This is a genomic window from Streptomyces sp. NPDC056480, from assembly GCF_042795405.1.
Classification (GTDB): Bacteria; Actinomycetota; Actinomycetes; order Streptomycetales; family Streptomycetaceae; genus Streptomyces.
On record NZ_JBHTSA010000053.1, the window covers coordinates 1 to 56085 of the forward strand.

General features: G+C 72.3%; 53 protein-coding genes, 1 tRNA gene, 2 pseudogenes and 1 riboswitch (1 of these 57 only partly in view). Of the genes and pseudogenes, 41 read left to right on the plus strand and 15 right to left on the minus strand.

The features are described 5' to 3' along the window. Positions 1-34 precede the first annotated feature (34 nt). A complete protein-coding gene (locus ACFQ79_RS22795; RefSeq protein ID WP_383586298.1) occupies positions 35-2524 on the minus strand; it encodes a Tex family protein in 2490 nt (829 codons plus the stop codon). A gap of 120 nt (positions 2525-2644) precedes the next feature. Next, a complete protein-coding gene (locus ACFQ79_RS22800; protein ID WP_383586300.1) occupies positions 2645-3514 on the minus strand; it encodes a hypothetical protein in 870 nt (289 codons plus the stop codon). 189 nt (positions 3515-3703) lie between these two features. Here ACFQ79_RS22800 and ACFQ79_RS22805 point away from each other — a divergent pair, with 189 nt between their 5' ends. Then, positions 3704-4675, plus strand: a complete 972-nt coding sequence (locus ACFQ79_RS22805; RefSeq protein WP_383586302.1) for a GlxA family transcriptional regulator — start codon at positions 3704-3706, stop codon at positions 4673-4675. An 11-nt stretch (positions 4676-4686) separates the two neighbouring features. Next, positions 4687-5331 (plus strand): DJ-1/PfpI family protein, encoded by a 645-nt coding sequence (locus ACFQ79_RS22810; protein WP_383586304.1) that lies wholly within the window; start codon positions 4687-4689, stop codon positions 5329-5331. A gap of 18 nt (positions 5332-5349) precedes the next feature. Here the strand turns inward: ACFQ79_RS22810 and ACFQ79_RS22815 are convergent, their stop codons facing one another. Then, positions 5350-6093: an enoyl-CoA hydratase/isomerase family protein gene (locus tag ACFQ79_RS22815; RefSeq protein WP_383586306.1), complete on the minus strand. Its 744-nt coding sequence runs from the start codon at positions 6091-6093 to the stop codon at positions 5350-5352. A 66-nt stretch (positions 6094-6159) separates the two neighbouring features. Between ACFQ79_RS22815 and ACFQ79_RS22820 the strand changes: the two genes are divergently transcribed. After that, entirely contained in the window at positions 6160-6822 is a 663-nt protein-coding gene (locus ACFQ79_RS22820) for an HdeD family acid-resistance protein (RefSeq protein WP_383586308.1), read from the plus strand. A gap of 94 nt (positions 6823-6916) precedes the next feature. Continuing rightward, positions 6917-7474 carry an ATP-binding protein gene (locus tag ACFQ79_RS22825; RefSeq protein ID WP_374115437.1) on the plus strand — a complete coding sequence of 186 codons (558 nt, stop codon included), beginning with the start codon at positions 6917-6919 and terminating at the stop codon, positions 7472-7474. Here the strand turns inward: ACFQ79_RS22825 and idi are convergent. From idi to ACFQ79_RS22840, 3 genes are all read right to left on the minus strand, one after another. Next, on the minus strand, positions 7440-8069 hold the full coding sequence (gene idi / locus ACFQ79_RS22830) for an isopentenyl-diphosphate Delta-isomerase (protein WP_383586310.1): 630 nt from the start codon (positions 8067-8069) through the stop codon (positions 7440-7442). The two genes, ACFQ79_RS22825 and idi, sit on opposite strands and share 35 nt — an antisense overlap. Positions 8070-8221: 152 nt before the next feature. Then, the gene (locus tag ACFQ79_RS22835; RefSeq protein ID WP_383586312.1) at positions 8222-9469 is read right to left on the minus strand and encodes a GNAT family N-acetyltransferase; all 1248 of its coding nucleotides are present in this window, start codon (positions 9467-9469) and stop codon (positions 8222-8224) included. A 197-nt stretch (positions 9470-9666) separates the two neighbouring features. Continuing rightward, positions 9667-10608 carry a cation diffusion facilitator family transporter gene (locus tag ACFQ79_RS22840; RefSeq protein ID WP_383586314.1) on the minus strand — a complete coding sequence of 314 codons (942 nt, stop codon included), beginning with the start codon at positions 10606-10608 and terminating at the stop codon, positions 9667-9669. A gap of 439 nt (positions 10609-11047) precedes the next feature. On the opposite strand from ACFQ79_RS22840, the gene ACFQ79_RS22845 reads away from it, so the two are divergent. The 19 genes from ACFQ79_RS22845 (at position 11048) to ACFQ79_RS22935 (ending at position 29812) form a co-directional block, all read left to right on the plus strand. Beyond that, positions 11048-12844 (plus strand): DUF5941 domain-containing protein, encoded by a 1797-nt coding sequence (locus ACFQ79_RS22845; protein ID WP_383586379.1) that lies wholly within the window; start codon positions 11048-11050, stop codon positions 12842-12844. Further along, the gene (locus tag ACFQ79_RS22850; protein WP_055600458.1) at positions 12841-13578 is read left to right on the plus strand and encodes a sugar phosphate nucleotidyltransferase; all 738 of its coding nucleotides are present in this window, start codon (positions 12841-12843) and stop codon (positions 13576-13578) included. Before ACFQ79_RS22845 ends, ACFQ79_RS22850 begins: the two co-directional genes overlap by 4 nt. Next, positions 13566-14627, plus strand: coding sequence for an iron-containing alcohol dehydrogenase family protein (locus ACFQ79_RS22855; protein WP_383586316.1), 1062 nt, complete (start codon positions 13566-13568; stop codon positions 14625-14627). The genes ACFQ79_RS22850 and ACFQ79_RS22855 overlap by 13 nt, the downstream gene beginning before the upstream one ends. Further along, entirely contained in the window at positions 14605-15384 is a 780-nt protein-coding gene (locus tag ACFQ79_RS22860) for a CDP-alcohol phosphatidyltransferase family protein (protein ID WP_189832636.1), read from the plus strand. The genes ACFQ79_RS22855 and ACFQ79_RS22860 overlap by 23 nt, the downstream gene beginning before the upstream one ends. Positions 15385-15431: 47 nt before the next feature. Continuing rightward, positions 15432-16277, plus strand: coding sequence for a glycosyltransferase family 2 protein (locus tag ACFQ79_RS22865; protein WP_383586381.1), 846 nt, complete (start codon positions 15432-15434; stop codon positions 16275-16277). A 48-nt stretch (positions 16278-16325) separates the two neighbouring features. Next, entirely contained in the window at positions 16326-17255 is a 930-nt protein-coding gene (locus ACFQ79_RS22870; RefSeq protein ID WP_383586318.1) for an ABC transporter permease, read from the plus strand. Positions 17256-17268: 13 nt separating this feature from the next. Further along, positions 17269-18045, plus strand: a complete 777-nt coding sequence (locus ACFQ79_RS22875; RefSeq protein ID WP_383586383.1) for an ABC transporter ATP-binding protein — start codon at positions 17269-17271, stop codon at positions 18043-18045. A gap of 121 nt (positions 18046-18166) precedes the next feature. Further along, complete coding sequence (locus ACFQ79_RS22880; RefSeq protein ID WP_383586320.1) at positions 18167-18814, plus strand: TetR/AcrR family transcriptional regulator; 648 nt, start codon at positions 18167-18169, stop codon at positions 18812-18814. Between the two features lie 313 nt (positions 18815-19127). Then, complete coding sequence (gene hpnC / locus ACFQ79_RS22885) at positions 19128-20039, plus strand: squalene synthase HpnC (RefSeq protein WP_383586322.1); 912 nt, start codon at positions 19128-19130, stop codon at positions 20037-20039. Continuing rightward, positions 20036-20986 carry a presqualene diphosphate synthase HpnD gene (gene hpnD, locus ACFQ79_RS22890; RefSeq protein WP_383586324.1) on the plus strand — a complete coding sequence of 317 codons (951 nt, stop codon included), beginning with the start codon at positions 20036-20038 and terminating at the stop codon, positions 20984-20986. Before hpnC ends, hpnD begins: the two co-directional genes overlap by 4 nt. Then, positions 20986-21123 carry a hypothetical protein gene (locus ACFQ79_RS22895; protein ID WP_383586326.1) on the plus strand — a complete coding sequence of 46 codons (138 nt, stop codon included), beginning with the start codon at positions 20986-20988 and terminating at the stop codon, positions 21121-21123. Before hpnD ends, ACFQ79_RS22895 begins: the two co-directional genes overlap by 1 nt. Continuing rightward, on the plus strand, positions 21120-22520 hold the full coding sequence (gene hpnE / locus ACFQ79_RS22900; RefSeq protein ID WP_383586328.1) for a hydroxysqualene dehydroxylase HpnE: 1401 nt from the start codon (positions 21120-21122) through the stop codon (positions 22518-22520). Before ACFQ79_RS22895 ends, hpnE begins: the two co-directional genes overlap by 4 nt. Continuing rightward, complete coding sequence (locus tag ACFQ79_RS22905; RefSeq protein ID WP_319313591.1) at positions 22517-23617, plus strand: polyprenyl synthetase family protein; 1101 nt, start codon at positions 22517-22519, stop codon at positions 23615-23617. Before hpnE ends, ACFQ79_RS22905 begins: the two co-directional genes overlap by 4 nt. 107 nt (positions 23618-23724) lie before the next feature. Then, positions 23725-25752, plus strand: a complete 2028-nt coding sequence (shc, locus tag ACFQ79_RS22910; protein ID WP_383586330.1) for a squalene--hopene cyclase — start codon at positions 23725-23727, stop codon at positions 25750-25752. Continuing rightward, the gene (locus tag ACFQ79_RS22915) at positions 25752-26411 is read left to right on the plus strand and encodes a 1-hydroxy-2-methyl-2-butenyl 4-diphosphate reductase (RefSeq protein WP_383586332.1); all 660 of its coding nucleotides are present in this window, start codon (positions 25752-25754) and stop codon (positions 26409-26411) included. Before shc ends, ACFQ79_RS22915 begins: the two co-directional genes overlap by 1 nt. Before the next feature lie 7 nt (positions 26412-26418). Beyond that, on the plus strand, positions 26419-27441 hold the full coding sequence (gene hpnH / locus ACFQ79_RS22920; protein WP_383586334.1) for an adenosyl-hopene transferase HpnH: 1023 nt from the start codon (positions 26419-26421) through the stop codon (positions 27439-27441). Between the two features lie 62 nt (positions 27442-27503). Beyond that, positions 27504-28889: an aspartate aminotransferase family protein gene (locus ACFQ79_RS22925; protein ID WP_383586336.1), complete on the plus strand. Its 1386-nt coding sequence runs from the start codon at positions 27504-27506 to the stop codon at positions 28887-28889. 73 nt (positions 28890-28962) lie between these two features. Next, positions 28963-29622 (plus strand): helix-turn-helix domain-containing protein, encoded by a 660-nt coding sequence (locus tag ACFQ79_RS22930; protein WP_383586338.1) that lies wholly within the window; start codon positions 28963-28965, stop codon positions 29620-29622. A 34-nt stretch (positions 29623-29656) separates the two neighbouring features. Beyond that, the gene (locus tag ACFQ79_RS22935) at positions 29657-29812 is read left to right on the plus strand and encodes a DUF6126 family protein (RefSeq protein ID WP_198955821.1); all 156 of its coding nucleotides are present in this window, start codon (positions 29657-29659) and stop codon (positions 29810-29812) included. A 10-nt stretch (positions 29813-29822) separates the two neighbouring features. Here the strand turns inward: ACFQ79_RS22935 and ACFQ79_RS22940 are convergent, their stop codons facing one another. Continuing rightward, on the minus strand, positions 29823-30644 hold the full coding sequence (locus tag ACFQ79_RS22940; protein ID WP_383586340.1) for a tyrosine-protein phosphatase: 822 nt from the start codon (positions 30642-30644) through the stop codon (positions 29823-29825). Positions 30645-31004: 360 nt separating this feature from the next. Continuing rightward, positions 31005-31192: riboswitch (cyclic di-AMP (ydaO/yuaA leader) on the plus strand. 4 nt (positions 31193-31196) lie between these two features. On the opposite strand from ACFQ79_RS22940, the gene ACFQ79_RS22945 reads away from it, so the two are divergent. After that, positions 31197-32180 carry a peptidoglycan DD-metalloendopeptidase family protein gene (locus ACFQ79_RS22945; RefSeq protein ID WP_383586342.1) on the plus strand — a complete coding sequence of 328 codons (984 nt, stop codon included), beginning with the start codon at positions 31197-31199 and terminating at the stop codon, positions 32178-32180. Positions 32181-32342: 162 nt separating this feature from the next. Further along, positions 32343-33137 (plus strand): SGNH/GDSL hydrolase family protein, encoded by a 795-nt coding sequence (locus ACFQ79_RS22950; protein WP_383586343.1) that lies wholly within the window; start codon positions 32343-32345, stop codon positions 33135-33137. Here ACFQ79_RS22950 and ACFQ79_RS22955 read toward each other — a convergent pair. From ACFQ79_RS22955 to ACFQ79_RS22975, 5 genes are all read right to left on the minus strand, one after another. Then, complete coding sequence (locus ACFQ79_RS22955) at positions 33124-34002, minus strand: STM4011 family radical SAM protein (protein WP_383586385.1); 879 nt, start codon at positions 34000-34002, stop codon at positions 33124-33126. The two genes, ACFQ79_RS22950 and ACFQ79_RS22955, sit on opposite strands and share 14 nt — an antisense overlap. A gap of 135 nt (positions 34003-34137) precedes the next feature. Then, positions 34138-35493: an STM4012 family radical SAM protein gene (locus ACFQ79_RS22960; protein ID WP_383586345.1), complete on the minus strand. Its 1356-nt coding sequence runs from the start codon at positions 35491-35493 to the stop codon at positions 34138-34140. Beyond that, positions 35490-36311 (minus strand): STM4013/SEN3800 family hydrolase, encoded by an 822-nt coding sequence (locus ACFQ79_RS22965; protein WP_383586387.1) that lies wholly within the window; start codon positions 36309-36311, stop codon positions 35490-35492. The genes ACFQ79_RS22960 and ACFQ79_RS22965 overlap by 4 nt, the downstream gene beginning before the upstream one ends. Before the next feature lie 11 nt (positions 36312-36322). Continuing rightward, the gene (locus ACFQ79_RS22970) at positions 36323-37516 is read right to left on the minus strand and encodes an STM4014 family protein (RefSeq protein WP_383586347.1); all 1194 of its coding nucleotides are present in this window, start codon (positions 37514-37516) and stop codon (positions 36323-36325) included. Continuing rightward, entirely contained in the window at positions 37513-38478 is a 966-nt protein-coding gene (locus ACFQ79_RS22975) for an STM4015 family protein (protein WP_383586349.1), read from the minus strand. The genes ACFQ79_RS22970 and ACFQ79_RS22975 overlap by 4 nt, the downstream gene beginning before the upstream one ends. A 179-nt stretch (positions 38479-38657) precedes the next feature. Between ACFQ79_RS22975 and ACFQ79_RS22980 the strand changes: the two genes are divergently transcribed. The 3 genes from ACFQ79_RS22980 (at position 38658) to ACFQ79_RS22990 (ending at position 41090) form a co-directional block, all read left to right on the plus strand. Continuing rightward, complete coding sequence (locus tag ACFQ79_RS22980) at positions 38658-38984, plus strand: hypothetical protein (RefSeq protein ID WP_355961428.1); 327 nt, start codon at positions 38658-38660, stop codon at positions 38982-38984. 70 nt (positions 38985-39054) lie between these two features. Then, positions 39055-40149, plus strand: a complete 1095-nt coding sequence (locus ACFQ79_RS22985; RefSeq protein WP_383586389.1) for a DUF6745 domain-containing protein — start codon at positions 39055-39057, stop codon at positions 40147-40149. 173 nt (positions 40150-40322) lie between these two features. Further along, a complete protein-coding gene (locus tag ACFQ79_RS22990) occupies positions 40323-41090 on the plus strand; it encodes an SIMPL domain-containing protein (protein ID WP_383586351.1) in 768 nt (255 codons plus the stop codon). 284 nt (positions 41091-41374) lie between these two features. Here the strand turns inward: ACFQ79_RS22990 and ACFQ79_RS22995 are convergent. Both ACFQ79_RS22995 and ACFQ79_RS23000 read right to left on the minus strand, forming a co-directional pair. Beyond that, positions 41375-41962 (minus strand): annotated as a pseudogene (locus ACFQ79_RS22995) (TetR/AcrR family transcriptional regulator); the annotation flags it as partial. A 64-nt stretch (positions 41963-42026) separates the two neighbouring features. Further along, on the minus strand, positions 42027-43205 hold the full coding sequence (locus tag ACFQ79_RS23000; protein ID WP_383586353.1) for a Glu/Leu/Phe/Val dehydrogenase dimerization domain-containing protein: 1179 nt from the start codon (positions 43203-43205) through the stop codon (positions 42027-42029). 198 nt (positions 43206-43403) lie between these two features. On the opposite strand from ACFQ79_RS23000, the gene ACFQ79_RS23005 reads away from it, so the two are divergent. The 7 genes from ACFQ79_RS23005 (at position 43404) to ACFQ79_RS23035 (ending at position 49134) form a co-directional block, all read left to right on the plus strand. After that, the gene (locus ACFQ79_RS23005; RefSeq protein WP_383586355.1) at positions 43404-44711 is read left to right on the plus strand and encodes an MBL fold metallo-hydrolase; all 1308 of its coding nucleotides are present in this window, start codon (positions 43404-43406) and stop codon (positions 44709-44711) included. A 382-nt stretch (positions 44712-45093) separates the two neighbouring features. Continuing rightward, positions 45094-46905 (plus strand): sensor histidine kinase, encoded by a 1812-nt coding sequence (locus ACFQ79_RS23010; RefSeq protein ID WP_383586357.1) that lies wholly within the window; start codon positions 45094-45096, stop codon positions 46903-46905. A gap of 5 nt (positions 46906-46910) precedes the next feature. Then, complete coding sequence (locus tag ACFQ79_RS23015; RefSeq protein WP_383586359.1) at positions 46911-47345, plus strand: roadblock/LC7 domain-containing protein; 435 nt, start codon at positions 46911-46913, stop codon at positions 47343-47345. A 2-nt stretch (positions 47346-47347) separates the two neighbouring features. Continuing rightward, positions 47348-47719, plus strand: coding sequence for a DUF742 domain-containing protein (locus tag ACFQ79_RS23020; RefSeq protein ID WP_383586361.1), 372 nt, complete (start codon positions 47348-47350; stop codon positions 47717-47719). Continuing rightward, positions 47697-48320, plus strand: coding sequence for an ATP/GTP-binding protein (locus ACFQ79_RS23025; protein ID WP_383586363.1), 624 nt, complete (start codon positions 47697-47699; stop codon positions 48318-48320). Before ACFQ79_RS23020 ends, ACFQ79_RS23025 begins: the two co-directional genes overlap by 23 nt. Continuing rightward, the gene (locus ACFQ79_RS23030) at positions 48317-48898 is read left to right on the plus strand and encodes a GAF domain-containing protein (protein ID WP_383586365.1); all 582 of its coding nucleotides are present in this window, start codon (positions 48317-48319) and stop codon (positions 48896-48898) included. Before ACFQ79_RS23025 ends, ACFQ79_RS23030 begins: the two co-directional genes overlap by 4 nt. A 162-nt stretch (positions 48899-49060) precedes the next feature. Then, a tRNA-Pro gene (locus tag ACFQ79_RS23035) sits at positions 49061-49134 on the plus strand. A 99-nt stretch (positions 49135-49233) separates the two neighbouring features. Here ACFQ79_RS23035 and ACFQ79_RS23040 read toward each other — a convergent pair. Then, positions 49234-50451, minus strand: coding sequence for a tyrosine-type recombinase/integrase (locus ACFQ79_RS23040; RefSeq protein WP_383586367.1), 1218 nt, complete (start codon positions 50449-50451; stop codon positions 49234-49236). 214 nt (positions 50452-50665) lie between these two features. Between ACFQ79_RS23040 and ACFQ79_RS23045 the strand changes: the two are divergent. The 6 genes and pseudogenes from ACFQ79_RS23045 to ACFQ79_RS23070 all read left to right on the plus strand — a co-directional run. Next, positions 50666-51855: pseudogene (locus ACFQ79_RS23045) on the plus strand (dihydrofolate reductase family protein). 495 nt (positions 51856-52350) lie between these two features. Then, the gene (locus tag ACFQ79_RS23050) at positions 52351-52935 is read left to right on the plus strand and encodes a sigma-70 family RNA polymerase sigma factor (protein ID WP_383586369.1); all 585 of its coding nucleotides are present in this window, start codon (positions 52351-52353) and stop codon (positions 52933-52935) included. Further along, positions 52932-53591 (plus strand): hypothetical protein, encoded by a 660-nt coding sequence (locus ACFQ79_RS23055; RefSeq protein ID WP_383586371.1) that lies wholly within the window; start codon positions 52932-52934, stop codon positions 53589-53591. Before ACFQ79_RS23050 ends, ACFQ79_RS23055 begins: the two co-directional genes overlap by 4 nt. Before the next feature lie 98 nt (positions 53592-53689). Continuing rightward, on the plus strand, positions 53690-53869 hold the full coding sequence (locus ACFQ79_RS23060; protein ID WP_383586373.1) for a hypothetical protein: 180 nt from the start codon (positions 53690-53692) through the stop codon (positions 53867-53869). A gap of 1024 nt (positions 53870-54893) precedes the next feature. Further along, positions 54894-55349 carry an SRPBCC family protein gene (locus ACFQ79_RS23065; protein ID WP_383586375.1) on the plus strand — a complete coding sequence of 152 codons (456 nt, stop codon included), beginning with the start codon at positions 54894-54896 and terminating at the stop codon, positions 55347-55349. Next, on the plus strand, positions 55342-56085 hold the 5' end (the start) of the coding sequence (locus tag ACFQ79_RS23070; RefSeq protein ID WP_383586377.1) for a phytoene desaturase family protein. The gene runs 846 nt beyond the window's last position; the window shows 744 of its 1590 coding nt (coding positions 1-744); its start codon is at positions 55342-55344; its stop codon lies beyond the right edge, outside the window. Before ACFQ79_RS23065 ends, ACFQ79_RS23070 begins: the two co-directional genes overlap by 8 nt.

Sequence of the window (56085 nt, forward strand, 5' to 3'; positions counted from 1 at the left end):
GGGCACACGGGGACGGCTCCGACGGCCTGTCGCGTCAGCGGCGCTTGCCGCCGCCCTCGCCCAGCAGCCCCGCCTTGCGGAGGGCGTCGGCCATCGCGCTGTTCGCGGGCGCGGGAGCGGACGACCGGTCCCGGCCGCCCCGCTCGGACTGCCCGCCGCGACCGCCCTGGCCACCCTGGCCGCCCTGGGCGTTCCGGCCGCCGCGGTCGCCCTGACCGCCGCGGTCCGCGCGCTCGGCCCGGCGGCCGCCGCCACCGCCGCCGCCCTGCCGCTGCTGCGGCGGCCGGCCGGAGCGCTCGCCGCGCTCGCCGCGCTCACGCTTGGGCGCCCCCTCCGGGGCCTCGGCGCCGGACGGGTCGTCGAGCCGCAGCGTCAGCGAGATCCGCTTGCGCGGGATGTCGATGTCGAGGACCTTCACCTTGACCACGTCGCCGGGCTTCACCACGTCGCGCGGGTCCTTGACGAAGGTCTTCGACATCGCGGAGACGTGCACCAGACCGTCCTGGTGCACACCGATGTCCACGAACGCCCCGAAGGCGGCCACATTGGTGACGACGCCCTCGAGGACCATCCCGGACGCCAGGTCGCCGATCTTCTCGACGCCCTCGGCGAAGGTCGCGGTCCGGAACGCCGGTCGCGGGTCGCGGCCCGGCTTCTCCAGCTCGCGCAGGATGTCCGTCACGGTCGGCAGACCGAAGGTCTCGTCCACGAAGTCGTCGGCCCGCAGCGAGCGCAGCGCCCCGGTGTCGCCGATGAGCGCGGCGACCTCGCCGCCCGTCGCCTTCACCATCCGGCGCACCACCGGATACGCCTCCGGGTGCACCGAGGAGGAGTCGAGCGGGTCGTCGCCGCCCCGGATGCGCAGGAAGCCCGCGCACTGCTCGTAGGCCTTCGGACCCAGCCGGGCCACGTCCTTGAGCGCCCGGCGGGAGCGGAACGGGCCGTTGGCGTCCCGGTGCGCGACGATGTTCTCCGCGAGGCCCGAGCTGATCCCAGAGACCCGCGAAAGAAGCGGCGTGGAGGCGGTGTTGACGTCGACACCGACACCGTTCACACAGTCCTCCACGACCGCGTCGAGCGAGCGGGAGAGCTTCACCTCGGCCAGGTCGTGCTGGTACTGGCCGACGCCGATGGACTTCGGGTCGATCTTCACCAGCTCCGCGAGCGGGTCCTGGAGACGGCGGGCGATGGAGACCGCGCCGCGCAACGACACGTCGAGGCCCGGGAGTTCCTGCGAGGCGAAGGCGGAGGCCGAGTAGACCGAGGCGCCGGCCTCGGAGACCATCACCTTGGTCAGCTTCAACTCGGGATGCTTGGCGAGGAGTTCGGCCGCCAGCTTGTCGGTCTCGCGGGAGGCCGTGCCGTTGCCGATCGCGACGAGCTCGACCGCGTGCTCCTTCGCGAGCCGCGCCAGCCTGTCCAGCGCCTGGTCCCACTTGTTGGCGGGCACGTGCGGGTAGATCGTGTCGGTGGCGACGACCTTGCCGGTCGCGTCGACCACGGCGACCTTCACGCCGGTCCGGAAGCCGGGGTCGAGGCCGAGTGTCGCCCGGGTGCCGGCCGGCGCGGCGAGCAGCAGGTCGCGCAGGTTCGCCGCGAAGACCCGGACCGCCTCGTCCTCGGCGGCCGTCCGCAGCCGCAGCCGCAGATCGATCCCGAGGTGCACGAGGATACGGGTCCGCCAGGCCCAACGGACCGTGTCCTGAAGCCACTTGTCCCCGGGGCGACCCCGGTCGGCGACGCCGAAGCGATGCGCGACGATCCCCTCGTACGAGGAGGGGCCGGGGAGCTCGGAGGGCTCCTCCGGCTCCAGGTCGAGGCTGAGCACGTCCTCCTTCTCGCCGCGCAGCATGGCGAGCACCCGGTGCGAGGGCAGGGCCGTGAAGGGCTCGGTGAAGTCGAAGTAGTCGGCGAACTTCGCCCCCGCCTCCTCCTGTCCCTCGCGCACCTTCGCGACCAGCCGGCCGCGGCCCCACATGCGCTCGCGCAGCTCGCCGATGAGGTCGGCGTCCTCGGAGAACGTCTCGGCGAGGACCGCCCGCGCGCCCTCCAGGGCCGCGGCGGCGTCGGCGACGCCCTTGTCGGGGTCCACGAAGGCCGCGGCGGCGGCCGCCGGCTCCACGGACGGGTCGGCGAGCAGCCCCTCCGCCAGCGGCCCCAGACCGGCCTCACGGGCGATCTGGGCCTTGGTGCGGCGCTTCGGCTTGAAGGGCAGGTAGATGTCCTCCAGGCGCGCCTTGGTGTCGGCCGCCCGGATGCGGGCCTCGAGCTCCTCCGTCAGCTTGCCCTGCTCGCGTACCGAGTCGAGGATCGCCGACCGGCGGTCCTCCAGCTCGCGCAGATAGCGCAGCCGCTCCTCCAGGGTGCGGAGCTGCGCGTCGTCGAGCATCTCCGTCGCTTCCTTGCGGTAGCGGGCGATGAACGGCACGGTCGAACCGCCGTCGAGCAGCTCGACGGCTGCCTTCACCTGTCGCTCGCGTACGCCGAGTTCCTCGGCGATCCTTGCTTCGATGGACGTCGTCACGGTGTCCCGACTCGCCTTCTCGTGCCTCAAGCTTGCGAGTGCATTGTGCCGGGTCGGTCACCCGTACGCGGTAACCGACCCTTCCCGCGCGCGTCCCGGGCGCCTCCGGGCGCCCCGCGGTCAGTCCTTGCCGACGAGATCCGCCGGGAAGGCGCCCGCGACGGCGGCCGTGACCAGGAAGCCGCGCCCCAGCTCGGTGAGCCGCTCGACCCCGGCCGCGCCGAGGTGCTCGTACGGCGCGGCGTCGAGCCGGTCGGTGTGCCCCTCCAGCTCGTCGCGGAGGGCCGTACCCGCCTCGGTCAGCTCGCCCTCGGCGTCGAGCAGCCCGCGTCCGCGCAGCCGCTCCGCCGCGGCCTCCCAGTCGGCGCGCCGCCAGCCGCGGGAGCCGAGCACCCAGCGCGGGGCCATGCCCTTGCCGGTGGCGGTGTGGGAGACCAGGGCCTCGACGGGGTCCAGCCCGGCCGAGAGCAGGGCCGCGAGGTGTCCGTCGCCCCGGTGCTCGCGCAGCAGGGTGGCGGCGTGCCAGTAGGCGAGGTGGGGCTCCTCGGGCACCGGCAGGTCCGCGTGGGCCGAGTAGAGCGGCCGGGCGTGCCGGGTGCAGGCCTCGGTGGCGCGCAGCGCGAGCTCCGCCGCCTCGGCCATCTCCGCGGAGGCGACCGTGTCCTCGCCGAGCAGCCGGCGCAGGGTGGCGTCGGCGGTGCGCAGCCGCGCGTCCAGGACCTGGGCGGGCGAGGCGGTCTCCCAGACGGCCGGGAGGTGCCGGGCGAGCAGCTCGTGGTTGTAGTTGTAGAAGGTGGCGGCGACCGTGCCGGGGCCCACCGCGCCGAGGGCGGCGCTGCGCGACGCGAGCCGCATCGCGCTCTGGTCGGTGAAGCCGAGGGCCCCGAACTCACGGTCCATGTCGGGCGAGAAGTAGAGCGTGGAGTGCAGCGGGTTGAGGGCGTTGTGGCAGCGGCGTCCCGCGCGGGGCGGGAGAGCGGTCGTCGTCATGCCCGAAGGTTACCGACTGGTCGGTACGACAGGAACCTTCGGGACGGCCCCCGGGACCGTTCCGGGGCCGGGGGCCGCTCCCGGAGCCGGTCCCCGGACCGTCCCCGGTCTCGTGCCCCGCCCCGCGATGGCAGAAAAGGTGGGATCGGCGTCATTGCGGCCGTCCCGGGCGCCTCCCAGGATGGAGACATGACGCAGCGACCCGTTCTCGTCGTCCTCTTCGACGGCGTGCAGAGCCTCGACGTCACCGGCCCCTACGAGGTCTTCGCCGGTGCCGGCCGGGCCTCCGGCGATCCGGACGCGTACACGATCCGCACCGCCTCCCTGGACGGCGGGCCCGTCCGCACCCACAGCGGACTGCGTCTGCTCCCCGACACCACCCTCGCCGGCGCGGTCGCCGACGGCGCACCGCACACCCTCGTCGTCCCCGGCGGCGAGGGCACCCGGCAGCCCGATCCGGCGCTGATCGACTGGCTCCGCACCCACGCCCCCGACGCCGGGCGGCTGGTCTCCGTCTGCACGGGGGCGCTGCTCCTCGCCGAGGCGGGCCTCCTCGACGGACACCGGGCGACCACCCACTGGGTGGCCTGCGACCACATGGCCCGCCGCTACCCCGAGGTCGAGGTGGACCCCGACCCCATCTTCGTCCGGGACGGACGGCTCTCCACCTCCGCCGGGGTCACCGCCGGCATCGACCTGTCCCTCGCCCTGGTGGAGGAGGACCTCGGCAGGGACGTCGCCCTCACCGTCGCCCGCCACCTGGTCGTCTTTCTGCGCCGCCCCGGCAACCAGGCCCAGTTCAGCGTCCAGCTCGCCGCCCAGACCGCCCGCCGGGAGCCGCTGCGCGACCTCCAGCAGTGGATCGCCGAGCACCCCGACGGCGATCTCTCCGTGGAGTCCCTCGCCGCCCGTGCCCGGCTCTCGCCCCGCCACTTCGCCCGGGCCTTCCAGGCCGAGACGGGCACGACCCCCGGCCGTTACGTCGACCGGGTACGGCTCGAACACGCCCGCCGCCTCCTGGAGGAGACCTCCCGCGGCGTCGAGGAGGTCGCCCGCGCCTCGGGCTACGGCACCCCCGAGGCGATGCGCCGCGCCTTCGCCAGGACCCTCGGCACCGCGCCCGCCGACTACCGCCGCCGCTTCCACTCGCCCGCCAACTGAAAGGCAGCAGCATGCAGATCGCCGTCCTGCTCTACCGGGGCTTCACCACGCTCGACGCCGTCGGCCCGTACGAGCTCCTCGCCCGCATCCCCGGGGCCGAGACCGTCTTCGTCGCCAAGGAGAGCGGTCCCGTCCGCAACGACCAGGGCAGCCTCGCCCTCGTCGCCGACAAGACCCTCGCGGAGGTCCCGCGCCCCGACATCGTTCTCGTGCCCGGCGGCCCCGACTCGCGCGGTGCCATGGACGACCCGGAGATCCAGGCCTGGCTCCGTACCGCCGACGAGACCAGCACCTGGACGACCTCGGTCTGCACCGGCTCCCTGATCCTGGCCGCGGCCGGCGTCCTCGACGGCCGCCGCGCCACCACCCACTGGCTCGCCTTCGACGAACTCAGGGAGCTGGGCGTCGAGCCCACCGGCGAGCGGGTCGTCTTCGACGGCAAGTACGTCACCGCCGCCGGGGTCTCCTCGGGCATCGACATGGCGCTGCACCTGATCGGCCGGATCGCCGGGGACGAGGCCGCCCAGACCATCCAGCTGCTCACCGAGTACGACCCGCAGCCGCCGTACGACGCGGGCTCGCCGGAGAAGGCCCCGGCCGAGATCGTCGCGCGGTGGCGGAACGTGAAGCCGGAGGAGCTTCCCCAGGGGCGCTGAGCGAGGGCCCGCCGGCCCTCAGCTCCCGTACGTGAAGCGGGGCGCCCGGCGCTCGAGGAAGGCGGCGACCCCCTCCGCGGTGTCGCCGCTGCCGCGCGCCTGCTCCGCCCAGTGGGCGTCCCGGTCCAGGCGTCCGTCGGCGAACTCCTTGGCCGCCGCCTGGGTCAGCAGCGAGCGCGAGGCGAGGACCCGGGTGAACTCGGCGACCCGCTTGTCCAGCTCGCCCACCGGGTGCAGCTCGTCCACGAACCCGGTCCGCAGGGCCCGCTCCGCCTCGATCAACTCACCTGAGAACAGCAGGTACTTGGCCGTCGAGGGGCCGACCAGGGCGGTGAGTCGCCGGGTCGAGGAGGACGGGTAGACGATGCCGAGCTTCGACGGGGTGATCCCGAAGCGGGCGCCCTCCTCGGCGAACCGCAGGTCACAGGCGGCGGCGAGCTGGCTGCCGCCGCCGACGCAGAAGCCCCGGACGGCCGCCAGGGTCGGCCGGGGGAACGCGGCGAGCGCCTCCTCGGCCCGTACCGCGAGTGTCTGCTGCTCGTCCCCGGGCTCCCGGAGCGCCGAGATGTCGGCCCCGGCGCAGAAGGTGCCGCCCTCACCGGTCAGGACCAGCACCCGGACGGCGGGATCGGCCGCGAGCCGGTCCAGTACACCGGGCAGCGCCCGCCACATGCCGGCGCTCATCGCGTTGCGCTTGGCGGGGTTGGCGATGACGACGGTGGCGACGCCGTCCGTGACGCTGTCCTTCAGCTGCGGCTCCATGGGCCGGATGCTATCCGCCGTACCCGAACGTACGATCAGGAAGGGGTCGTCCCGAGGAGGCACCGCATGGCCAAGGACGCCCAGGAGCCGGACGTGGTCCCGGCCCCGGTCCATGAGATGGCACGCGAAGGGAAGCGGCTCAACCGGAGCTTCAGCTGGCTGGCCGTGCTCGGCGTCCTGCTCGTGCTCGGCGGTCTCGTCGGTCTGGTCTACACCGGCCTCGCCACCCTGACCTCGATGCTGCTCTTCGGCTGGCTGCTGCTGATCGGTGGGGTCGTCGGGCTCCTCCAGGCGATCCAGTCGCGCGGCACCAGCTACTTCTGGCTCGCCGTGGTGGTGGCAGCCCTCAACATCGCGGCCGGTGTCGTGGTGATCCGTCACCCGGAGGGCTCGGCCGAGGCGCTGACGATGTTCGCCGCCCTGCTCTTCCTCACCGGCGGTCTCTTCCGGCTGGTCGGCAGCGTCGTGGTGCGCGGGCCGCAGTTCGGCTGGACGCTGCTCCAGGGGGCCTTCGGACTGCTGCTCGGTCTGCTCGTCCTGTTCGACTGGCCGGACAGCAGCCGGTACGTTCTCGGGGTCTTCTTCTCGCTCGCGCTGCTCTTCGACGGCCTCGGCCTGATCGCCATCGGAGTGGGCGGTCGGCGGATCGTCAGTATGGTGACGCCGACGCCCGTGTCCAGCGCGCCCCCGGAGCAGTCAGAAACCGTGCCTGATCAGTCGAACAACTGACATCGGCATACTCACCCGATCGGAAAGCGGCCGATAAGTGTCGACTTCTGGTCAGTAGGCCGGTCCGCCTGCGCGCATTGCCAAGACTCGATCCGTGGCGAGAATCGAGCACGAGGGTGGGAACCGTACCGTGGAGAACCACGGCGGTGGCCCCGCCCGGCAACCGTCCTACGAAGGAGTCTGGCGCTTCACCGCTGCCGCGGTCGACGTCTCCGTCCCGCAGGCCCGGCACGCCGTACGCGACCTGCTGGTCCGCCAGGGCGTTCCCGTCCATGAGGAGATCATGGACGGCCTGCTGCTGATCGTCTCCGAGCTGGTGACCAACGCCGTGCGGCACGCGGCGCTGCTGTCCCCGGAGATAGCGGTCGAGGTGGCCATCGGGCCCGAGTGGATCAGGGTGTCCGTCGAGGACAACCACCCGTACCGCCCCAAGGCCCTCGAGGCCGACTACGGGCAGACGGGTGGCCGCGGACTGCTCCTGGTCCGCGAGATCGCCCAGGAGTCCGGCGGTGCGTGCGACGTCGAGCACACCGCGAGCGGCGGCAAGATCATCTGGGCGGCGCTGCCCCTGGCCCCGATGGCACCGGGGCCGGGAGCGGCGATCCACCAGCCGGTCGTCACCAGCCCCCGGACGGACCCGTCAGTTCCCTGACCGCCGGACGCGCCGCGTCGAGCACCGTCATGAACCAGGCGGAGAAGGGCGCGGCGGCATGACGCTCGGCCAGCTCGGCGGCGGTGACGAAGACGGTGTCCTCGATCTCCTCCGGATCCGGCTGCGGCGTGGCCTGGACCAGGCCGACGAAGAGGTGGTTGAACTCCTGCTCCACCAGGCCGGAGGCCGGGTCCGGGTGGTTGTAGCGGACGGTGCCGGCCTCCGCGAGCAGCGTGGGCGAGACGCCGAGCTCCTCGAAGGTCCGCCGGGCGGCGGCGGCGAACGGCGCCTCGCCCGGGTACGGGTGGCCGCAGCAGGTGTTCGACCAGACGCCGGGGGAGTGGTACTTGCCGAGCGCCCGCCGCTGGAGCAGCAGCCGGCCCGACTCGTCGAACAGGAAGACGGAGAAGGCGCGGTGCAGCAGCCCGGGCGCCTGGTGGGCGGCGAGCTTCTCCGCCGTGCCGATGGTCGTCCCGTCCTCGTCGACCAGTTCGAGCATGATCGGCGCCGGGGCCTCGGACGGCTGGACACCGTTCGACATGATCTCCGGCATCTCCGGCGAGATCTGAGCCGCGGTGGCTGGTGTGGTCGGCATACCCATCCTTCGCTTCGGTCCTCGCCCCGGTGGGGCCACCTCAGTCTGCCGTACAAAAGCGGCTTGTCCGTACTTCGGCGGCCGGACGTGGCCGCTCCCACCGCACCGGAGTACAACCGGCGCGGCGGGAGCGGAGCGACGGCGAGGGGCGACTAGACCCCGAAAGCCGCCGGATAGGCGATCGTGCCGGGCGGCACGGGCACGGACTCGTCGAGGACGAGCGCCATCATGGCCTCGTCCGGAACCTCGAAACCTGGCTTGATTCCATACTCGGACGCCCGTACGAACCCGAACTTCGGGTAGTACTCCGGGTGCCCCAGGACGAGTACGAGCCGCTCGCCCCGCAGCCGCGCCGCGTCGAGCACCGCCCGGACGACGGCCTGTCCGGCCCCCGTCCGCTGGTACGCGGGCGCCACGGCGACCGGAGCGAGCGCCGTCGCGGGGGCGCCGTCCACCAGGCAGCGGGTGATCAGGGCGTGCGCCGCGATCGAGCCGTCCGGGGCCTCGGCCACGTACGACAGGCCGGGGAGCCAGGCGTCCGGGTCCCGCCGGAGCGCGTCCACCAGCTCGGCCTCCGCCTCCGAGCCGAAGGCGGCCGCCACGAGCGGGCGGACCACCGAGGCCTCCTCGGCGGTCTCGGGACGGGTGCGCCAGCGCGGATCCGCAGGCCGCAGGACGAATCCCGCGTACCCGTACTCGGAGCCGTGCTCGCGCCGCATCGCGATCTCGGCGCGGGCCCCCGCCACCGCCTCGGCCATACCGGGCAGGGTGGTGTCCGCCGCGTCGGCGTGCGCGGCGAGCGGACCGTAGTACTCGGCCCAGTCGCCCTCGGGCTGGAGGACGGTCCCCAGGACGTGATGGCCGGCCTCGACCGCTGCCGCCGAGAGCTCGGCGACGGTACGGAGCGGGTAGTGCTCCTCCCAGAAGGCGCGGGCCGCCGGGCCGGGCTCCCCGGTGGTCCAGACGCACTCGGTGAGCACCAGGGTGCCTCCGGGCGCGAGCAGCCTGCGCCACTCGGCGAGCGCCCGGTCGAAGCCCAGGACGTAGGCCGAGCTCTCGGCCCAGACCAGGTCGAAGGAGCCGTCAGGGAACGGCAGCGCGCCCATGTCGGCGCGGTGGGTGTGGATCGAGCCGTCGAGCCCGCGGTCGGCGGCGGACCCCCGCAGTTCCGCCAGGAACGGTTCGTGGAGATCGACGGCGGTCACCTCGGCGCCCGCCTCGGCCGCCAGGAGCAGCGCGGAGCGGCCGGGGCCGCAGCCCAGGTCGAGCACACGCGGACGCTCCGGCAGCGGGCCGGTGAGCGCGAGGAGCCGACGCGTGGTGGCGTCGGAGCCGGGACCCTGCCGCGGAAGACCGTGGTGCAGGGCGAAGAAGGAGTCGTGCGAAGCGTTGTCGGACAACGTGGGAAACCCTTTGTGAGAGGGTCCCGGCCGACGACGTGACGGACCGGTGGGAACCGGGATCAGGTCAGCCGGAGACCCGGAAGCTGAGGAAGGACCGGGTGCTGCCGCTCGGGACAGCCTCCATCGCGACGGTCATCAACCTCAGCTCCTCTCTCCACACGTCGGTACGAAAAGACTAACAGCCGGCCCGGTTCTCACAGGCAGAGTCTCGCCTCGTGCTCCGCGTGCCCCACCGGCTCCAGCTGGAAGGTGCAGTGCTCCACGTCGAAGTGCGAGCCCAGGCACCCCTGGAGGGAGTGCAGCATCTTCTCGTGCCCGACGGAGTCGAGCGCGTCCTGGTCGACGACCACGTGCGCCGAGAGCACCGGCATCCCCGAGGTGATCGTCCAGGCGTGCAGGTCGTGGACGTCCTCGACGCCCGGCAGGGCCAGGATGTGGGCCCGTACCTCCATCATGTCGACGCCCTTGGGGGCGGCCTCCAGGAGGACGTCGAGCGTCTCGCGCAGCAGCTTGACCGTACGGGGGACGATCATCAGGCCGATCAGGATCGAGGCGATCGGGTCGGCGTACTGCCAGCCCGTGACGAGGATGATGCCGGCGGCGACGATCACGGTGACCGAGCCCAGCGCGTCCGCGAGCACCTCCAGATACGCCCCGCGCACATTGAGGCTGTCCTTCTGGCCCCGCATGAGCAGCGACAGCGAGATCACGTTGGCGATCAGACCGACCGTCGCGACCGCGATCGCCAGACCGCCCTTGGTCTCGGCCGGCTCGAAGAACCGCTGGATCGCCTCGTACAGCACGTAACCGCCGACGCCGAGGAGCAGCAGACAGTTGGCGAGCGCCGCGAGGATCTCCGCCCGGGCGAACCCGAAGGTGCGGTTCCCCGAGGGGGGCCGGTTGGCGAAGTGGATCGCGAGCAGCGCCATCGCGAGGCCGACCGCGTCGGTCGCCATGTGCGCCGCGTCGGCGATCAGGGCGAGCGAGTCGGAGAGGACGCCGCCGATGATTTCGATCACCATCACGGAGAGCGTGATGCCGAGCGCGATGCGCAACCGGTTCTTGTACGCGGCCCCGGCCGTGCCCGTCGGCGCAGCGCCGCCGTGACTGTGCCCGTGGTCGTGTCCAGCCCCCATGAGATGGCCTCCAGATCGTCGGTTCGCAGGTGCCCCGAGTCGCAAGTCAACTACGGGTGGGGGGTATGTGCAACACGGCACTGAACACCGTTGTCATATGCTCTGACCTGCGGCGATACATTCCGGACCGGACGTGGCGGGAAGGTGTCGCCGGGACCCGCGCCGGGGCGTCGGCCGCGGTCCGCACCGAAGGCCGCGGCCGTCGTTTTGTGGGGCGGGCCGCCGATCACCCATGATGATCTCCACGGGGCCACGCGCACGCGTGCGGACACGGGTGGGACCGGGGGAGTCCGGCCCGCAAAGCCTCGGTGAACTCGGCCTCCGATTCATCCGATAGCCTCAGCCGACGTGTCGCCGCCCCGTGCCGGGCCGCACCGCCGCGCCCGGGGCCGCCATGGGTCCCGCCGGCCCCTCCGTCAGCTCCAAGGAGTGAGTTCGTCTGTCGACCGCCATCCTCACCGGCCCGCCGGCACCCGGATCCTCGCTCGACGGAGATCTGCGGTCGCTCGGATTCGACGTCCGGACCGCAGCCGGCCCCGAGGAGACCGGGGCGCTGCTCGCCGCGGTCCCCGCGGGTGAGCGCGTCGCGCTCGTCGACCCCCGGTTCGTCGGCCATGTGCACGCGCTGCGCCTCGCCCTCACCGACCCCCGGTTCCCGGCCGCCGCCGCACCCGGCGCGCTCACCGTGCAGAACGGGGCCCGCCCCGCGCTCGTCCGCGCCCTGACCGCCGCCGCGGCCCCCGGCACCGGAGGCGACGACCTGACCGGGACGCTCGCCGACGCCCTCGACGCCGACGGCGTCGCCGTGCACCGGCCCCAGCTCGGCACCCTCGTCGCCGCCGTCCCCGCCGACGCCGAGGCCCGCCACGAGGCCCGCGCCGCCGTGGACGCCGTCGACGACGAGGCCGTACGCCTCCGCTCCGCCGTGAAGGCCCACGACGGCTTCTTCACCACCTTCTTCATCAGCCCGTACTCGCGCTACATCGCCCGCTGGTGCGCGCGCCGCGGACTCACCCCCAACCAGGTCACCACCGCCTCGCTGCTCACCGCGCTGATCGCGGCCGGCTGCGCGGCGACCGGCGAGCGCGGCGGCTACATCGCCGCCGGCGTCCTGCTCCTCGTCTCCTTCGTCCTCGACTGCACCGACGGGCAGCTCGCCCGGTACGCGCTGAAGTACTCGACGATGGGCGCCTGGCTCGACGCCACCTTCGACCGCGCCAAGGAGTACGCCTTCTACGCCGGCCTCGCCCTCGGCGCGGCCCGCAACGGCGACGACGTCTGGGCGCTCGCGCTCGGCGCGATGGTCCTCATGACCTGCCGGCACGTCGTGGACTTCTCGTTCAACGAGGCCAACCACGACGCCACCGCCAACACCAGCCCCACCGCGGCCCTCTCCGACCGGCTCGACAGCCTCGGCTGGACCGTCTGGGCCCGCCGGATGATCATCCTGCCGATCGGCGAGCGCTGGGCCATGATCGCGGTCCTCACCGCCGTCACCACCCCCCGGATCGTCTTCTGGGCCCTGATCATCGGCTGCGCCTTCGGGGCCTGCTACACCACGGCGGGGCGCGTCCTGCGCTCCCTGACCCGCAAGGCGAAGCGCACCGACCGCGCCGCGCAGGCCCTGGCGGACCTCGCGGACTCCGGGCCGCTCGCCGCGCTCACGAACCGGATCCTCGGCCGCACCGGCATCCTGATGCTGCCGCCGCTGGTCCTCGCGCTGATCGCCACGGGCGCGATGCTCGCCGCGGCCCTCGGCCGCCCCTTCGGGTCCGACCAGACCGTCGTCGCCGCCGTCTTCTACGTGGTGTTCGCCGGCGCCGCCGTCGCCCGCCCCCTCAAGGGCGCCCTCGACTGGCTGCTCCCGCCGCTCTTCCGGGCCGCCGAGTACGGCACGGTCCTCATCCTCGCGGCCCGCTCCGAGGTGAACGGGGCGTTGCCCGCGGCCTACGGGCTGGTGGCCGCCGTCGCCTACCATCACTACGACACGGTGTACCGCATCCGCGGCGGCACCGGCGCGCCGCCCACGTGGCTGGTGCGCACGATCGGCGGTCACGAGGGCCGCACGTTGCTGGTGACCGTCCTCGCCGCCCTGCTGGCGAGCCGTGGCAACGACTTCACCCTGGCGCTCACCGCCCTGGCGGTCACCATCGCGCTTGTGGTGCTCGTGGAGTCCATCCGTTTCTGGGTGTCCTCCGGAGCACCCGCCGTACATGACGAAGGAGAAACAGCATGATCGGTCTCGTACTGGCAGCCGGTGCCGGACGGCGTCTGCGCCCCTACACCGACACGCTTCCGAAGGCCCTCGTGCCCGTCGACGGTGAGACCACCGTCCTCGACCTCACGCTGAAGAACTTCGCCGAGATCGGCCTCACCGAGGTCGCGATCGTCGTCGGCTACCGCAAGGAGGCCGTCTACGACCGCAAGGAGGCCCTCGAGGCGAAGTACGGCCTCAAGCTCACCCTCGTCGACAACGACAAGGCCGAGGAGTGGAACAACGCCTACTCCCTGTGGTGCGCCCGCGAGGTCCTCAAGCGCGGTGTGATCCTCGCCAACGGCGACACCGTCCACCCGGTCTCCGTCGAGAAGACCCTGCTCGCCGCCCGCGGCGACGGCAAGAAGATCATCCTCGCCCTCGACACGGTGAAGAACCTCGCCGACGAGGAGATGAAGGTCATCACCGCCGAGGGCAAGGGCGTCCAGCGCATCACCAAGCTGATGGACCCGGCGACCGCCACCGGCGAGTACATCGGCGTCACCCTCATCGAGGCCGAGGCCGCCGAGGAGCTCGCCGACGCCCTCAAGGCCACCTTCGAGCGCGACCCCGACCTGTACTACGAGGACGGCTACCAGGAGCTGGTCAACCGCGGCTTCACCGTCGACGTCGAGCCCATCGGTGACGTCAAGTGGGTCGAGATCGACAACCACGACGACCTCGCGAAGGGCCGTGAGATCGCGTGCCAGTACTGACCCGACTGATTCCTTCACCAGTCGTCGTCGACATCCGCAGGGGAGCGCTGGACGACCTGTCCGCGCTCCTCGCGGACCAGCGGATCTCCAGCAACGGCAAGATCGCCGTCGCCATCAGCGGCGGCTCGGGCCTCAAGCTGCGTGACCACTTCGCACCGGAGCTGCCCGGCGCCGACTGGTACCCGGTCGGCGGCGGCACCATCGACGAGGCCGTGAAGCTCGCCGACGCCATGCGCGGCAAGCGGTACGACGCCGTGGTCGCCCTCGGCGGCGGCAAGATCATCGACGTGACGAAGTACGCGGCGGCCCGGGTCGGGCTGCCGCTGGTGGCCATCGCCACCAACCTCTCGCACGACGGGATCTGCTCCCCGATCTCGACCCTGGACAACGACAACGGCCGGGGCTCGTACGGCGTGCCCACCCCGATCGCCCTCGTCATCGACCTGGACGTGATCAGGGACGCCCCGGTCCGCTACGTGCGCTCCGGCATCGGCGACGCGATCTCCAACCTCTCCGCCATCGCGGACTGGGAGCTCTCGCACCAGGTGACCGGTGAGCCCGTCGACGGACTCGCGGCCGCCATGGCCCGCAGCGCCGGTGAGGCCGTGCTCCGCCACCCCGGGGGCGTCGGCGACGACGACTTCCTCGTCACCCTCTCCGAGGGTCTGGTGATGTCCGGCATCGCCATGTCGATCAGCGGGGACAGCCGCCCCTCCTCGGGCGCCTGCCACGAGATCAGCCACGCGTTCGACCTGCTCTTCCCGGCCCGCGCCGCCAGCCACGGCGAGCAGTGCGGTCTCGGCGCGGCCTTCGCCATGCACCTGCGCGGCGCCCACGAGGGCTCTGCCCAGATGGTCGAGACCCTGCGCCGGCACGGGCTGCCCGTGCTGCCGGAGGAGATGGGCTTCACCGTGGACGAGTTCGTCCAGGCGGTGTCCTTCGCCCCGCAGACCCGGCCGGGCCGCTTCACCATCCTCGAACACCTCGACCTGTCCGACGACGAGATCAGGGACGCGTACGCCGACTATGCCAAAGCCATCCGTAGCTGAGCTCCGCCCGGTCGTCCACCCCCCGGGTGTGAAGGACCGGCGCAGCGGGGAGCACTGGGGCGGCCGCCTGTACATGCGGGAGATCTCGCTCAGGATCACCCGGCGGCTCGTCGGCACCAGGATCACGCCCAACCAGCTCACGTACGTGATGACCCTCGCGGGCGTCCTCGCGGCACCGGCCCTGCTGGTGCCCGGGATCCCCGGGGCGCTGCTCGGCGCGCTCATGGTCCAGCTCTACCTGCTGCTCGACTGCGTCGACGGCGAGGTGGCCCGCTGGAAGAAGCAGTTCTCCCTGTCCGGGGTCTACCTGGACCGGGTCGGCGCCTACCTCTGCGACGCGGCGGTGCTCGTCGGCTTCGGCCTGCGGGCCGCCGACCTGTGGGGTTCGGGCCGGATCGACTGGCTGTGGGCCTTCCTCGGCACCCTGGCGGCCCTCGGCGCCATCCTGATCAAGGCCGAGACCGACCTCGTCGGCGTCGCCCGGCACCAGGGCGGTCTGCCGCCGGTCAAGGAGGCCGCCTCCGAGCCGCGCTCCTCCGGCATGGCGCTGGCCCGCAGGGCCGCGGGCGCGCTGAAGTTCCACCGGCTCGTCCTCGGCATCGAGGCCTCGCTGCTGATCGTCGTCCTGGCGATCGCGGACCAGGTCCGGGGCGACCTCTTCTTCACCCGTCTCGGTGTCGCCGTCCTCGCCGGCATCGCGCTGCTCCAGACCGTGCTGCACCTCGTATCGATCATGGTTTCGAGCAGGCTGAAGTGAGGCCGGCCGTGAGCACGCCGCTCAGGGTGGGAGCCGTCGTCATCACGATGGGCGACCGCCCCGGCGACCTGCGCGCGCTGATCGACTCCGTCGCCGGGCAGGAGGGCGACCGCGTCGAGGTCGTCGTCGTCGGGCAGGGCACCCCGGTCTCCGGGGTGCCCGACTGGGTGCGGACCGTCGACCTGCCGGAGAACGTCGGCATCCCCGCCGGCCGGAACATCGGCATCGAGGCGTTCGGGCCCGGCGGCACCGACGTCGACGTCCTGCTCTTCCTGGACGACGACGGGCGGCTCGCGCACACGGACACCGCCGAACTGATCCGGCAGGCCTTCACCGCCGATCCGCGCCTCGGCATCATCACCTTCCGGATCGCCGACCCGGAGACCGGGGTCACCCAGCGCCGGCACGTGCCGAGGCTCCGCGCCTCCGACCCGATGCGCTCCTCACGGGTGACGACCTTCCTCGGCGGCGCCAACGCCGTCCGCACCAAGGTGTTCGCCGAAGTCGGCGATCTGCCGGGCGAGTTCTTCTACGCGCACGAGGAGACCGACCTCGCCTGGCGCGCGCTCGACGCCGACTGGATGATCGACTACCGTGCGGACATGGTGCTGTTGCACCCCACCACAGCACCCTCCCGGCACGCCTCGTACCACTTCAACGTGGCCCGCAACCGAGTCTGGCTGGCACGCCGCAATCTGCCCGCGCCCCTGGTGCCGGCGTATCTCGGCGTCTGGCTCCTGCTCACCCTGGCCCGTCGGCCCTCGCCCTCCGCACTGAAGGCATGGTTCGGCGGATTCCGCGAAGGCTGGAAGACCCCCTGCGGACCGCGCCGCCCCATGAGGTGGCGTACGGTGTGGCGGCTGACCCGGCTGGGTCGCCCCCCGGTCGTCTGACATCGTGGTACCGACGTGCCGCGCATTTGAACACGAAAGTTTCGACTTGTGAGTGACACACAGCAGGGCGGGGCGGTCGCGACGAGCGCGCGCCCGTCCGTCGACGAGGGCCTGGCCCCGGCCGCGCTCGCCGAGAAGTACGGGCTGTCGGTCAGCGGCGCCCGGCCCGGACTGTTCGAGTACGTCCGCGAGCTGTGGAGCCGCCGCCACTTCATCCTGGCCTTCTCCTCGGCCAAGCTGACCGCCCAGTACAGCCAGGCGAAGCTGGGCCAGGTGTGGCAGGTGGCGACCCCGCTGCTGAACGCCCTGGTCTACTACCTGATCTTCGGGCTCATCCTGGGCGCCGGCCAGGGCATGTCCAAGGACGTGTACATCCCGTTCCTGGTCACCGGCATCTTCGTGTTCACCTTCACCCAGAGCTCGGTCATGGCCGGCGTCCGGGCGATCTCCGGGAACCTGGGCCTGGTCCGGGCCCTGCACTTCCCGCGGGCCTCGCTGCCGATCTCCTTCTCGCTCCAGCAGCTCCAGCAGCTGCTGTTCTCGATGATCGTGCTCGTGGCGGTCGCCGTCGCCTTCGGCAGCTACCCGTCGCTCCGCTGGCTGCTGGTGATCCCGGCGCTGTTCCTGCAGTTCGTGTTCAACGTCGGACTCGCCATGATCATGGCCAGGATGGGCTCCAAGACGCCCGACCTCGCCCAGCTGATGCCGTTCGTCATGCGGACCTGGATGTACGCGTCCGGCGTGATGTTCTCGATCCCGGTGATGCTCCGCGACAAGCCCCAGTGGATCGCCGACATCCTCATGTACAACCCGGCGGCCGTCTACATGGACCTGATCCGCTACGCCCTCATCGAGGGATACAGCTCGCACAACCTGCCGGCGCACGTCTGGGCGACCGCCCTCGGCTGGGCCCTCGTCTTCGGCATCGGCGGTTTCGTCTACTTCTGGAAGGCCGAGGAGAGGTACGGCCGTGGCTGACACCGACTCGAACATGAAGCGGTCCGACGTTCCCACCGTCATCTGCGACGACGTCCACATCGTCTACCGGGTCAACACCGGTGGCGGCGGCAAGGGCAGCGCCACGGCGGCGCTCAGCCGGATCGTCGGCCGCGGCAAGGCCGAGGTCACCCGGGGCGTCCGCAAGGTCCACGCGGTCCGCGGGGTCACCTTCACCGCCTACCGCGGCGAGGCCATCGGCCTCATCGGATCCAACGGCTCCGGCAAGTCCACGCTCCTGCGCGCCGTCGCCGGGCTGCTCCCCACCGAGAGCGGCAAGGTCTACACGGACGGTCAGCCCTCGCTCCTGGGCGTCAACGCGGCCCTCATGAACGACCTCACCGGTGAGCGCAACGTGATCCTGGGCGGCCTCGCCATGGGCATGAGCCGTGAGGAGGTGCGCTCGCGGTACGAGGGGATCGTCGACTTCTCCGGCATCAACGAGAAGGGCGACTTCATCAGCCTGCCCATGCGCACGTACTCCTCCGGCATGGGCGCCCGGCTCCGCTTCGCCATCGCGGCCGCCAAGAACCACGACGTCCTCCTCATCGACGAGGCGCTGGCGACCGGTGACCGCAAGTTCCAGATCCGCTCCGAGGAGCGCATCCGCGAGCTCCGCAAGGAGGCCGGCACGGTCTTCCTGGTGAGCCACAGCAACAAGTCCATCCGGGACACCTGCGACCGGGTGCTCTGGCTGGAGAAGGGGCAGCTCCTGATGGACGGCCCCACCGACGAGGTCCTCAAGGCCTACGAGCGGGAGACCGCCCGCTGACCCGCGAGCCCCGCAGCGCGTCGTGCCGCCCCCGCCCTTCCGGTGGGGGCGGTTCCGTTTTTCCGCGCGTCGTGCCGCCACCTGGAATGTTCATGCTGGCAACATCGGGCAGGATGAGCCCATGGCAGCGATCTCGGGGGGAAAGACCTACCACCACGGCGATCTGCGCAACGCGCTGATCTGCGCCGCCGTCGACCTCGCCACCGAGGGCGGCCCCGAACGGGTCGTCCTGCGCGAGGCGGCCCGCCGGGTGGGCGTCTCGCCCACCGCCGCCTACCGGCACTTCGACGGACGCGGTGAACTCCTCCGCACCGTCAGGACCCACGCCCGGAGCGTGCTCGCCGACGCCATGGAACGGGCGGCGGGACGCGAGCCCGGGGCCGACGACCCCGTCCTCGCGGCGGAGCGCAGGCTCGCCGCCCTCTGCCGGGGGTACGTCGGCTTCGCCGTCGACCAGCCCGGCCTCTACCGGGCCGCGTTCTGCGTGGCCCGTCCGGACGGGACCGCGGGACCGCTGCCGGAGCGCCAGGTGCCCGAACCCGAGATCCGCGCCTTCACCCTGCTCCGGGACGCCCTGGAGGGCCTCGCCCGCGCCGGCGCCCCGCGCCCGGCCGCCCGTCAGGCCGCCGGTGCCGCAGCGTGGTCGGCCGTGCACGGACTGTCACTTCTCCTGCTCGAAGGGCCTCTTCGGCGCCTTCCCGCCCAGCGCAGGAACGCCGTCGTCGAGTCCACCCTCGCCATGGTCGTCTCCGGCACGCGCGCCCTCTGACCTCCATCGGAGCTCGAACTCCCTTGCAGTGCCGGGGGGTTGACGGCCCGTACGGGTGAGGTCCGCGGCGCCCGGCACCCCGGAATGGCGATGGCCGTCGTACAACGTAAGCTGGACCGGTCTGTTTCGCGGCAAGTAGGGCGATACCCCACGACCATCGGGCCTCCGGGCGGCGGCTCTACGGGCAGGGGTCGGCGGCGTGTCCGAAATAGGATGGATTGACTCGGCAGTGTAGAACGGGAGACGTGACGGCCATGACGCAGAATCTCCAGCTCCACGAGGGTCTCGCCGTCCCTCCGTCGGGCAGTGACCTGTGACGGAGACCCGGCAGGCGCGCATCGACGCCTCCTCGCGCGCCACCCTCGGCAAGGCCGCGGACGAGAACTTCCCCGTGGCCCCCTTCTTCCTGCCCCGGGCCTGGCGCGACGACCTGATGGCCGTCTACGGATTCGCCCGTCTCGTCGACGACATCGGAGACGGCGACCTCGCCCCCGGTGGAGCCGACGCCCGCCACCTCGGCCTCGACCCGGCGACGGCACAGGACCGGCTCGCCTTCCTCGACGCCTTCGAAGCCGACCTCCGCCGCGTCTTCGACGGCACCCCCGAGCACCCCCTCCTCCAGGGCCTCGTGCCGACCGTGCGCCGGTGCGGGCTCACCCCCGAGCCGTTCCTCGGCCTGATCGCCGCCAACCGCCAGGACCAGCAGGTCGGCCGCTACGAGACGTACGACGACCTCCTCGCGTACTGCGAGCTCTCCGCCAACCCCGTCGGGCGGCTCGTCCTCGCCATCACCGGCACCGACACCCCCGAGCGGATCAGGCGCTCCGACGAGATCTGCACCGCCCTCCAGATCGTCGAGCACCTCCAGGACGTCGCCGAGGACCTCGGCAACGACCGCGTCTACCTGCCCGCCGAGGACCTCAAGCGGTTCCACGTCACCGAGAGCGACCTCGCCCGGCCCACCGCCGGCGCCTCCGTCCGCGCCCTGATCGCCTTCGAGGCCGGGCGGGCCCGCGACCTGCTCCACGCGGGCGCCCCGCTCGTCGGCAGCGTCCACGGCCGGCTCCGACTCCTCCTGGCGGGCTTCACCGCAGGGGGCCTCGCGGCACTCGACGCGATCACCGACGCCGGATACGACGTGCTGACCGGCCCACCGAAGGCCACCAAGCCGAGCCTGATGCGCCAGGTGGGAGCGGTTCTGCTCCGGGCGCGGAGAGAGGGGTGAGCGCGACCGTGGAGGCACAGCCCCAGCCGTCCGCACCGGTACTGGCCGCCTACAGCTACTGCGAGGCGGTCACCGGACAGCAGGCGCGGAACTTCGCCTACGGAATCCGGCTGCTGCCGACCGAGAAGCGCCAGGCGATGTCCGCGCTGTACGCGTTCTCCCGGCGCGTCGACGACATCGGCGACGGCACCCTCGCGCCCGAGGCCAAGCAGGAACGCCTGGAGGCCACCCGCGAGCTGCTCGACCGGGTCCGCGCCGGGAAGATCGACGAGGACGACACCGACCCGGTCGCCGTCGCCCTCGCCGACTCGGCCCGCCGTTTCCCGATCCCGCTCGGCGGCCTCGACGAACTCATCGACGGCGTCCTCATGGACGTGCACGACGCGACCTACGAGACCTGGGACGACCTCAAGGTCTACTGCCGCTGCGTCGCCGGGGCGATCGGCCGGATCTCCCTCGGCGTCTTCGGCACCCAGCCCGGCGCCCCGGGCGCCGACCGCGCCCCCGAGTACGCCGACACCCTGGGCCTCGCGCTCCAACTCACCAACATCCTCAGGGACGTACGCGAGGACGCCGGGAACGGGCGGACCTATCTGCCCGCCGACGACCTCGCCAAGTTCGGCTGCGGTGACGGCTTCGGCAGCGACAGGCCGCCCGCCGGCGCCGACTTCGCCGGGCTCGTCCACTTCGAAGTGCGGCGCGCCCGCGCCCTGTTCGCCGAGGGCTACCGGCTGCTGCCCATGCTCGACCGGCGCAGCGGCGCCTGCGTCGCCGCCATGGCCGGCATCTACCGCCGTCTCCTCGACCGGATCGAACGCGACCCCGAGGCCGTGCTGCGCGGCCGCGTCTCGCTGCCGGGCCGCGAGAAGGCGTACGTCGCGGTGCGCGGCCTCTCCGGCCTCGACACCCGCACCGTCGCCCGGCGCGCCGTCAGGAGGCGTGTCTGATGCCTCCGTACGCCGCCGCCCCCGCCCGCCGGGCAACCCCGGGCACCGCACCGGCGTCCCTGCCGTGGGCGGCCCGGGCCAGGACGGCCCGGCCCGCGACGACCCTGACCGCGATGAACCGAACGGAGGCCGTGTGACCCACGAAGGAACCGGGCAGCACACCCGGCAGCCGCAGGCCGTCGTCGTCGGCGGCGGGCTCGCCGGAATCACCGCCGCCCTCCAGCTCGCCGAAGCCGGCGTCGGCGTCACCCTCCTGGAGGGCAGGCCCCGGCTCGGCGGCCTCGCGTTCTCCTTCCGCCGGGGCGACCTCACCGTCGACAACGGCCAGCACGTCTACCTGCGCTGCTGCACCGCCTACCGCTGGTTCCTCGACCGGGTCGACGGTGCCCGGCTCGCCCCCCTCCAGGACCGTCTCGACGTCCCCGTCCTCGACGTCGCGCACCCGCGCGGGCCGCGGCTCGGCCGGATCCGCCGCGACAACCTCCCCGTACCGCTGCACCTGGCGCGGAGCCTCGCCACCTACCCGCACCTCTCCCTCGCGGAGCGCGCCTCCGTCGGCCGGGCCGCGCTCGCCCTGAAGAAGCTCGACCCCGCCGACCCGGCGCTCGACGGCATCGACTTCGCCACCTGGCTCGGCCGGCACGGCCAGTCCCCGCGGACCGTCGACGCCCTCTGGGACCTGGTCGGCATCCCCACCCTCAACGCCCCCGCCCCGCAGGCCTCCATGGGGCTGGCCGCGATGGTCTTCAAGACCGGACTCCTCTCCGAGCCCGGTGCCGCCGACATCGGCTGGGCCCACGTCCCGCTCGGCGAACTCCACGACACCAGGGCCGCGAAGGAGCTCGACGCCCTCGGGGTGCGCACCGCGCTCCGCACCAAGGCCGAGCGGATCTCCCTTACCGACGACGGGCGTTGGGCCGTCGACGTACCCGGAGAGACGCTCGTCGCGGACGCCGTCGTCCTCGCGGTACCGCAGGAGGAGACCCACGGCCTGCTGCCCGAGGGCGCCCTCGACGACCCCGACCGGCTCCTCGACATCGCCACCGCGCCCATCCTCAACCTGCACGTGGTCTACGACCGCAAGGTGCTGAAGCGGCCGTTCTTCACCGCTCTCGGCTCCCCGGTGCAGTGGGTCTTCGACCGCACGGACTCCTCCGGACTCACCGGCGCCGGCCAGTACCTCGCCGTCTCCCAGTCCGCCGCGCAGGACGAGATCGACGAACCCGTCGCCGCCCTGCGCGCGAAGTACCTCCCCGAGCTGGAGCGGCTGCTGCCCGCCGCGCGCGGCGCCGGGATCCGCGACTTCTTCGTCACCAGGGAGCGGACGGCCACGTTCGCCCCCACCCCGGGCGTCGGCCGGCTCCGCCCCGGCGCCCGCACCCAGGCACCGGGGCTCTTCCTGGCCGGGGCCTGGACCGCCACCGGCTGGCCCGCGACCATGGAGGGTGCCGTCCGCAGTGGTTTCAGCGCCGCGGGTGCCGCGCTCTCCGCCCTCGGCCGCCGCCATGACCATCCGCTGCAGGAGGCGGCATGAGTGTGATTACCGGAACAAGAGGAGAGACCGTGCCGACTGTGCCGCCGGGTAATCCGGCCGTCGACACCGCGGACGTGTCCGCACTGCTGGAGCGGGGGCGGACCCTGTCCACCCCCGTACTGCGGGCGGCCGTCGACCGCCTCGCGCCGCCCATGGACACCGTGGCCGCCTACCACTTCGGCTGGATCGACGCGCAGGGCAACCCCACGGAGGGGGACAGCGGCAAGGCCGTCCGTCCCGCGCTCGCCCTGCTGTCGGCCGAGGCCGCGGGCGTCGCCCCCGAGGTCGGGATCCCCGGTGCCGTCGCCGTGGAGCTCGTCCACAACTTCTCGCTGCTGCACGACGACCTGATGGACGGGGACGAGCAGCGCCGCCACCGCGACACCGTGTGGAAGGTGCACGGCCCCGCGCAGGCCATCCTGGTCGGCGACGCCCTGTTCGCCCTGGCCAACGAGATCCTGCTGGAGCTCGGCACGGTGGAGGCCGGCCGGGCGACCCGCCGGCTCACCACCGCGAGCCGCAAGCTCATCGACGGCCAGGCCCAGGACATCTCCTACGAGCACCGCGAGCGGGTCACCGTCGAGGAGTGCCTGGAGATGGAGGGCAACAAGACCGGCGCCCTGCTCGCCTGCGCGGTCTCCATCGGTGCCGTCCTCGGCGGGGCCGACGACCGCACCGCCGACAAGCTGGAGGAGTACGGGTACCACCTCGGGCTCGCCTTCCAGGCCGTCGACGACCTGCTCGGCATCTGGGGAGACCCGGAGGCCACCGGCAAGCAGACCTGGAGCGATCTGCGCCAGCGCAAGAAGTCCCTGCCGGTCGTCGCCGCGCTCGCCGCCGGCGGCCCCGCGTCCGAGCGCCTCGGCGAACTGCTCGCCGCGGACGCCAAGTCCAATGACTTCGACACCTTCTCCGAGGAGGAGTTCGCCACCCGCGCGGCCCTCATCGAGGAGGCCGGAGGACGCGAGTGGACCTCCCAGGAGGCCCGCCGCCAGCACACGATCGCGATCGAGGCCCTCGACGAGGTGGACATGCCCGCCCGGGTGCGGGCGCAGCTCGTCGCGCTTGCCGACTTCGTGGTCGTGCGGAAGAGATGATCACCATCACCCTGATATGAGTTCGCGGTCGCCGGCCGGTGCCACCCGGCGCCGGCCGACGGCAGACCCGTAGAAGCAGAAGTCACCTACTGCGCAAAGGGGAAGCCATGACAGCGACGACCGACGGAAGCGCCGGGGCCGTGGGCCCCAGGGCAGCCGCGGCCAGCACGACGAACGAGCCCCGGGGCGGTGGTGCCGCCGCGTCGGGCCTCGGCGGGACCGCCCCGCCCGGCGCGTCGGGCCTCGACGAGGCCGCCGCACGGGCCGCGGAACGGGCCGCCGGGCACCTGCTCGCCCGGCAGGACCCCGAGGGCTGGTGGAAGGGCGACCTGGAGACCAACGTCACCATGGACGCCGAGGACCTCCTCCTCCGCCAGTTCCTGGGCATCCTCGACGCCGACACCACGCACGCCGCGGCCCTCCACATCCGCCGCGAACAGCGCGAGGACGGCGCCTGGGCCACCTTCTACGGCGGGCCGGGCGACCTCTCCGCCACGGTCGAGGCCTATGTGGCCCTGCGGCTCGCCGGAGACCCGCCCGAGGCCCCGCACATGGCCCGCGCCTCCGCCTGGGCCCGCGCCGCCGGCGGCATCGCCTCCGCCCGGGTCTTCACCAGGATCTGGCTCGCCCTCTTCGGCTGGTGGCGCTGGGAGGACCTGCCCGAACTGCCCCCGGAACTGGTCTTCCTGCCCAAGTGGTTCCCGCTCAACATCTACGACTTCGGCTGCTGGGCCCGGCAGACCATCGTGCCGCTCACCGTGGTCTCCGCGAAGCGCCCGGTCCGCCCCGCGCCCTTCCCGCTCGACGAGCTGCACACCGACCCGGACCTGCCCGCCCCGCCCCGGCCGCTCGCCCCGGCCACCGGCTGGGACGGGCTCTTCCAGCGCCTCGACAAGGCGCTGCACGTCTACCACCGGGTGGCGCCGCGCGCCCTGCGCAGGACCGCGATGAACCAGGCCGCGCGCTGGATCATCGAGCGGCAGGAGAACGACGGCTGCTGGGGCGGCATCCAGCCGCCCGCCGTCTACTCGGTCATCGCCCTCCACCTCCTCGGCTACGACCTCCAGCACCCCGTCATGCGCGCCGGACTCGCGTCGCTCGACCGGTTCGCCGTGTGGCGCGAGGACGGCTCGCGGATGGTCGAGGCCTGTCAGTCGCCCGTCTGGGACACCTGCCTCGCCACCATCGCGCTCGCCGACGCCGGGCTCGAACCCGACCACCCGGCCCTGGTGAAGGCCGTCGACTGGATGCTCGACGAGGAGATCACCCGCACCGGGGACTGGGCCGTACGGCGGCCCGGACTGCCCCCGGGCGGCTGGGCGTTCGAGTTCCACAACGACAACTACCCCGACATCGACGACACCGCCGAGGTGCTCCTCGCCTTCCGCCGGGTCAGGCACCCCGACCCCGTCCGGCTGGAGGCGGCCGTCGCCCGGGGCGCGCGGTGGACGCTCGGGATGCAGTCGAAGGGCGGCGCCTGGGGCGCCTTCGACGCCGACAACACCAGCGCCCTCCCCAACAAGCTGCCGTTCTGCGACTTCGGCGAGGTGATCGACCCGCCCTCCGCGGACGTCACCGCCCACGTGGTGGAGATGCTCGCCTTCGAGGGGCTGGCCCAGGACCCCCGCACCCGCAGGGGAATCGAGTGGCTGCTCGCCGCACAGGAGCCGAACGGCGCCTGGTTCGGCCGCTGGGGCGTCAACCACGTGTACGGCACGGGCTCGGTGCTCCCCGCGCTCACCGCGGCAGGGCTCCCCGTCTCCCATCCGGCGATCCGCCGGTCCGTCCGCTGGCTCGGGTCCGTCCAGAACGAGGACGGCGGCTGGGGCGAGGACCTCCGCTCGTACCACGACGAGGAGTGGATCGGGCGCGGAGCCTCCACCGCCTCCCAGACCGCCTGGGCCCTGATCGCCCTCCTCGCAGCCGGCGAGCGGGACTCGGAACCCGTTCGGCGGGGCGTCGCCTGGCTGGCCGAGACCCAGCGCGAGGACGGCACCTGGGACGAGCCGTACTTCACGGGCACGGGCTTCCCCTGGGACTTCTCGATCAACTACCACCTCTACCGTCTGGTCTTCCCGCTCACGGCGCTCGGACGCTACGTGTACGGGGAGCCCTCGCCCGGCAAGGCCCGCTGATGGGGCGCGAGCCGGGCCCCGGCGCCCCGCCGCCGCTGCTGATCGCCTGTGCCCTCGGCATCGAGCAGCTCGCCCTGCGCAGCGGGGACCGGACCGGCGCCCCCGGGCCCGTCACGGTGCTCCGTACGGGCATGGGGCCCGACCGGGCCCGCCGGGCCGTCTCCCGGGCCCTCGGCGCACACGGATGGCAGGACGCCGCCGTCATCGCCTCCGGCTTCTGCGCGGGGCTCACGCCGGGGATGCACCCGGGGGACCTGGTCGTCGCCGACGAGACCCGCGGCCCCGACGGCACGATCGCCTGCACCGGGACCGATCTCCTGGTGAAAGCCCTGGTCAGGGCCGTTCCCGGACGGGCCGTCCACACCGGGCCGCTGACCGGCTCCGACCATGTGGTGCGCGGCCCCGAGCGGGTCGCGCTGCGCGCCACCGGAGCCATCGCCGTCGACATGGAGTCCGCCGCGACGCTGGGGACGGCCCGCGGCGGTCCGGGGCCGGAGGCCCGCCCGGTTGCGGCCGTCCGGGTGGTCGTGGACGCTCCAGAACATGAACTGGTCCGGATCGGCACGGTACGCGGGGGAATATCGGCCTTCCGTGTTCTTCGTGCCGTCCTTCCCGCATTCTTCGAATGGCACCGTTCTTTGCTGCTCCCCAGGAGGTGAGCGAGTTATGGCCATGCCGCTCCGTCAGTCCATCCGGGTCGGGACCTATCTCTTCGAACAGAAGCTCCGCAAGCGTGAGAAGTTCCCGCTGATCGTCGAGCTGGAGCCGCTGTTCGCCTGCAACCTCAAGTGCGAGGGCTGCGGGAAGATCCAGCACCCGGCAGGTGTCCTCAAGCAGCGCATGCCGGTCGCCCAGGCGGTCGGCGCCGTCCTCGAGTCCGGCGCCCCCATGGTGTCCATCGCGGGCGGCGAGCCCCTGATGCACCCCCAGATCCACGAGATCGTGCGCCAGTTGGTGGCCAAGAGGAAGTACGTCTTCCTCTGCACCAACGCGATGCTGCTGCGCAAGAAGCTGGAGAACTTCACGCCCTCGCCGTACTTCGCCTTCGCCGTGCACATCGACGGCCTGCGCGAGCGGCACGACGAATCCGTCGCCAAGGAGGGCGTGTTCGACGAGGCGGTGGCCGCCATCAAGGAGGCCAAGCGGCGCGGTTTCCGCGTCACCACCAATTCGACCTTCTTCAACACCGACACCCCGCAGACCATCATCGAGGTGCTCAATTACCTCAACGACGACCTCCAGGTCGACGAGATGATGATCTCGCCCGCCTACGCGTACGAGAAGGCCCCCGACCAGGAGCACTTCCTCGGCGTCGAGCAGACCCGTGAGCTCTTCAAGAAGGCCTTCGCCGGAGGAAACCGGCGCCGCTGGCGGCTCAACCACTCGCCGCTCTTCCTGGACTTCCTGGAAGGAAAGGCGGACTTCCCCTGCACCGCCTGGGCCATTCCGAACTATTCGCTCTTCGGCTGGCAGCGACCCTGCTATCTCATGAGCGACGGATACGTCCCCACGTACCGCGAACTCATCGAGGAAACCGACTGGGACAAGTACGGCCGCGGCAAGGACCCGCGCTGCGCCAACTGCATGGCGCACTGCGGCTACGAGCCCACCGCCGTCCTCGCCACCATGGGTTCCCTCAAGGAATCCCTGCGCGCGATCAGGGAGACCGTCTCCGGGAACAACGGGTGAGCGACGGTGAAGGGGCGACCGCCCAGGAAGCCGGCGACCCCCCATGGAACGGGTGAGCGGCCGTGAAGGGTGAGTTCGACCTGCGGGCGCTGCTCGCCGAGCGCGGCGGCGAGCGGTACGAGCTGCACGCCCGCCACCTCAACCACCAGCTGCCGCGCATGCTCCACACCATCGGCTTCGACAAGGTGTACGAGCGGGCCGAGGGTGCCCACTTCTGGGACGCCGACGGGGTCGACCACCTCGACATGCTCGCCGGCTTCGGCGTGATGGGCCTCGGACGGCACCACCCCGTCGTCCGCAAGGCCCTCCACGACGTCCTGGACGCCCAGCTCGCCGACCTCACCCGCTTCGACTGCCAGCCGTTGCCGGGACTCCTCGCCGAGGCGCTGCTCGCCCACAGCCCGCACCTCGACCGGGTCTTCTTCGGCAACAGCGGCACGGAGGCCGTGGAGACCGCCCTCAAGTTCGCCCGGTACGCCACCGGGCGGCCGAGGGTCCTCTACTGCACCCACGCCTTCCACGGGCTCACCACCGGCTCTCTCTCCGTGAACGGCGAGAACGGCTTCCGGGACGGCTTCGCCCCGCTGCTGCCCGACACGGCGATCGGGCTCGGCGACCTCGACGCCCTGGAGCGGGAGCTGCGCAAGGGCGACGTGGCCGCCTTCGTCGTCGAACCGATCCAGGGCAAGGGCGTCCACGAGGCCCCGCCGGGCTTCCTGCGCGCCGCCCAGGAGCTGCTGCACCGGCACGGGGCGCTGCTCATCGCCGACGAGGTGCAGACCGGCCTCGGCAGGACCGGCGACTTCTACGCGTACCAGCACGAGGACGGCGTCGAACCCGACCTGGTCTGTGTCGCCAAGGCGCTCTCCGGGGGCTACGTGCCGGTCGGCGCCACCCTCGGCAAGGACTGGATCTTCAAGAAGGTCTACTCGTCGATGGACCGGGTCCTGGTCCACTCGGCGAGCTTCGGGTCGAACGCGCAGGCCATGGCGGCCGGGCTCGCCGTCCTCGCGGTCATGGAGGACGAGGGTACGGTCGCGCACGCCCGCCGGATCGGCGACCTGCTCTCCGGGCGGCTGAAGGAGCTCGTGCCCCGGTACGAGCTGCTCCACGAGATCCGCGGGCGCGGACTGATGATCGGGATCGAGTTCGGCCGGCCGTCCTCGCTCGGGCTGCGCGGGCGCTGGACCATGCTCCAGGCGGCCCGGAAGGGTCTCTTCGCCCAGATGGTCGTCGTCCCGCTGCTCCAGCGGCACCAGATCCTCACCCAGGTCTCAGGGGATCATCTGGAGGTGATCAAGCTGATCCCGCCGCTGGTCGTCGACGAGGCGGACGTGGACCGGTTCGTCACCGCCTTCACCGCGGTCATGGACGACGCCCACGGTGGCGGCGGGCTGATGTGGGACTTCGGGAAGACCCTGGTGAAACAGGCTGTCGCGCAGCGCTGACCGTACGACCCCGGGCTTTTGCCTCTGAGGCAATAAACTTGCCTCAGAGGCACGATCCTGGCGGAATGGACGCATGGACCACGTCCCCGGGGAGACCTCCCCGGAACCCGTCACCCCGGCCCCCGGCGCCCCTGGCGCCGCCGGCCCCGACGTCCTGCCCGACGTCGCCCCGCAGCTGCGGGCCCTGCGCCGCCGCCGGGGACTCACCCTGGAGGCCGCAGCGCAGCGGGCCGGCCTCTCGCCGGCCCACCTCTCGCGTCTGGAGACGGGGAACCGGCAGCCCTCGCTCCCGATGCTGCTGGCCCTCGCCCGTATCTACGGTACGACGGTCTCGGAGCTCCTCGGCGAGGCGCCCCCCGAGCGCGACCCCGTCGTCCGCGCCGGGCGCTCCGAACCGGTCGAGGCCGACGGCTGGATCTACCGCCAGGCGGGCGGCGCCGGGCGCGCCCTGCAGTGCCTGCGGGTCCACGTGCCGTACGCCACCCGGGCCGACATCGTGCGCGTCCACCCGGGCGAGGAGTGGATCCACGTCCTGGAGGGCCGGGTGCGGCTCGCGCTCGGCGAGGCCGTCCACGTCCTCGATCCCGGGGACAGCGCGCACTTCGACTCGCTGACCCCGCACCGGATCGGGGCGGCGACCCCCGGCGGGGCCGAGCTGCTCTTCGTCCACACCCTGATGCAGAGCCCCGTCGCCGAGCTGTGTCTCGGCGACGGCACTCCGCACCGACGCTGATCCCGCGTACTTCCTTCGAAAGAAAAGGACCGAGATGTCCGAGAAGTCACGAGCTGTCACCGGCGAAGAGCGAGGCGAGGGCAAGTTCCCCAAGGGTCTCGTCCTGCGCCTCTTCGCCTATCTGATCGCCGGGCACCTCTTCGCCGGCTTCCTCTACCTGCTCTTCATGCTCGGCGGGCAGAACCAGTAGCGGGTCCTGGTCACGCCTCCGTGAGCAGGCGCTCGCGCAGCCGCTCGCGGGTCTCCGGGGACAGCTTCAGGCCCTCCGAGAGGTAGGCGTCCACCGAGCCCCAGGTCGCCTCGATCGTCTCGAAGGCGCCCCGCAGATACTCCACCCGCGCGTCGAACAGCGGGCTCAGCAGCTCCATCACCTCGGGCGACATCGCGTCCGGGGCGGTGGAGCTGCGGCGCACCTTGTAGCGGCGGTGCGGGTCGTTCGACTTCACGTAGTCGGCCTCGATCGCCTCCCGCTCGACCCCGACGGCCAGCAGTGTGATCGCGATGGAGAGCCCGGCGCGGTCCTTGCCGGCCGCGCAGTGCATCAGGGCGGGGAGGCTGTCCTCGGCCAGCGCGTGCAGGATCCGGCTGTGCTCCGGGGTCCGCTCGACCACCATCTTCCGGTACGAGTCGGACATTCGGGTCGCGGCCTTGCCGTCGCCCAGGATGTCCCGCAGCTGCTCGATGTCGCCGTCGCGGACCAGCTTCCAGAACTCCTTTCCGTCGGCCGGGTCGTTGAGGGGTATGTTCACGTTCCGTACACCCGGCAGATCGACGTCCGGGCCCTCGACCTTCCGGTCGGCGAGGTTCCGGAAGTCGAAGACGGTGTGCAGGCCGAGCGAGTCGAGGAAGGCGACGTCCTCCTCGGTGGCGTGGGCGAGGTGGCCGCTGCGGTAGAGGCGGCCGGGGTGCACGGCGCGCCCGTCCGTCGTCGGCAGGCCGCCCACGTCCCGGAAGTTGCGGACCTCGGCCAGCTCGGGCTCGTTCGCTTCGATGGGCGGGACCTGCGGCAGCTGCTGCGTCACGGATGCTCCTGAGGGTCGACGTTCGGGTGCCCGACGCGAGATCGGTTCCAGGGGCAATCATCCAGGTGGGGCCGGGCCGGCGCACCCCCCTGGACGGGAATGGGTGATCTGTCCGAATTGGGGCCTTACGTATAACGCGCCCTGTTTGCAGGCGAGATGAGCCGCAGCGCGTGAGCAGGGTCATAGAAGTGACGGATCGTGGCCGACGGGCCGGAGCAATTGCCGTACGGAAAAAGGAAATCGAGGGTCCGTCATCCACGGAGGGTGACCGGAATTCCGGGCGGAAGGACGTACCCGGAAAGCCGGTGGAAATCACTGGCTTGTTCGCGTCGACCCCGCTCGTCTAGCGTCACCGTCAATCCGGTCGGACCGCCGAATCCTGCCACCGTCCGGAATTCCACTCATCCCATGCGTGGCAGGAGCGGGGGACCCAGGAAGTACGCCGGTCCCGCGACACAGGACGGCTCGGGGTGAAGCCGCGTGAGAGCGCGGCCGGACATCTCCAGTCCGAACCCGACAGCTCACCTCGTAGGCGCCGGAGAGGAATTCGCCATGCCCGCGAAGGGTAAGCACCGCCGCATCAAGTCCAACCGCCTCACCCGCGGAATCGCCGCCGCCGGTACGGGAGGTGCCGTCGTCGCCCTTCCGCTCCTCGGTGCCACCGGCGCCCACGCCGCCGAGCAGGCCGCCCCGGCCGCCGCTCCCGGCCAGGCCGTCACCGCCGCCGCCCAGGTGAAGGCCCCCGCCTCCGCCAAGGCCGCGCCCGCCGCCGCGAAGGCCGCGCCGAAGACGTACTCCGTCGTGCGGGGCGACTACCTGTCGAAGATCGCCGCCGAGCACCACCTCACCGGTGGCTGGCAGAAGCTGTACGCGGACAACCGTCAGGTCGTCGGCGAGAACCCCTCGCTCATCCTGCCCGGCATGAAGCTCACCCTCGGCGCCAAGAGCACCGCCAAGGCCGCCGCGCCGAAGAGCTCCGCGCCCAAGGCCGCCGCGCCGAAGAGCGCCGAGAAGAACGGCGACACCTCGCGCGCCTCCCGGAGCAGCGAGCGCTCCGCCGCCCCGGCCAAGAGCGCCCCGGCCGCGAAGGCGGCGCAGTCCTCGGAGTCCTCCGGCGCCGCGACCTCCGCCTCCGGCTGGTTCGCCCCGGTCAGCGGCGGCATGTCCACCCCGTACCGCGCCGCCGGCTCCATGTGGTCCTCCGGCTACCACACCGGTGTCGACTTCATGGCCTCCACCGGCACCACGATCGTCGCGGTCGGCCCCGGCACCGTCTACTCCGCCGGCGACGGCGGCGCGTACGGCAACCAGGTCGTCATCCAGCACGCCGACGGCACCTTCTCGCAGTACGCCCACCTCTCCTCGATCTCCGTCTCCGCCGGCCAGACCGTGAGCGGCGGAGAGCAGATCGGCCTCTCCGGCGCGACCGGCAACGTCACCGGCCCCCACCTGCACTTCGAGATCCGCACCGGGCCGGACTACGGCTCCGACATCGACCCGATCGCCGCGCTGCGCCAGCACGGCGTGAACATCTGACGCACCGTCGCCACCCGAGGCCCGGCACACACGTGCCGGGCCTCCGGCGTGTTCCCGCTCTATTCCGGCTTGGCAAATTCTTTATCGGTGGCATATGTCACCCGGCGTCAACCCCTCCTTACGGTCGCGTAGGTCACATCCGAAGGGGAAGGATGTGCTCCCGTGGCAGACGATTCGAGATCAAGAGACAAGCACGCATTCGGGTCGTACGCGGCGATCGGTGACAGCTTCACCGAGGGCGTCGGAGACCCCGGGCCCGACGGGACCTACGTCGGCTGGGCGGACCGCTTCGCGGTGCTGCTCGCCGACCAGCTGCCGGAGCACGACGCCTTCCGCTACGCCAACCTGGCCGTACGCGGGCGCCTCCTCGACCAGATCGTGGCGGAACAGGTCCCCCGGGCGAAGGAACTCGCCCCCGACCTGGTGACCTTCTGCGCCGGCGGAAACGACATCATCCGCCCCGGCACCGACCCCGACGAGGTCGCCGAACGCTTCGAGCGCGCCGTCGCCGAACTCACCTCCGCCGTCGGCACCGTCATGGTGACCACCGGCTTCGACACCCGCGGCGTCACGCTCCTCAAGCACCTGCGCGGCAAGATCGCCACGTACAACGGGCACGTCCGGGCCATCGCGGACCGCTACGGCTGCCCGGTCCTCGACCTCTGGTCCCTGAAGTCCGTCCAGGACCGGCGCGCCTGGGACGACGACCGCCTGCACCTCTCGTCCGACGGCCACACCCGGGTCGCCCTGCGCGCCGCCCAGGTCCTCGGCATGCCGGTGCCGGCCGACCCGGACCAGGCGTGGCCGCCGGTACCCCCGCGCGGCACGCTCGAGGTGCGCCGCGACGACATCCACTGGGCCAGGGAGTACCTCGTGCCCTGGATCGGCCGTCGGCTGCGCGGCGAGAGCTCCGGCGACCACGTCGAGGCGAAGCGCCCCGACCTCATGCCCCTGTAGTTCCGGGGACAGCCGGCGGGTGCACGCCGGCGGGGATCCGCTCCAGGACCCCGCCGGCGAACACGTCGTACAGGGGCAGCGTCTCCAGATGGACGTAGCCGATGTGGCAGTCGCAGACGGCGAGGGGACAGGCCCGGGGGCGGAGGGCGGCGCGGTACGAGCCGTCGTACAGGTTCCCCAGCTCGGCCTTGACGAAATGGCAGCGCCGTACCGTCCCCTCGCCGTCCACCGAGATCACCGACTCCCCGGTCCGGCACGGCAGCCCCGCCGAGCGGTGCGGATGACGGCTGTACGGGAAGAGCGGGTCGATCCGCGTCCACTCCGCGGCCTCCGCGTCGGTGTACGCGTGCCCCTCCGCGGCGTTCACCCAGAGGTAGACGTGCGCCGGCAGCGCGGCCCGCAGCCGCCGGGCGTGCTCCGCGTGCTCGGGAAGCCCGACGACGCCGACGCTGAAGCGGACGCCCCGCTCCGCCAGCTCCCCGCACTTGGCGAGGAAGCGCTCGTACGGCGTCTGCCCCGGGTGGTACGTGCACCAGAGCGCCACGCTCTCCGGGTCAGCCTCCGCCAGCCAGTCGGTCCGGCAGCTCAGATTCGTCTGGATCGCCACCCGCTCCACGTGGGGGAGCCGGGACAGCTCGACCAGCGCCCGCCGGTACCAGGAGCGGACCAGACCCTCGCCCCAGGGGGTGAAGAGGACGCGCAGCCGGTCCTCGGTCTGCCCGGCGGCCCACCCGGTGAACCGTTCGAGCGCGGCCCGGTCCGCGCGCAGCTGCTCCCGGCTGTCCCGGCGCTTGGCGAACGGGCAGTACGGACAGTCGAAGTCGCAGGAGGAGAGCGGCCCGCGGTAGAGCAAGGTCAGGTCCATGCCGGTGCCCGGGATCGGCGACGGTGTCAGGCCCGTGCCCATGCCCGTGCCCGTGCTCGTGACCGTGCCCGTGACCGTGCCCGGGATCGGGATCGGGATCGGGATCGGCGGAGGTGTCAGGTCCACGGTCGCCGCCTACTTCGGTTCGTACGCGGCCATCGCGGCCCGCACCGAGGGGGAGAAGAGCTCCGGGCCGAGGCCGTCCGAGTGGGCCAGGCCCTCCGCGGACAGCCGGAGCAGCCCGGCCGGAGCCGTCTCGTCCAGCCAGCCGAGGGCCTCGAAGCGGCCCAGCTCCGCCGGGAAGTCCGCGAACGGCGAGGCGCCGAAGCGCTCCTCGTACCCGGCGACCGGCATGCCCTCGGCCTGGAGCAGCGACTGCAGCAGATGGCGGCGCCTGGCCTCCCCGGCGTCGACCCAGCGGCCGACCTCGGCCCGCGAGAAGTCCGCGGTCTCCGTGTACGCGTCGATGATCGAACGGATCTCCCGCATGTCGACGGCGTAGTCGAAGGAGTAGTGGAGGGCCGAGGTGTACGAGCGGGCCCCGCAGCCCAGGCCGATCATGCCGTCGGTCTGACAGGCGTAGTCGTCGGGGCCCAGCGGGGCCGCGTCCGTGCGGCGGAACATCCGCATCGACACCTGCTCGTAGCCGTGCGCGAGGAGATGGTCCCGGCCGTGCCGGTAGAGGCGAAGCCGCTGCTCGTCCCACTCCCGGTCGGCGGTGGGGGAGATCCGGCCGAGCCCGGTGAGCGGCCGGACGTACAGCGGATAGAGGTACAGCTCCTCCGGGCGCCAGACGAGGGCGGCGTCGAGCGAGGACCGCCAGGACTCCTCCGTCTGGCCGTCGATGCCGTAGATCAGGTCGATGTTGAGCACGGGGACACCCGAGTCCCGGATCCGGCCCAGGGCCGATTCGACGTCGGCACGGCGCTGCGGCCGGACGGCCGCCCGCGCCTCGGCCTCCACGAAGCTCTGCACCCCGATGCTGAGCCGGGTCGCGCCCCGCTCGGCGAGCAGGGCGAGGCGGTCGGCGGTCGCCGTCGCGGGCGAGGTCTCCACGGACAGCGGCACCGCCCGCAGATCCACGCCCATCCGCTTCTCGGCGATGTCGCAGAGCCGCTCCAGCTCGGCGGCGGTGAGGAAGGTGGGCGTGCCGCCGCCGAACGCGGCCGTCGCGAACCGCACCGGGGCCGCGTCGCCGAGGGACTCGCGGACGGCCGTGGCCTGCCGGTCGAGGGCGTCGAGATAGCGGGTGGTCAGCTCGTCGGGGGCGCCGATCCGGGTGAAGAGATTGCAGAAGCCGCAGCGGACCTCGCAGAACGGTATGTGCGCGTAGAGGGAGAGCGCGTCCTTCGGCTCGTCCCGCCAGAGCGCGGCGAGCGAGGGCGCGGGGTCGGGGAGCGGCCGGTACGCCGTCTTGTGCGGGTAGGCGTAGACATAGCTCCGGTACGGCCGCGGGGCGGCAGTGTCGCCCAGGCCACGGACTTCGGTCATGCCACGACCTCCTGCTCCGGGCCGGTGAGCTCGAACTCGGCGTACGGGACCGTCCACACGACCTCGTGGCCGAGCCGGTGGCCGGTGTACCCGTCCTCGCCGTACGCGGTGCCGTGGTCGGAGCAGACGATCGCGAAGCACGGGCGGCGGCTGCTCATCGCGGCGAAGAGCCGTCCGATGTGCCGGTCGACGTACTCCAGGGCGGCGGCGTGGGTGGCCCGGGAGTCGCCGGCCTCGCGGGTGGCGCCCGGCAGATGGAACCAGTTGGGCTGGTGCAGCGCGGACACGTTGACGAAGAGGAACAGCCGCTGCTCCTGCGGGAGACCGGCGACCACCTCCTCGGCGCGGGTGACCTGCGACTCGAAGGAGGTGGGGGAGGCCACGCCGAACGACGGCTCCCAGTGGCTCTCCTCGAACAGGCCGGGGAGCACGGTGCCGAGCGGCGGCTGCCGGTTGAAGAAGCCGACCCCGCCGACGCAGACCGTCCGGTAGCCGGCGCCCGCGAGCGCGGACACGAAGTCCGGGGTGTCGTGGACGTAGGTGCCGTCGGCGGTCGTCTCGCTGCCGGCGAAGCGCGCCGCGAACAGCCGCGGGTGCGGGCCGGGGGAGGCCGGTGTCGGCAGGAATCCGGCGAAGATCGCCTGGTGGGAGGCGTAGGTGAAGCTGCCGGGCGCGTGTCGCCGCTCCCAGACGCCGCCGGGGAGATGACGGGCCAGGTGCGGGATGCGGCCCGCGGCCGCGAGCTCGGCCGCCACGTCGTACCGGAGCGTGTCGAGGGTGACCAGGAGCAGATCGTGGCTCCCGACGATCGTGTTCATGTCGGGCTGATTCACGCGGTGCTCGTTCCTGTGGTGCTGGTGCTGGTGCTGGTGCTGGTGCTGGTGGCGGTGCTGGTGGCGGTGGCGGTGCTGGTGAGTCGGCGGGTGCGGGGGAACTGGGCGGCGACCTGCGCCGCGTACGTGTCGAGGCCCTCGGCGCCGCTGCCGGGCAGCCCCGTGAGGCCCGGCAGCAGATCGCCGAAGGCGTTGACCTCGCCCACGGCGAAGCGGCGCCAGCCGGTCGAGGGCAGCAGGTCGACGCCCACGCAGCGGGTGCCGGGGAAGACCGCTGCGGCCCGCTCGCACACGTCGAGCGCGTCGGTCCACCGCGCGCCGGCCGCGGCGATCGCGGCGCGGGCGGCGAGCAGATCACCCCGGGTTCCGCCCAGGTGCAGATTGGTCATGGGGGAGCGGCTGGTGCGGAGCACGGCATGGGTGGCCCGCCCGTCGATCACCACCACCCGCAGGTCGGCCGCCCGGCCGCCCTGGGCGGCCTTGGGCAGCCACCGCTCGACGTGCAGGCCGTCGGGGGCGAGGGCGTCCACGATCGCGGCGACCTCCCGCTCGCTCGTATAGCGCCGTACCCGCAGGGAGTTGTGGAGACGCCCGTCCGGCCCGCGCTCCACCGACGTGGTGGCCTGGACCCGGCCCGCGCTGTTCGTCTCGATCGCGAGCACCCCCGAGGCGGAGGAGCCGTGCGCGAGCTTCACGAACATCCGGCGCAGTCCGGGCTCGGCGGCCAGGGCCCTGACATCGGCCCAGCCGCGTACGACGGGGGCGGACGGGCCGGATGTCGGCGACGCGGGCACGGGCACCCCGGCCGCGCGCAGCAGACCGTGGCTCAGCCGCTTGTCGAACAGGTCCGCCAGTTCCGCCGGGTCGTCGACGAGCACCGCCCCCGCGTCGGCGACGGACCGGGCGAGCTCCGCGACGGCGGCGACGAACCGCGCGTACCAGCGGCCGGTGCCCTCCACCCGCGCCGGATCGTCGACCTCCCGCAGGAGCAGGTCGGCCTCGGGGTCCTCGCCGGGCGAGTCCAGGCGTACGGTCTCGCCCGCCGCGAACCGGGCCCGGCCGCGCAGCACCTCGGGCCAGGACACCACCCGCGCCCCGGGCAGCCCGGCGGACCGCAGGGCGTCCTGGAAGAACGCGACGCGGCGGCCCGCCGGATCCCCGACGACCACGAGGCGCGGGCGGGCGGTCATTCGGCGACCGCGACGTACCGCCAGACGCGGCCGTCCCCCTCGTCGTCCGCCTCCTGCGCGTCGTCGAGGTCGACGGCCACGCCGTACGGGGCGAGCGCGGCGAGCACCCGCTCCCGCACGACCTCCGACAGGTAGTGGTGGGAGAGGTCGAGGTGGCTGAGGTGGGTCAGCGGCTGTCCGTCGAGCAGCGCCGCCGCGCCCTCGTCCGTGAGGACGCCCATCGAGAGGTCGAGCCGCTCGATCCGGGCGACGACGGGGGCGCCCGCCACGGCGGCGGCCACGGCGTCCTGGATCACGCTGTTGCGCAGGCCGAGCGAGCGAAGGGCGGGGAACCCCGCTCCGGAGAGCAGCGGCGCCAGGTCGTCGGCGGTGCTGTCGCCGCCGTACTCGTCGGTGCCGAGCCAGAGTTCCAGCTTCTCCAGGGCGGGCAGGTCACTGCCCACGATCCCGCGCACGACCTCGGCACCCAGACCGCCGGTCTCCACGACCAGGCGCTCCAGACCGGTGTGCCGGATCGAGGGGAAGGCGAGGTCCGAGCCGCCGCGCACCCCGAACTCCCGCAGGGCCGGGTAGGCGGCGAGCAGCGGGGTCACATCGGACTGGATGATCCACGAGATCTCGCAGTCCTCGCCCGTCATGTCGCCGAGGAAGACCGCCTCCAGGGAGGTCAGCCGGTTGTTGGCGGCGATGAGCGCCGTGACGATGTCCGCCGAGGAGTTCTCGTACGCCTCGTCCCAGCCGCCGACGACCAGGGCGCGCACCCGGCCGACGTCGACCGTCTTCAGGAAGCGCTCGAACTGCGCACCCCACTGCTCGTCGTCGTCCTCGCAGTAGGTCGGCGAGGAGAGCCGCCAGGCGACCGCCCCGGCGTCGGGAAGTTCGACCCGCGTGTCCGAGTCCGTGTCCTGGAAGTGGAACACGGGCAGCCCGTGGAATTCCTCGAGGTAGTGGCCAACGGTCATGACTGCGCTCCCGGACGACGGACGGCGTGGATCGGCTGATGGCAAGAGTTCTACCAAGCGGCACCGACAACACCCTCCGGCGGGTGGGCCTCCGAGGAGCCCGGGCCCGATTGTCAGACCCGGCCTCTAGCGTCGTTCTCGTGTTCGGCCGCACCGCGCCGAACGGGGAGGGGAGAGCCATGTACCGGCAGGGAGACGTGCTGATCGCGCCCGTCACGGAGACGGCCGTTCCGGAGCGGGTGAAGGCGGCGGCGGGGGAGCCAAGGGACGCCCGGGGCCGACTGGTCCTGGCCCTCGGCGAGGTCACCGGGCACGCCCACGCGGTTCCCGGGCCCGGCCGGCTCGTCCGGGAGCCGGGGCCCTTCGGGCCGCTGCTGCTCGAACTGCCCGAGGGCGGACGGGTGGTGCACGAGGAGCACGCCCCGATACCGCTGCCCAAGGGCTGGTACCGGGTGGTGCGCCAGCGGGAGTACGTGCCCGGGGCGTACCGGATCGTCGCGGACTGACCGAGAGAGACCTGGGGGCTTGCACATGAACCACGCCGACATGAACCACGCCGACATGAACCACGCCGACATGAACCACGCCGACATGAACCACACCACCGCGCAGGACAAGTGGCGGTCCGTCGCCGCGGCCACCGGTCCGGCCGACCGGGCCGCCGCGGAGGCGGGAGTCCGGCTCGCCTACCGCACGGCGGGCCTCGCCGAACCGGAGCGCGTGCTCTGGGCGGACTCGCCGCTCGCGGCCGTCGCCCTCGTGAAGGGGCTGGACGACCAGGGCCGTTCGGTACGCGACGAGGTGCGCACCCGGCCGTGGGCCGAGGAGCGGCGCCGGCTCCACGACGCCCTCGGCCCGGCCGGCTGGGCGGGCCACGGGCAGGCGACCGGGGCCCACCTCTGGGACCTCACCCGGAGCCTGGCCGACCGGATACGGGCCGGGGTGACGGAGGCCGCGACCGCCGCCGGGCAGCCCGCGCGGGCCGTCTCCAGCACCGTCGCGGACTCCGGCGGGGAGGCCCTTCCCGTGTCTTCCGCGCGGGAGGCGACCGCCGTGCGGCTCGTGCTGCTCGACGCGGTGCTCGGTCAGCACGACGCCGCCTGGCTGGCCGCCTTCGAGGGGCAGGGCGACCGCCTCGCCGGCCTGGCCGCCGTCGCCGAACACGCGGGCTGGTGGTGGCCGTACGAGAAGGTCGCCGTGGTCTGCGAGCGGCCCGTCGAGCTGCACCGGGACGAGGCCGGGCGGCTCGACCGGGGCGACGGACCCGCGCTGGCCTTCGCCGACGGCTTCGCCCTGTACGCCTGGCGGGGGATGACCGTGCCCGCCGACTTCCTCGCCGGACTCGCCGGTCTCACCCCGGAGCGGATACGGGAGGAGGAGAACGCCGAACTGCGGCGCGTGATGCTGGAGTACTACGGCTACGACCGCTATCTCGCCGCCTCGGGCGCGCGGCACGAGCACCGGGACGAGACCGGCGTCCTGTGGCGGATCGAGCTGGCCGACGACGAGGACGTGGTGATGGTGGAGGTGGTCAACTCCACGCCCGAGCCGGACGGCAGCCACCGTACGTACTGGCTCCGGGTCCCGCCCACGACCCGGACCGCGCGGGAGGGCGTCGCCTGGACCTTCGGGCTGCAGCCCGACGCGTACGAGCCGCTCGTCCAGACCTGAGCGCGCGGCCCGGGGCCTGCGACCCCGGAGGAGCCGTGCGGCCGTGCGGAGGCACGACTGGTACGGAGAGGTGAAGGGCGCCGGCGGTCGGGAGTGGCGCACGGGAGGCGGCGGTGGCGGGTGCTGGGATGTGGCCGCCGGAGCCCCGGCACCCAGTCTCGAAGGGACCGCCCGTGACGATCCGTCGGCCAAGCGCCGCCCGCACCGCCCGTCTGCTCGCCGCCACCGCCGTGCTCGGCGGGCTGCTCGTCGGCACCGCGGCGCCCGCGCTGGCCGCCGCACCCGGGCGGACTGCCCCGCGTGCCGTCCGGGCCGAGGCGCCCGCCACGGTCACCGTCACCGGCCACGGGACCGCGTCCGCGGCGCCCGACCTGGCGATCCTCTCCGTCGGGGTCGAGGCCACCCGTAAGACCGCGAAGGAGGCGATGGCCGCGCAGAACACCGCCGCCGAGGCCCTGCTCGCCGTGCTGGACAAGCAGGGGATCGCCGAGCGGGACATCCGTACCGACAGCCTCTCGCTGTCACCGGTCTACACGCAGAACGCCGCGGGGGAGAGCAAGGTGACCGGCTACCAGGCCGGGCAGTCCTTCTCGGTGAAGGTCCGGGAGATCGACAGGTCCGGTCAGGTCATCGGCGCCGTCAACGACGCCACCGGGGAATCCGGCCGGATCAACGGCGTGGTCTTCGACGTCGCCGACCCGTCGGCCCTGCGGGTGAAGGCACGCGAGGCCGCCTACCGGGACGCCTACGACAAGGCGGCGCAGCACGCCAGGCTCAGCGGCCACCAGCTCGGCCGGCTCGTCTCGCTCAGCGAGGGAGAGTCCGCGCGCCCCGGTCCCGGCGCCGCGCCCGGCGTCGCCCACGACGAGGCGAGCGTCCCGATGGCCCCCGGTGAGATCGAGGAGCAGGTCACCGTCTCGGCGGTCTTCGAGCTCGTGTGACCCGTCGAGGGGGCACGAGGGTCCGTCTACCGAGCCGGTGGCCGGATGCCGGAGGGCGTGTCGTCCCCGTCCGGGACCTGGCCGGTGTTCTCGCCGCTGTCAGCGCCGACGCCGGGGCCGACATCGGCGCCGACTCCGGAGCCCGCGCCGGAGCCGACCCCGGAGCCCGCGCCGACTCCGGAGCCCGCGCCGATGCCGACGCCCCGGCCCCGGCCCGTGCCCGTGTCGTCGCCGAGGCCTGTGTCCCCGTCCTCGCCTTCGCCCCCGTTGCCGTCCTCGCCCGGCAGGTTCAGCTCGCGGGCGAGGGCGGCGTCGGCCCAGCGCAGCATCGCGGTGCGGGAGAGGGAACCGGCGTAGGCCGTCGTCTGGACGGCGAGGCCGTCGAGGAAGGCGGTGAGCCGCCAGGCCGCGGCCGCCGGGTCCGGGCAGTGGAACTCCCCGGCCTCGGCCCCCTCCGCGATCACCCGGGTCAGCGCTGCCTTCCACTCCTGATCGAGGGAGGCGGCGACCCGGCGCAGCGCGGGGTCGCGCAGGGAGGCCGCCCAGCCCTCGATCCACAGCCGCCAGCCCTTGGCCTGCCCGGTCGGCGCGTACCAGCGCACGGCGGCCCGGAGGCGGCGTACGGCGCTGGAGCGGCGCCCGAGGAGCCGGCGCAGATGGGCCAGGTCGCCCTCGGCGGCGTGTGCGAAGGCCGCGGCGACCAGCTGTTCCTTGGAGGAGAAGTGGTAGAGCACCAGAGCGTTGCTCACCCCGAGCGCCGAGGCCACGTCGGCGATCCGGACGGCGGCGACCCCGCGCGCCTCGATCTGCTCGACGGCGGCCCGGAGCAGCTCCTCCCGCCGCTCGGCCACGCTCAACCGCACTCTCGCCACGTCACGCACCTTACACAGCACGTGACGCGGGCATGATCGTCAGCGGCTCCGGGCGGGCGGGGGTTCAGTACCAGCCGAAGCGTTCGGCGATCTGCGGCAGCCGCTCGTCCACCAGCGCGTGCGCCGCGGCGCGCGGACTCGTGCCGTCCGCCTCCGCCCGGTCGAGCATTCCGTCGACGAGCGTCCGCATGGCCCCGCGCACCCGGGCGAAGGCCTGGTCGGCGTCGGCCTCGATGTCGCCGAAGAGCGTCCACCACCACCAGGCGTTGGTGCAGGAGTTCACGACGACGTCGGGCAGCACCGTGACCCCCCTCGCGGCGAGGGCCTCCTCGGCCTCGGGCAGCACCGGCATGTTCGCCGCCTCGGCGATCCAGCGGGCCGTGATCCGTCCCTGGTTCCCGGCGTCGATCGCGTACGAGACGGCCGCCGGGACCAGGACCTCCGCCTCGGCCGCGAGCCAGGCGTCACCGGGCTCCTCCCGGTCGCCGGGCCGCAGCGCGGAGCGGTCGACCGCTCCGTGGGCGTCCCGGGCCGCGAGCAGCGCCTCGACGTCGAGGCCGTCGGGGTTCACGATCGTGCCCCGGACGTCGGCCACGGCCACCACCCGCAGCCCGGCACGGGCCAGGAACCGGGCGGTCGCCCCGCCCATCGTGCCGAGCCCCTGCACCGACACCCGGGTCCCCGTGTAGGCCCGGTCGGCCCGGTCGAGGGCGGTCAGGACCGACTCGGCGACCCCCAGACCGCCGACCAGCTCGTCGAGGCCGATGCCGTCGACCTCGATCGCGAAGGCGTCGGCGAGCCGCCGGCGGGCCGCCGCCTCGTCGTCCAGGAGCGGGTACACGGCCTGCACCGAGGAGACCAGGCCCGCCTCGGCGGCGGCGCGGTCCACCAGGTCCTGGGTGAGTCCCAGGTCCTCCCCGGTGGTCCAGAACCGCTCGACGTACGGCCGCATCGCCCGCAGATAGCGCACGAGGACGCCGTACGCCTCGGGGGAGCGGGGATCGCAGTCGATGCCGCCCTTGGCGCCGCCCAGCGGCACGTAGCGGGCCTCGGGGTCGTAGTGCAGGGCCTCCTTCATGGTCATCCCCCGGGCGAGCCCCGTGACCTCATCGACCGAGCAGCCCTCCCGCATCCGCAGGCCGCCGCTGGCCACCCCGCGCACCAGCCGGTCGATCACCAGATGGCCCCGGCGACCGGTCACGTGGTCGGTCCAGCCGACGGAAAGCAGGGGGGCGGAACTCATCGGACATCTCCTCGGGAGGGACGGGCGGGGCGGGGCAGGACGGGCGTGACACGGACGGGCGGGCCAGGTGCGGGCCGGCCGGGAGGCCCGTACCACCGGCCGGACATACTGAATGACGGTTCAGTATGGCTGACCGTACGGGCCGTTCGCGGCGCGGGCCGCCCATAATGGAACGACCCCCAGAGATCAGGAGGTCCTGTGACCGGTACCGGCTCCGACCGCTCGCCACGGGCCCGGCTGCGCGCGCTGCGCCCCGAGTCCTTCGGCGCGGACCCCACGGGCGAGCGCCTCGCCCGCATCCACCGCTCGCCGAACTTCGCGGACGGGATCTTCCAGAACCCCGAACCCGCCCGACGTGGCCCCTCGGGCTCCAGTGTCGAGTTCGCCAAGATCTACTTCGACAAGGAAGCCCGTTCGCGCCGCGCCCCCACCGGCACGATCCCGGTCCACCCCACCACGGTGGCCGACCTGGCCAGGCCCCCGGCCACCGGGCTGCGCCTGACCTGGATGGGGCACTCCGGCGTCCTCGCCGAGATCGACGGCCACCGGGTGCTCTTCGACCCGGTCTGGGGCGAGCGCTGCTCCCCGTTTCCCTTCGCCGGCCCCAAGCGGCTCCACCCGGTGCCCGCGCCGCTCGCCGCCCTCGGCCCGGTCGACGTCGTCGTGATCTCGCACGACCACTACGACCACCTCGACCTGCCGACGATCAAGGCGCTCGCCACCACCGACACCGTCTTCGCGGTGCCGCTGGGCGTCGGCGCCCATCTGGAGCGGTGGGGGGTGCCCGCCTCCCGGCTGCGCGAGCTGGACTGGAACGAGTCCACCGAGATCGGCGAGCTGCGGCTCACGGCCACCCCGGCCCGGCACTTCTGCGGCCGCGGACTGCGCAACCGGCAGATGACGCTCTGGGCCTCCTGGGTCGTGACCGGCCCCTCCCACCGGATCTTCCACAGCGGGGACACCGGATACTTCTCCGGATTCAAGGACATCGGCGCGGCCCACGGCCCCTTCGACGCCACCATGATCCAGATCGGTGCCTACTCGGAGTTCTGGACGGACATCCACATGACCCCCGCCGAGGGCATGCGGGCGCATCTCGACCTCCAGGGCGGCGGGCCGTCCGGGGTGATGCTGCCGATCCACTGGGGCACCTTCAACCTCGCCCCGCACCCGTGGGCCGAACCGGGGGAGGGCACCGTCGAGGCCGCCGCCGGAGCCGCTCAGCGGATCGCCCTGCCCATCCCGGGCGAACCCTTCGAGCCGGGCGCCGAACAGGTGCCCGACAGCCCGTGGTGGCGTCCGGTCGCCCGTGTCCCCTCCGACGGCTGGGCGGAACCGACTCTCACCGACGGTGACGGTTCGGGTGCCGGTGTGTCGCACGGGAAAGCGGATGTGAACGCGGACGCAAACACGGGTGCGAACACCGGCGCGGACGCGGGGCGGACCTCCGGCGAACCCGGCACGGACGCCGGCCGGGGTGCTCCCGAGGCGGCACGGACCCCCTGAGGCCGCGAGCGGACCGGGCGGTTCGCACCCCTCCCGGGATTCCGTTCGAGGGGCATTTCCGCAGAGGGCGGAGGCGTGGGACGCCTCCGCCCTCTGCCGTTCCCGGCGCTCCACGCCCCCTCTGCGCGATGACGTCGAGTTTCGGCCGAAGCTTCTCGGCCTGCCGGGCCGGCGGCGGTACCAGAGCGGGCCGGTCTGCGGGTGAATTTGCCAACTGCGCACCGCACATGAACGGTTGACGACTACAGTGTGTGGCTGGTGATCATCGGTAGGCTCTCAGCGCACATGGGGCACACCCCCCGGCCCCACTCATCGCAGCACCCCCCCGTAGTCCCCTCCCGCAGTACGCCGATTCCTGGGCACGTACGTACCAAGGACACGCATGTCTCAAGTTCGCGCACCCGCCTCGCGGTCCGATCGACGCGAGGGCGGCCGGCACGGCCGGTCAGGCGCCCGCCCCGCCCCCGGTACCGGTGGCAACCCCCCGGCACGGCCCCCCGCTTCGCACGCCGTGGAAACCCGCTTACGCCCCCAACTCCTCCGTACCTCCGTGCTTCCCGCCGTCGCGGTGGCACTGGGCGGGGCCGCGGCCGTGCTCTTCACCATCCGATCCACCGGCGCCACCCCGACACCCGGCCTCTGGGCCGCGCTCACCGGAGCCGCCGCGATCACGGTGGCCTCCGTGACGGCCGCCGCGCTCGGCGCCGACCGCGCCGCCAAGGCGGTCCTCGGCCGCTGCAAAGCCCTGCGCCGCACCAGCGCCCGCCACCAGGGCGAACTGCAGACGGTCATCGAACAGTTGCGCAAGGGCGAGGGCCTTCCGCCCCGCCCCGCGCCGCCGGCCGGCGCCCCCTCCGGCGACGAATTCGACCTGCTCTCCCAGGAGCTGACGCGCTCTCACGAGGCCGCCGTGGCAGCCGTCGTACAGGCGTCCAAGCTCTCCAGCAGCGTCGGGGACGAACAGAAGGTCGAGGTCTTCGTCAACCTCGCACGGCGCCTGCAGTCCCTGGTCCACCGAGAGATCCAGCTCCTCGACGAGCTGGAGAACGAGGTCGAGGACCCCGAGCTGCTCAAAGGCCTGTTCCACGTCGACCACCTGGCCACCCGCATCCGCCGGCACGCCGAGAACCTCGCCGTGCTCGGCGGCGCCGTCTCCCGCCGCCAGTGGTCGCACCCGGTCACCGTCACCGAGGTGCTGCGCTCCTCCATCGCCGAGGTCGAGCAGTACCCGCGGGTCAAGCTCGTCCCGCCGATCGACGGTGCGCTCCGGGGCCATGCCGTGGCCGACGTCATCCACCTCCTCGCCGAACTCGTCGAGAACGCCACGCTGTTCTCCGCGCCGCACACCACCGTGCTGCTCCGCGCGCAGTACGTCACGGCCGGCCTCGCGATCGAGGTCGAGGACCGCGGTCTCGGCATGTCCGTCACCGAGCAGGACAGGATGAACGCCCTGCTCGCCGACCCCGACCAGGTCAACGTCGCGCATCTGCTCCAGGACGGCCGCATCGGACTCTTCGTGGTCTCGGCCCTCGCCCGCCGCCACGGCATCGCCGTACGACTCCAGTCCAACATCTACGGCGGCGTCCAGGCCGTCCTCGTGCTCCCGCAGGGCCTCCTCGGGGCCGACCCCGAGGGGCTCACCCGGCACGACACCCCGCACGAGCGCCAGGGGGCCGAGGCCACCGGATCCGCCACGGTCCCGCCGCACCAGGTGCGGACACGGCCCCTGCCGACGGCGCAGTCGCACCTGCCGTCGCAGCCCACGCCCGCGGCCGCCGCCCCGGCGCCGCCCTCGGCTCCCATGACGGCGCCGGCTCCCATGACGGCCCCGGCTGCCCTGACGGTGCCGATGACGGCCCCCATGAACGCCCCCTTGAACGCCCCCCTGAACGCCCCCATGACCGCCCCGGCACCGGCGCGACCGGCCGGGGCGGAGCACTCCGGCCCCCCGGCCTCCCTCCTCTCGCCGCTCCCCCCGGCGCCCGAGACCGATGGCCGGCCCGCGCTCCCCAAACGGCGCGCCCAGGAGCACCTCGTCCCGCAGCTGCGCGACGAACCGGTGGCCCGCACGCCTGAAGAGCACGCCCTGCACGACCCCGGCCTGATGGCCGCGTTCCAGCGCGGCATCGGTCTCGCCGAGTCCCAGCCCGCCCCCCACGAATCGCCGCGTCCAGGCGACGCGCACAAGGAGTAGAAACCATGGCGAGCAATGTGCCGACCGGCCATTCCTCGGACCTCGACTGGCTGCTGAGCGGCCTCGTCCAGCGGGTCCCGTACACCCGCAACGCCGTTCTGCTCTCCTCCGACGGCCTCGTGAAATCCGTCCACGGCCTCGACCCCGACGCCGCCGACCACATGGCGGCCCTCGCCTCCGGCCTGTACTCCCTCGGCCGCAGCGCCGGTGCCCGGTTCGGCGACGGCGGCGAGGTGCGGCAGGTGGTCGTGGAGCTCGACTCCACCCTCCTGTTCGTGACCACGGCGGGCTCCGGCACCTGCCTGGCGGTGCTGGCCGGCCGAGAGGCCGACGCCGCCGTCCTCGGGTACGAGATGGCGATGCTCGTCAAGAGCGTCCGGCCGTACCTGGTCACCCCCGCCCGGCAGGCAGCCGGAGCGGTGGGCGGCATCGGCCAGTGATCGTGACGACCTCCGAGGAAGGGCCCTGGCTCGACGACGCGGCCGGCCGGCTGATCCGTCCGTACGCCGTCAGCGGTGGCCGGACCAGGCCGACCACCGCACTGGACCTGCTGTCCATGGTGATGGCGACCGGATCGTCACCCCAGGCCCACATGGGCCCGGAGCACAGCCTGGCCCTCGGGCTGTGCTCCGGGCCCACCTCGGTGGCCGAGATCGCGGCGCAGCTACGGCTTCCCGCCGTGGTCGCCAAGGTCCTGCTCTCCGACCTCCTGGACTGCGGGGCGCTCACCGCCCGCGCTCCCCGGTTCCACGCCAACCCGACCGACCGTTCCTTGCTGGAGGCAGTGCTCGATGGCCTACGACAACGGCTCTGAGCGACACGACCGTCTCGCGACCCCCTCGTTCCCGACCGCCCTCAAGATCCTGGTGGCGGGCGGCTTCGGCGTGGGCAAGACGACCTTCGTGGGCGCGGTCAGCGAGATCGCACCGCTGAGCACCGAAGAACTGCTGACCGCGGTCAGCGCCGCGACCGACAGCCTGGAGGGCGTGGAGTCCAAGACCACGACCACCGTGGCCCTGGACTTCGGCCGCATCACGCTCGACGACCGGCATGTCCTCTACCTCTTCGGCACCCCCGGCCAGGAACGCTTCTGGTTCATGTGGGACGAACTCTCCGAGGGTGCGCTCGGGGCGGTCGTCCTGGTCGACACCCGCAGGCTCCAGGAGTGCTTCGCCGCCGTGGACTTCTTCGAACGGCGGGGCATCCGGTTCGTCGTGGCGATCAACGAGTTCGACGGCTCCTTCCGCTACGAGCCGGACGAGGTACGGGCCGCGCTCGACCTCAAGCCGGAGGTGCCGGTCGTCCTCTGCGACGCCCGCATCTCCAGCTCGGGCATCAGCACCCTGCTGACCCTCGTCCAGCATCTGCTCACCCATACCCCGGCCGCCGTGCCGAGCTACGGAGCCACGTCTTGACGTACGACCCCACCGGTCACCTCCTGCTGACTCCCGTCGACAAGGACGCGCCGGCCCGGGTGCGGCGGCTGCGCGAACTCGGCATCGGGGAGCGGCCGGAGCCGGCGTTCGACGCGTTCGCCCACCGGCTCGCGGACGTGACCGGGGTCCCGTTCTCGATGGTCAACTTCATCGACGGGAACCGGCAGTTCTTCGCCGGGCTGCACACCCCCGAGAGCAGCCACACGGGCAGCGGCCCGGGTGCGGCCGCCGCGGCCACCACGGGAGCCGGCGGCATCGGCCGCTTCATGGCACGCGACCACGGCTACTGCCCGCACGTCGTGGTGCGCCGCAAGGCGCTCGTCCTGGAGGACGTCCGCGACTACCCGCGCTTCGCGGGGAACCCGGTCGTGGACGAGATCGGCATCCGCTCCTACATGGGGGCGCCGCTGATGGACCGCACCGGTGTCGCACTCGGCACCGTCTGCGTGGTCGACACCGAGGTCCGGCCGTGGGGGCGCGCCGGGCTGGAGACGATCAAGGCGATGGCGACGGAGCTGATGGAGCAGATCGACCGTCGCGAGGACGGCATGCTCTGACCGCCACGAGCTCGGCGTAAGAGGGCGTCACGGAGAGTGCGTGGCCTGCTCCTCGTGTGCGGCCTCTCCGGGGTGCGGGGAAAGGGTTCGTGACCACCAGGGAAAGTGCGGTATTGTTCTCATGCGCGTCCAGCCGGGGGAAACCCCAGGTCAGACGGGCAGCGGGACGTGGCGCAGCTTGGTAGCGCACTTGACTGGGGGTCAAGGGGTCGCAGGTTCAAATCCTGTCGTCCCGACTTGAAAGAGTCGCAGGTCAGAGGCCGTTTCAGAGCAATCTGAAACGGCCTCTGACTCGTTTTTGGGGACCACTTGGGGACCAACTCGCCTTGACCGCGTCAGCGGGCGACCACGATCGGGCTGGGCAGGGACCGGGGCGCGCGGAGCGCGCTGAGGTGTGCCGAGAGTGCGGCGCCGGCGGCGGTGATCTTGTGCACGTCGGGGTGCAGGTACCGCTGGGTGGTGGTCAGAGAGCCATGGCCGGCGATCTTGCGCAGGACGTGCACCTGGACCCCGGCATCGGCGAACCAGGTGAGTCCGGTGTGCCGGAGGTCGTGGCGGCGCAGGTGCTCGTAGCCGAGCTTCGTGACGACGTCGTCCCAGTGGGTCGCGTCGCGCAGGACCGCGGTGGAGATGCGACCGCCCCGGGGGCCGGTGAACATGCGCGCGTCGGGGTTGGGGCCGGCGGCGAGGATGCGCTGCGCGACCAAGGGGCGGATCTCCTCGATGATGGGGACCTGGCGGGCCCGCTTGCCCTTCGTTCCCTTGTCGATGAGGCCGCCGGGGGCGGGGGTGGTCTGGCGTCGGACGGTCCAGATCCAGTTGGTGGTGTCGATGTCCCCGACTCGGCAGCCGGAGACCTCGCCGATACGCGCGGCCGTACACGCGGCGAAGAGGACGACCTCGCCCCAGCCCCGGAACTCGCCGTGGGAGACGGCCACGAGTGCGTCGGCCAGCTCGGCGAGTGCCTCCCAGCCGGGGAGGGCCAGTGCTCGCGGGTCGAGGAGCTCGTCCTCGGCTTGCTTGTAGAGCTTCTGCCAGCCCGTCACGCGGGCCGGGTTGACCTTGATGATGCCGTCGCGGACTGCTTGCTCCATGACCCGGACCAGCACGGCGATGGTGTTCTTGACGGTCGAGCGACCGTGCTCGTCGGCGATCCAGTTCTGGACCGTTCGGTCGATGGCCCCGTTGGTAATCATCCGGACCGGCAGATGCCCGAGAGCCGGCACTACGCGTACTCGCCATCCTGAGAGATAGGGATCGCGCGTCTTCAATTCCAGACTGCGCAGGGCGAGTTCCATGTTCGTCTCGCCGTAGTCGGCGAGCTTCATGGTGGCCACGGATGGGGCAAGGCCGGCCTCGGCGGCCTCGATGATGGTCTGGATCCACGCCTGCGCCTCTTCTTCGCTGTCCTTCCCCTCGGATACGGACTTCCGGCGCTTGGTCGTGGGGTCGAACCAGCGGACGCGAGCACGGTACGGGTTCGCTCTATTGGGCCTGTATTCGACGTCCGTGGAGAGGCGTACACCGACAGGAACGGATTCTATATGGGCCATTAAGCCTTCCGGTTGGGGGTGGTGCGGCGGCTGCTTAGCCATTCCTCGACATCGGTTGCGCTGTACATGACCACGCGGTCGGATATGGAGATGTAAGGAGGGCCCTCGCCCCCGCCGACGGTGACGACGGCGTCGCCGAGTTCCGCGCCGCGCTCGACCGCATCGTGCTGCACCCCGCCTGACCACGCCCCACGACGACCTTCTGGAGCTCCCTGTGCCCCGCCCGTACGTCCTGCTGTCCGCCGCCGTCTCCATCGACGGCTACCTCGACACCCGCCCAGGCGAGGACAGGCTCCTGCTGTCGAACAAGCAAGACTTCGACCGCGTCGACTCCGTGCGCGCGAGCGTCGACGCGATCCTGGTCGGAGCCGGGACCCTCCGCGCCGACAACCCCCGACTCCTGGTCAACTCGGAGGAGCGCCGGGCCGCCCGAGTGTCCGCGGGGCAGTCGGAATACCCGTTGAAGGTCACCATCACCGGCACGGGCGAACTCGACCCCGACTGGAAGTTCTGGCACCACGGCGGCGAGAAGCTCGTCCTTGCCGTCGGCGACAAGGCCGCCGAGAAGTCCCGTGCCAATCTCGGTGACCTCGCCACCATCCAGGGCATTCCCACCGAGGCCACGTGGCCGACCGCGCTCGACGTCCTTGGCGATGTCTACGGCGTCAGGCGGCTCATGGTCGAAGGCGGCGGCACCATCCACACCCAACTCCTCGAGCAGGCGCTCGCCGACGAACTCCATCTCGTCATCGCCCCGCTCCTCGTCGGACAGCCCGACGCCGTTCGGATGCTCGGACCCGCGCACTACCTCGGTGGCCCCTCCGCGCGCCTCCGACTCCTGGAGACCTGCCAGATCGGCGACGTGGTACTCCTGAGGTACGCCCCCAAGGACATTTCGACGGAGCCCCGATGAGTAGCACCCCCGATTCCGCCGGCACACCAGATGCCGGTCGCGAACCCAGCGCGGAGGACCGATCCTGGCTCACCCTCGCCTGTGAGCTCGCCACCCTCTGCCCACCGTCGACAACCGCCTTCAGCGTGGGCGCGGTCATCGTCGCGGCCGACGGAACCGAGCTCGCCCGCGGGCACTCCCGAGAGAGCGACCTCCACGACCACGCCGAGGAAGCCGCGCTCGCCAAGCTGCCCGCAGACGATCCCCGCCTCGCGGCCGCCACGATCTACAGCTCCCTCGAGCCCTGCGCCAAGCGCGCCTCTCGACCGCGCCCCTGCGCTCAGCTCATCCGCGACGCGGGAATCCGCCGAGTGGTCACCGCATGGCGCGAGCCCGACACCTTCGTCCACGGCGCCGACGGCGCCGAGCTTCTGGAAGACGCCGGGGTGACGGTCATTGAACTACCCGAGCTCGCGCACGCCGCACAGGCTCCCAACCGCCACCTGCTCTGACCGTGGCGCCGGAGGTGCGGTCCGAGCACCCTGCCCCCACCTGTGACGGAGTCCGTGCTGTTGCGGGGCCGCCAGGAGTGTTGATCGAGTGGGCTCTCGCACGGGGCTCCCCATTCGCCCGGGCTTCCTCCACTCGCTGTGGTGGGCTGCGGAGTTGGGCAGTGGCGACGCGGTCTCAACGCAGGCGGCTGCCCCGATGAGCGGTAGTCGCTGTGCCGTGCATCACATGGAGGTGGGTGCGCGTGCTGCGGGGTGGAGATACTGCCTGTTCAGAGGTTGCTTATGAGTGGTCTCGATCTTGCACTCCGTGCTGGCGCGGGTGCGGTCGGTGAACTTTCTTCGAACGCGGATGAGTGTTTCGGAACTGATTTCGCTTAAGTGGTCGATGGGAGAGCAACACGCCCTCCTTCACCGGGAGTTGGTGCCAACCCATCTATAAGGAAGTGTCCGTGACCACTGCAGTGCTGCTGTGCCCGCGGAATGCGGGAGGCCCGCGTGCGTGACGCGACCGGGCCCGACCCGGGTCACGCAGGCGGCGTACACACGACGTCCCCGCTGCCGCTCGACTTCGAGGCGTTCGTCCTCAGCCACCAGGAGTTCTTCCACCTCTACGCCGAACTCCACTGCGGCAGCCGTGCGACGGCCGAAGCCGTCGTCCATGAGGTCTTCCTGGAGATCCTGACCTCCTGGGACGAACTCCTCCAGGAGGATGAGCTGGAGCGCAGGACCCTCGCGGTACTCCACCGGCACGTGGCGAGGCGCCTCGCCCGGGAGGGGCGTGACCCCGCGTACGTCATCAACGGTCCGATCGGCCAGAACCTGCGCGCCCTGCGTGGCGAACTGGAGTTCGCGCCGAGCCGGATCGGCCTGTACGAGGCGATCTCGGAACTGCCTGTACGCCAGTACACCGTGATCGTGATGCGCTTCCTGATGGGGTACTCCACCAAGCAGGTCGCCCGGTACATGCACATCGACGAACGCACCGTGAACCACCACTGCCGCCGGGCCAAGGAACGCCTGGGCAAGAAGCTGGGCTTGCCCACCCGTGCCGCGGCCCGGCAGAAGGAAGGCCAGCAGTGACCCGCACCATCGACGACCTCCTGGAAGACGCTGCGGTCCCCGTCGCGGGGAACCCTCGCTTCGATGTCGGCGCCGCCCTGCGCCGCCTCGCCGCAGACGCCAGCCGCAGTTCGACTCCGCCCTCCATCCACCTCGCCGGCGCTGCACGGGCGGGCCGCCAGCTGTCGACCGTATGCCGGTGGGCGATCAACGCCCCCAGCGCGCCCGCCGACATCAGCCGCCTCGCGGACGCTCCCACCCGCGGGACCAAGGGAGAGTTCGACGAGGACGGCGCCGCTGTCTTCGCCTGCCTGCTCTTCCTCACCGGCCACCCCGAGAGCGCCCAGTTCTGGTGGCAGCTGTCGGCCGGCGCCGGAAACCGCATCGCCGCCTACTGCCTTCACCTGCACCACCTCGCCCTCGGCGAGCACCGCGAAGCCGCGCACTGGCGGCACGAGGTCACCGCGTCCTCTGCTGAGGGCGGCGGGATCGACGAGGTCCTCCTGGACTGCCTTAGCGCCGTTGCCTCCTACGTCAGGAAGAACGGTTCGGTGGGCAGCACTCCACCCACCGGCCAGCTGGAGATGGAAGTCGACCGGCTCGCCGGCGACGACGGCATTTCCGGCCCTCCCGACCGGCGCCTTGCCGATCGCCTACGCGAGTTCGCGAACCGCTGATCCACTGCACCACCAGCACGTCAACCACACCGAAGGGAGCCCTCCGGGCACCGCAGCGCCCGGAGGGCTCCCTTTCGCATCCCGAAAGGACTCGTCCTATGACCATCTCCCACACGCCGCCATCGGGCCCCGGTCTGATGCGGCGTTCCCGTGGCCTCTTCCGCTGGGGTCGGCGACAGCGCCGCGCCGCCGCCGGGCACTTCGTGCGCGGCCTCAGTTACGGCGCCGGGATCACTGCGGCGAGCCTCGTGGGCTACTGGCTCCAGCAGTTGTGGTGACTGCCCCACGGGCCCTGCCACGCCCACGCTGGATACGGATCGCAGTTCCGTTCGCTTTCTGCGGTACGGGTCGGTGAGAGCCGCCGAGATCCTGGTCATGCTCCTCGGCCCGGCGTCGCGCATTCGCGATGGCGGGCCCAGATTCCAGCGGGCACAGAGCGGAGTGGACAAGCGATGAGACAGCGGCCAGGGACGGACCGCAGGTGCTCGCCAGGTCGATGCGGACCGTTCGGTCGCAGAGCCGTTCCACCTGTGCGGGGTCGTACGAGATGAGCAGGACCGTCCGGTTGCCCCGCAGGGCCGCCACGGACTCCGCGACCGTGTCGCGGCTGCGCTCGTCCAGTGCGCTTATTGGCTCATCGAGCAGGAGGGCCACCGGTTGGAGGGCCAAGCTTCCGGCCAGACAATGCCGTTGGCGTTGCGAACGGCTGGGTGTCCCGTCGGTCGGAGATCTCGCTCCACAGGCCTGCATCGCGCAGCGGCACGGGCCAGACCCTCGGCCGCACGCTCTACGCCTGCTCGCCCGCCACACCAGCACGACAATTCGCACTACGACCCTCATCACGCTGGGCCCTGACCACCGCGGCACTCGCCGTCACGCCGGTCCGAGAGGCACTGGACGGCCGCGTCGTGAGACGGGCGTGGACGGGGAGGAGCTGCTGGCCGGCTTCGACCCTTCCTCGATCTCCCGCAAGAGGATGCCCTTCGACGCCTACCTGTCCATGGCCGGATGCCGCCCGCATAACCAGCAGGCGTCCACGTAGGGGACTACCCCGGCTGCGGGGCCACGAGCGACTGTGGCCGAGAAGCGTCGGATGTGGACGTCCGCGGTTCCCAGGCGGGGGCGCGCGCTCGAGACGCGTGAGATGCGGCGCGATCGGGGCGCGCGCACCATGGCCGTGACGCCATCTGTCGAGGGAGGTCGCCGTGCCCTAGGACCCGTGGGACCGACCGGGTCGCCCCACCGGGGCCCTGCCGAGCGGGTCCGCCGCGTCCCCAGCGCCCTGGTAGAAGGAGCATCGTCATGGCCGTCCGTCATCAGCTGATTAGCCGTCCCTCGCATGCGGTGTGGGCCGTTCTGGCCGATCCGACCCGCTACGGCGAATGGGTGGTGGGCCCGTCCGAGTCCACGCCCCTCGATCGTTCCTGGCCGGAGGTCGGCTCCCGGCTTCGCTACACCGTCCGTCTCGGCCCCTGGTCGACCGACGGAACCACCACGGTCCGCCACGCCGTCTCCGGCTGCGAGCTGGAGCTGGAGGCGGTGTTCAAGGCCCTCGGCACCACGGCAAGGATCTTCCTCCAGCTCAGGCCGTGGGGAGAGCAGACTCTGGTCGTCTGCGACGAGCACCCGCTGCGAGGGCTGGGCGGGACTCTGCACAACTCCGTCAGCGAGGCAGCCCTCCAGCTCCGGCACCGTGGGATGCTGGCCCGCCTTGCCAGGGTCGTGGAGCAGGACCGCGCGGGGAGCTGGCATGCCTGACGCAGTGGTGATCGGCGCGGGGCCGAACGGCCTGGTGGCGGCGAACCTGCTGGTCGACGCGGGGTGGACGGTGGAAGTCCTGGAGGCGCAGAAGGAGCCGGGTGGGGCTGTGCGCAGCGACCGCAGGGTCCACCCGGACTACGTCTCGGACGTCTTCAGTGCCTTCTACCCGCTTGCGGAGGCCTCTCCGGTCATCGCCCGTCTCGATCTGGCTGCCGAGGGTCTGCGCTGGAGCCACGCCCCGCGCGTGCTGGCGCACCCGCTGCTGGACGGCCGGTGCGCGGTCCTTGAACGCCGGGTGCAGGACACCTCGGCTGGGCTGGCGGAGTTCGCGGCCGCCGACGGCGACGCCTGGGAGAGAATGTACGGGACATGGCACCGGATCGGGCCGGACCTCGTGCAGGCCCTGTTCACGCCCTTCCCGCCGGTCTGCGCCGGGCTCCGCCTGGCCGCGAAACTCCGCGCCGCGGGCGGGCTGCGACTCGTGCGGAACCTGACCCTGCCCGTGCGGCGTCTGGGTGAGGAAGAGTTCGCGGGGGAAGGTGGGCGGCTTCTGCTGGCCGGGAACGCCCTGCACGCCGACCTCACCCCGGAGGCAGCGGGGAGCGGCGGATTCGGCTGGCTGATGTCGATGCTGGGCCAGAGCCACGGCTTCCCCGTCCCCGCCGGGGGTTCCAGCGCCCTGACGGCCGCGCTGGTGAGCCGCTTCCGTGCTCGCGGAGGCGTCCTGCGTTGC

What these genes read in the sequence shown, in the direction of transcription:
- ACFQ79_RS22800 (WP_383586300.1), bottom strand. Translation starts at nt 3,514, where the DNA reads ATGACGACGACCGCTCTCCCGCCCCGCGCGGGACGCCGCTGCCACAAC.
- ACFQ79_RS22805 (WP_383586302.1), top strand. Translation starts at nt 3,704, where the DNA reads ATGACGCAGCGACCCGTTCTCGTCGTCCTCTTCGACGGCGTGCAGAGC.
- ACFQ79_RS22810 (WP_383586304.1), top strand. Translation starts at nt 4,687, where the DNA reads ATGCAGATCGCCGTCCTGCTCTACCGGGGCTTCACCACGCTCGACGCC.
- ACFQ79_RS22815 (WP_383586306.1), bottom strand. Translation starts at nt 6,093, where the DNA reads ATGGAGCCGCAGCTGAAGGACAGCGTCACGGACGGCGTCGCCACCGTC.
- ACFQ79_RS22820 (WP_383586308.1), top strand. Translation starts at nt 6,160, where the DNA reads ATGGCCAAGGACGCCCAGGAGCCGGACGTGGTCCCGGCCCCGGTCCAT.
- idi (WP_383586310.1), bottom strand. Translation starts at nt 8,069, where the DNA reads ATGCCGACCACACCAGCCACCGCGGCTCAGATCTCGCCGGAGATGCCG.
- ACFQ79_RS22840 (WP_383586314.1), bottom strand. Translation starts at nt 10,608, where the DNA reads ATGGGGGCTGGACACGACCACGGGCACAGTCACGGCGGCGCTGCGCCG.
- ACFQ79_RS22850 (WP_055600458.1), top strand. Translation starts at nt 12,841, where the DNA reads ATGATCGGTCTCGTACTGGCAGCCGGTGCCGGACGGCGTCTGCGCCCC.
- ACFQ79_RS22860 (WP_189832636.1), top strand. Translation starts at nt 14,605, where the DNA reads ATGCCAAAGCCATCCGTAGCTGAGCTCCGCCCGGTCGTCCACCCCCCG.
- ACFQ79_RS22865 (WP_383586381.1), top strand. Translation starts at nt 15,432, where the DNA reads ATGGGCGACCGCCCCGGCGACCTGCGCGCGCTGATCGACTCCGTCGCC.
- ACFQ79_RS22875 (WP_383586383.1), top strand. Translation starts at nt 17,269, where the DNA reads ATGAAGCGGTCCGACGTTCCCACCGTCATCTGCGACGACGTCCACATC.
- ACFQ79_RS22880 (WP_383586320.1), top strand. Translation starts at nt 18,167, where the DNA reads ATGGCAGCGATCTCGGGGGGAAAGACCTACCACCACGGCGATCTGCGC.
- ACFQ79_RS22895 (WP_383586326.1), top strand. Translation starts at nt 20,986, where the DNA reads ATGCCTCCGTACGCCGCCGCCCCCGCCCGCCGGGCAACCCCGGGCACC.
- ACFQ79_RS22905 (WP_319313591.1), top strand. Translation starts at nt 22,517, where the DNA reads ATGAGTGTGATTACCGGAACAAGAGGAGAGACCGTGCCGACTGTGCCG.
- shc (WP_383586330.1), top strand. Translation starts at nt 23,725, where the DNA reads ATGACAGCGACGACCGACGGAAGCGCCGGGGCCGTGGGCCCCAGGGCA.
- ACFQ79_RS22915 (WP_383586332.1), top strand. Translation starts at nt 25,752, where the DNA reads ATGGGGCGCGAGCCGGGCCCCGGCGCCCCGCCGCCGCTGCTGATCGCC.
- hpnH (WP_383586334.1), top strand. Translation starts at nt 26,419, where the DNA reads ATGGCCATGCCGCTCCGTCAGTCCATCCGGGTCGGGACCTATCTCTTC.
- ACFQ79_RS22930 (WP_383586338.1), top strand. Translation starts at nt 28,963, where the DNA reads ATGGACCACGTCCCCGGGGAGACCTCCCCGGAACCCGTCACCCCGGCC.
- ACFQ79_RS22935 (WP_198955821.1), top strand. Translation starts at nt 29,657, where the DNA reads ATGTCCGAGAAGTCACGAGCTGTCACCGGCGAAGAGCGAGGCGAGGGC.
- ACFQ79_RS22945 (WP_383586342.1), top strand. Translation starts at nt 31,197, where the DNA reads ATGCCCGCGAAGGGTAAGCACCGCCGCATCAAGTCCAACCGCCTCACC.
- ACFQ79_RS22955 (WP_383586385.1), bottom strand. Translation starts at nt 34,002, where the DNA reads ATGGACCTGACCTTGCTCTACCGCGGGCCGCTCTCCTCCTGCGACTTC.
- ACFQ79_RS22960 (WP_383586345.1), bottom strand. Translation starts at nt 35,493, where the DNA reads ATGACCGAAGTCCGTGGCCTGGGCGACACTGCCGCCCCGCGGCCGTAC.
- ACFQ79_RS22965 (WP_383586387.1), bottom strand. Translation starts at nt 36,311, where the DNA reads ATGAACACGATCGTCGGGAGCCACGATCTGCTCCTGGTCACCCTCGAC.
- ACFQ79_RS22970 (WP_383586347.1), bottom strand. Translation starts at nt 37,516, where the DNA reads ATGACCGCCCGCCCGCGCCTCGTGGTCGTCGGGGATCCGGCGGGCCGC.
- ACFQ79_RS22975 (WP_383586349.1), bottom strand. Translation starts at nt 38,478, where the DNA reads ATGACCGTTGGCCACTACCTCGAGGAATTCCACGGGCTGCCCGTGTTC.
- ACFQ79_RS22980 (WP_355961428.1), top strand. Translation starts at nt 38,658, where the DNA reads ATGTACCGGCAGGGAGACGTGCTGATCGCGCCCGTCACGGAGACGGCC.
- ACFQ79_RS22985 (WP_383586389.1), top strand. Translation starts at nt 39,055, where the DNA reads ATGAACCACGCCGACATGAACCACACCACCGCGCAGGACAAGTGGCGG.
- ACFQ79_RS23000 (WP_383586353.1), bottom strand. Translation starts at nt 43,205, where the DNA reads ATGAGTTCCGCCCCCCTGCTTTCCGTCGGCTGGACCGACCACGTGACC.
- ACFQ79_RS23010 (WP_383586357.1), top strand. Translation starts at nt 45,094, where the DNA reads ATGTCTCAAGTTCGCGCACCCGCCTCGCGGTCCGATCGACGCGAGGGC.
- ACFQ79_RS23015 (WP_383586359.1), top strand. Translation starts at nt 46,911, where the DNA reads ATGGCGAGCAATGTGCCGACCGGCCATTCCTCGGACCTCGACTGGCTG.
- ACFQ79_RS23025 (WP_383586363.1), top strand. Translation starts at nt 47,697, where the DNA reads ATGGCCTACGACAACGGCTCTGAGCGACACGACCGTCTCGCGACCCCC.
- ACFQ79_RS23040 (WP_383586367.1), bottom strand. Translation starts at nt 50,451, where the DNA reads ATGGCCCATATAGAATCCGTTCCTGTCGGTGTACGCCTCTCCACGGAC.
- ACFQ79_RS23060 (WP_383586373.1), top strand. Translation starts at nt 53,690, where the DNA reads ATGACCATCTCCCACACGCCGCCATCGGGCCCCGGTCTGATGCGGCGT.
- ACFQ79_RS23065 (WP_383586375.1), top strand. Translation starts at nt 54,894, where the DNA reads ATGGCCGTCCGTCATCAGCTGATTAGCCGTCCCTCGCATGCGGTGTGG.